This is a genomic window from Deltaproteobacteria bacterium (assembly GCA_022340465.1).
Lineage (GTDB): Bacteria > Desulfobacterota > Desulfobacteria > Desulfobacterales > B30-G6 > JAJDNW01.
Genome location: JAJDNW010000106.1, coordinates 1 through 57,671, shown reverse-complemented (window position 1 = coordinate 57,671; position 57,671 = coordinate 1). Strand labels below are relative to the sequence as shown.

At 55.7% G+C, this 57,671-nt stretch carries 53 protein-coding genes and 1 pseudogene (1 of these 54 running past the window's edge); 27 read left to right on the top strand and 27 right to left on the bottom strand.

Going from position 1 to position 57,671, the window contains the following annotated elements; genetic code table 11:
* The 5 genes from LJE94_15560 to LJE94_15540 form a co-directional block, all read left to right on the top strand.
* Positions 1-156 carry the final stretch of an acyl-CoA synthetase gene (locus tag LJE94_15560; protein ID MCG6911522.1) on the top strand. 1,716 nt of this gene lie to the left of the window's left edge, so 156 of the gene's 1,872 nt are visible here — the last part of the coding sequence; its start codon lies beyond the left edge, outside the window; its stop codon occupies positions 154-156.
* A 147-nt stretch (positions 157-303) separates the two neighbouring features.
* On the top strand, positions 304-1,362 hold the full coding sequence (locus tag LJE94_15555) for a phosphotransferase (protein MCG6911521.1): 1,059 nt from the start codon (positions 304-306) through the stop codon (positions 1,360-1,362).
* Positions 1,359-2,156 carry an enoyl-CoA hydratase/isomerase family protein gene (locus tag LJE94_15550; GenBank protein MCG6911520.1) on the top strand — a complete coding sequence of 266 codons (798 nt, stop codon included), beginning with the start codon at positions 1,359-1,361 and terminating at the stop codon, positions 2,154-2,156. The genes LJE94_15555 and LJE94_15550 overlap by 4 nt, the downstream gene beginning before the upstream one ends.
* Positions 2,157-2,262: 106 nt before the next feature.
* Positions 2,263-3,018, top strand: coding sequence for a hypothetical protein (locus LJE94_15545; GenBank protein ID MCG6911519.1), 756 nt, complete (start codon positions 2,263-2,265; stop codon positions 3,016-3,018).
* 280 nt (positions 3,019-3,298) lie between these two features.
* Positions 3,299-3,541 carry a hypothetical protein gene (locus tag LJE94_15540; GenBank protein MCG6911518.1) on the top strand — a complete coding sequence of 81 codons (243 nt, stop codon included), beginning with the start codon at positions 3,299-3,301 and terminating at the stop codon, positions 3,539-3,541.
* Between the two features lie 78 nt (positions 3,542-3,619).
* On the opposite strand, the gene LJE94_15535 is transcribed toward LJE94_15540, so the two are convergent.
* The 3 genes from LJE94_15535 to LJE94_15525 all read right to left on the bottom strand — a co-directional run bounded on the left by LJE94_15535 (position 3,620) and on the right by LJE94_15525 (position 6,707).
* On the bottom strand, positions 3,620-4,135 hold the full coding sequence (locus LJE94_15535; protein MCG6911517.1) for a GNAT family N-acetyltransferase: 516 nt from the start codon (positions 4,133-4,135) through the stop codon (positions 3,620-3,622).
* A 73-nt stretch (positions 4,136-4,208) separates the two neighbouring features.
* Positions 4,209-5,300 carry a DUF4388 domain-containing protein gene (locus LJE94_15530; protein ID MCG6911516.1) on the bottom strand — a complete coding sequence of 364 codons (1,092 nt, stop codon included), beginning with the start codon at positions 5,298-5,300 and terminating at the stop codon, positions 4,209-4,211.
* A gap of 81 nt (positions 5,301-5,381) precedes the next feature.
* Complete coding sequence (locus LJE94_15525; GenBank protein MCG6911515.1) at positions 5,382-6,707, bottom strand: DUF362 domain-containing protein; 1,326 nt, start codon at positions 6,705-6,707, stop codon at positions 5,382-5,384.
* 126 nt (positions 6,708-6,833) lie between these two features.
* On the opposite strand from LJE94_15525, the gene ilvD reads away from it, so the two are divergent.
* Positions 6,834-8,507, top strand: a complete 1,674-nt coding sequence (gene ilvD / locus LJE94_15520) for a dihydroxy-acid dehydratase (protein MCG6911514.1) — start codon at positions 6,834-6,836, stop codon at positions 8,505-8,507.
* Positions 8,508-8,717: 210 nt separating this feature from the next.
* A complete protein-coding gene (locus LJE94_15515) occupies positions 8,718-8,969 on the top strand; it encodes a hypothetical protein (GenBank protein ID MCG6911513.1) in 252 nt (83 codons plus the stop codon).
* Positions 8,970-9,056: 87 nt separating this feature from the next.
* Here LJE94_15515 and LJE94_15510 read toward each other — a convergent pair whose 3' ends face one another.
* Complete coding sequence (locus tag LJE94_15510; GenBank protein MCG6911512.1) at positions 9,057-10,508, bottom strand: sigma 54-interacting transcriptional regulator; 1,452 nt, start codon at positions 10,506-10,508, stop codon at positions 9,057-9,059.
* Between the two features lie 384 nt (positions 10,509-10,892).
* Here LJE94_15510 and LJE94_15505 point away from each other — a divergent pair, with 384 nt between their 5' ends.
* The 7 genes from LJE94_15505 (at position 10,893) to LJE94_15475 (ending at position 15,551) form a co-directional block, all read left to right on the top strand.
* Complete coding sequence (locus tag LJE94_15505; protein MCG6911511.1) at positions 10,893-11,243, top strand: cytochrome c family protein; 351 nt, start codon at positions 10,893-10,895, stop codon at positions 11,241-11,243.
* A gap of 15 nt (positions 11,244-11,258) precedes the next feature.
* Positions 11,259-11,603 (top strand): rhodanese-like domain-containing protein, encoded by a 345-nt coding sequence (locus LJE94_15500; protein MCG6911510.1) that lies wholly within the window; start codon positions 11,259-11,261, stop codon positions 11,601-11,603.
* Between the two features lie 57 nt (positions 11,604-11,660).
* Positions 11,661-11,918: a rhodanese-like domain-containing protein gene (locus LJE94_15495; GenBank protein MCG6911509.1), complete on the top strand. Its 258-nt coding sequence runs from the start codon at positions 11,661-11,663 to the stop codon at positions 11,916-11,918.
* Between the two features lie 93 nt (positions 11,919-12,011).
* Positions 12,012-12,383 (top strand): rhodanese-like domain-containing protein, encoded by a 372-nt coding sequence (locus LJE94_15490; GenBank protein MCG6911508.1) that lies wholly within the window; start codon positions 12,012-12,014, stop codon positions 12,381-12,383.
* A 16-nt stretch (positions 12,384-12,399) separates the two neighbouring features.
* Complete coding sequence (locus LJE94_15485; GenBank protein MCG6911507.1) at positions 12,400-14,034, top strand: tetrathionate reductase family octaheme c-type cytochrome; 1,635 nt, start codon at positions 12,400-12,402, stop codon at positions 14,032-14,034.
* Positions 14,035-14,038: 4 nt separating this feature from the next.
* Positions 14,039-14,683, top strand: coding sequence for a cytochrome b/b6 domain-containing protein (locus LJE94_15480; GenBank protein MCG6911506.1), 645 nt, complete (start codon positions 14,039-14,041; stop codon positions 14,681-14,683).
* Between the two features lie 184 nt (positions 14,684-14,867).
* Positions 14,868-15,551, top strand: a complete 684-nt coding sequence (locus LJE94_15475; protein MCG6911505.1) for a DUF554 domain-containing protein — start codon at positions 14,868-14,870, stop codon at positions 15,549-15,551.
* Here LJE94_15475 and LJE94_15470 read toward each other — a convergent pair whose 3' ends face one another.
* Entirely contained in the window at positions 15,552-16,412 is an 861-nt protein-coding gene (locus LJE94_15470) for an enoyl-CoA hydratase/isomerase family protein (protein ID MCG6911504.1), read from the bottom strand. It abuts the gene before it with no gap.
* A gap of 117 nt (positions 16,413-16,529) precedes the next feature.
* Between LJE94_15470 and LJE94_15465 the strand changes: the two genes are divergently transcribed.
* Together LJE94_15465 and LJE94_15460 are read left to right on the top strand one after the other, a co-directional pair.
* Entirely contained in the window at positions 16,530-17,381 is an 852-nt protein-coding gene (locus tag LJE94_15465) for a DMT family transporter (protein MCG6911503.1), read from the top strand.
* A 72-nt stretch (positions 17,382-17,453) separates the two neighbouring features.
* Positions 17,454-19,907, top strand: a complete 2,454-nt coding sequence (locus tag LJE94_15460) for a DNA polymerase II (GenBank protein MCG6911502.1) — start codon at positions 17,454-17,456, stop codon at positions 19,905-19,907.
* 112 nt (positions 19,908-20,019) lie between these two features.
* On the opposite strand, the gene LJE94_15455 is transcribed toward LJE94_15460, so the two are convergent.
* From LJE94_15455 to LJE94_15390, 14 genes are all read right to left on the bottom strand, one after another.
* A complete protein-coding gene (locus LJE94_15455; GenBank protein ID MCG6911501.1) occupies positions 20,020-21,468 on the bottom strand; it encodes a TrkH family potassium uptake protein in 1,449 nt (482 codons plus the stop codon).
* Positions 21,468-22,832, bottom strand: a complete 1,365-nt coding sequence (trkA, locus tag LJE94_15450) for a Trk system potassium transporter TrkA (GenBank protein MCG6911500.1) — start codon at positions 22,830-22,832, stop codon at positions 21,468-21,470. The genes LJE94_15455 and trkA overlap by 1 nt, the downstream gene beginning before the upstream one ends.
* 110 nt (positions 22,833-22,942) lie before the next feature.
* A complete protein-coding gene (locus tag LJE94_15445) occupies positions 22,943-23,962 on the bottom strand; it encodes a glucosaminidase domain-containing protein (protein MCG6911499.1) in 1,020 nt (339 codons plus the stop codon).
* 604 nt (positions 23,963-24,566) lie between these two features.
* Positions 24,567-25,664, bottom strand: coding sequence for a hypothetical protein (locus LJE94_15440; protein MCG6911498.1), 1,098 nt, complete (start codon positions 25,662-25,664; stop codon positions 24,567-24,569).
* Positions 25,648-25,914 (bottom strand): hypothetical protein, encoded by a 267-nt coding sequence (locus LJE94_15435; protein ID MCG6911497.1) that lies wholly within the window; start codon positions 25,912-25,914, stop codon positions 25,648-25,650. The genes LJE94_15440 and LJE94_15435 overlap by 17 nt, the downstream gene beginning before the upstream one ends.
* A 318-nt stretch (positions 25,915-26,232) precedes the next feature.
* On the bottom strand, positions 26,233-26,958 hold the full coding sequence (gene lipB / locus LJE94_15430) for a lipoyl(octanoyl) transferase LipB (protein MCG6911496.1): 726 nt from the start codon (positions 26,956-26,958) through the stop codon (positions 26,233-26,235).
* A 159-nt stretch (positions 26,959-27,117) separates the two neighbouring features.
* A complete protein-coding gene (gcvPB, locus tag LJE94_15425) occupies positions 27,118-28,572 on the bottom strand; it encodes an aminomethyl-transferring glycine dehydrogenase subunit GcvPB (protein MCG6911495.1) in 1,455 nt (484 codons plus the stop codon).
* Positions 28,569-29,903 (bottom strand): aminomethyl-transferring glycine dehydrogenase subunit GcvPA, encoded by a 1,335-nt coding sequence (gene gcvPA, locus LJE94_15420; GenBank protein MCG6911494.1) that lies wholly within the window; start codon positions 29,901-29,903, stop codon positions 28,569-28,571. The genes gcvPB and gcvPA overlap by 4 nt, the downstream gene beginning before the upstream one ends.
* Before the next feature lie 4 nt (positions 29,904-29,907).
* Positions 29,908-30,306 carry a glycine cleavage system protein GcvH gene (gcvH, locus tag LJE94_15415; GenBank protein MCG6911493.1) on the bottom strand — a complete coding sequence of 133 codons (399 nt, stop codon included), beginning with the start codon at positions 30,304-30,306 and terminating at the stop codon, positions 29,908-29,910.
* Between the two features lie 100 nt (positions 30,307-30,406).
* Positions 30,407-33,058 (bottom strand): glycine cleavage system aminomethyltransferase GcvT, encoded by a 2,652-nt coding sequence (gene gcvT / locus LJE94_15410; protein ID MCG6911492.1) that lies wholly within the window; start codon positions 33,056-33,058, stop codon positions 30,407-30,409.
* A 35-nt stretch (positions 33,059-33,093) separates the two neighbouring features.
* A complete protein-coding gene (locus LJE94_15405; GenBank protein MCG6911491.1) occupies positions 33,094-33,537 on the bottom strand; it encodes an Lrp/AsnC family transcriptional regulator in 444 nt (147 codons plus the stop codon).
* Between the two features lie 156 nt (positions 33,538-33,693).
* Positions 33,694-34,614, bottom strand: coding sequence for a LysR family transcriptional regulator (locus LJE94_15400; GenBank protein ID MCG6911490.1), 921 nt, complete (start codon positions 34,612-34,614; stop codon positions 33,694-33,696).
* Position 34,615: 1 nt separating this feature from the next.
* The gene (locus LJE94_15395; protein MCG6911489.1) at positions 34,616-36,184 is read right to left on the bottom strand and encodes a methylenetetrahydrofolate reductase C-terminal domain-containing protein; all 1,569 of its coding nucleotides are present in this window, start codon (positions 36,182-36,184) and stop codon (positions 34,616-34,618) included.
* A gap of 69 nt (positions 36,185-36,253) precedes the next feature.
* On the bottom strand, positions 36,254-37,504 hold the full coding sequence (locus LJE94_15390) for an acetyl-CoA C-acyltransferase (GenBank protein ID MCG6911488.1): 1,251 nt from the start codon (positions 37,502-37,504) through the stop codon (positions 36,254-36,256).
* 352 nt (positions 37,505-37,856) lie between these two features.
* Between LJE94_15390 and LJE94_15385 the strand changes: the two genes are divergently transcribed.
* Positions 37,857-39,095: a hypothetical protein gene (locus LJE94_15385; GenBank protein ID MCG6911487.1), complete on the top strand. Its 1,239-nt coding sequence runs from the start codon at positions 37,857-37,859 to the stop codon at positions 39,093-39,095.
* Positions 39,096-39,170: 75 nt separating this feature from the next.
* Here LJE94_15385 and LJE94_15380 read toward each other — a convergent pair whose 3' ends face one another.
* Complete coding sequence (locus LJE94_15380) at positions 39,171-39,998, bottom strand: DMT family transporter (GenBank protein MCG6911486.1); 828 nt, start codon at positions 39,996-39,998, stop codon at positions 39,171-39,173.
* 352 nt (positions 39,999-40,350) lie between these two features.
* On the opposite strand from LJE94_15380, the gene LJE94_15375 reads away from it, so the two are divergent.
* The 4 genes from LJE94_15375 to LJE94_15360 all read left to right on the top strand — a co-directional run bounded on the left by LJE94_15375 (position 40,351) and on the right by LJE94_15360 (position 44,912).
* On the top strand, positions 40,351-40,806 hold the full coding sequence (locus LJE94_15375; GenBank protein ID MCG6911485.1) for an Rrf2 family transcriptional regulator: 456 nt from the start codon (positions 40,351-40,353) through the stop codon (positions 40,804-40,806).
* Between the two features lie 155 nt (positions 40,807-40,961).
* The gene (locus LJE94_15370) at positions 40,962-42,500 is read left to right on the top strand and encodes an acyl--CoA ligase (protein ID MCG6911484.1); all 1,539 of its coding nucleotides are present in this window, start codon (positions 40,962-40,964) and stop codon (positions 42,498-42,500) included.
* Positions 42,500-43,924 (top strand): amidase, encoded by a 1,425-nt coding sequence (locus LJE94_15365; protein MCG6911483.1) that lies wholly within the window; start codon positions 42,500-42,502, stop codon positions 43,922-43,924. The genes LJE94_15370 and LJE94_15365 overlap by 1 nt, the downstream gene beginning before the upstream one ends.
* A 139-nt stretch (positions 43,925-44,063) precedes the next feature.
* Positions 44,064-44,912 (top strand): SDR family oxidoreductase, encoded by an 849-nt coding sequence (locus tag LJE94_15360; GenBank protein ID MCG6911482.1) that lies wholly within the window; start codon positions 44,064-44,066, stop codon positions 44,910-44,912.
* Between the two features lie 33 nt (positions 44,913-44,945).
* On the opposite strand, the gene LJE94_15355 is transcribed toward LJE94_15360, so the two are convergent.
* Positions 44,946-46,370: an NAD-dependent succinate-semialdehyde dehydrogenase gene (locus LJE94_15355; protein ID MCG6911481.1), complete on the bottom strand. Its 1,425-nt coding sequence runs from the start codon at positions 46,368-46,370 to the stop codon at positions 44,946-44,948.
* A gap of 391 nt (positions 46,371-46,761) precedes the next feature.
* Here LJE94_15355 and LJE94_15350 point away from each other — a divergent pair.
* Both LJE94_15350 and LJE94_15345 read left to right on the top strand, forming a co-directional pair.
* Positions 46,762-46,842: pseudogene (locus LJE94_15350) on the top strand (P-II family nitrogen regulator).
* A 66-nt stretch (positions 46,843-46,908) separates the two neighbouring features.
* Complete coding sequence (locus tag LJE94_15345; GenBank protein MCG6911480.1) at positions 46,909-48,318, top strand: ammonium transporter; 1,410 nt, start codon at positions 46,909-46,911, stop codon at positions 48,316-48,318.
* 99 nt (positions 48,319-48,417) lie between these two features.
* Here the strand turns inward: LJE94_15345 and LJE94_15340 are convergent, their stop codons facing one another.
* The 5 genes from LJE94_15340 to LJE94_15320 form a co-directional block, all read right to left on the bottom strand.
* Complete coding sequence (locus LJE94_15340; GenBank protein MCG6911479.1) at positions 48,418-49,146, bottom strand: glutamine amidotransferase; 729 nt, start codon at positions 49,144-49,146, stop codon at positions 48,418-48,420.
* A gap of 17 nt (positions 49,147-49,163) precedes the next feature.
* Positions 49,164-49,691: a DUF6398 domain-containing protein gene (locus tag LJE94_15335; protein ID MCG6911478.1), complete on the bottom strand. Its 528-nt coding sequence runs from the start codon at positions 49,689-49,691 to the stop codon at positions 49,164-49,166.
* 96 nt (positions 49,692-49,787) lie between these two features.
* Positions 49,788-50,609, bottom strand: a complete 822-nt coding sequence (locus LJE94_15330; protein ID MCG6911477.1) for a sugar phosphate isomerase/epimerase — start codon at positions 50,607-50,609, stop codon at positions 49,788-49,790.
* Positions 50,606-51,376: a hypothetical protein gene (locus tag LJE94_15325; protein ID MCG6911476.1), complete on the bottom strand. Its 771-nt coding sequence runs from the start codon at positions 51,374-51,376 to the stop codon at positions 50,606-50,608. The genes LJE94_15330 and LJE94_15325 overlap by 4 nt, the downstream gene beginning before the upstream one ends.
* A 3-nt stretch (positions 51,377-51,379) precedes the next feature.
* Positions 51,380-51,559 (bottom strand): hypothetical protein, encoded by a 180-nt coding sequence (locus tag LJE94_15320; protein MCG6911475.1) that lies wholly within the window; start codon positions 51,557-51,559, stop codon positions 51,380-51,382.
* A 508-nt stretch (positions 51,560-52,067) separates the two neighbouring features.
* On the opposite strand from LJE94_15320, the gene LJE94_15315 reads away from it, so the two are divergent.
* From LJE94_15315 to LJE94_15305, 3 genes are all read left to right on the top strand, one after another.
* A complete protein-coding gene (locus tag LJE94_15315; GenBank protein MCG6911474.1) occupies positions 52,068-53,201 on the top strand; it encodes a PLP-dependent aminotransferase family protein in 1,134 nt (377 codons plus the stop codon).
* 101 nt (positions 53,202-53,302) lie between these two features.
* On the top strand, positions 53,303-53,446 hold the full coding sequence (locus LJE94_15310; GenBank protein MCG6911473.1) for a hypothetical protein: 144 nt from the start codon (positions 53,303-53,305) through the stop codon (positions 53,444-53,446).
* A gap of 48 nt (positions 53,447-53,494) precedes the next feature.
* Positions 53,495-54,430, top strand: coding sequence for a universal stress protein (locus tag LJE94_15305; protein ID MCG6911472.1), 936 nt, complete (start codon positions 53,495-53,497; stop codon positions 54,428-54,430).
* A gap of 21 nt (positions 54,431-54,451) precedes the next feature.
* Here LJE94_15305 and LJE94_15300 read toward each other — a convergent pair whose 3' ends face one another.
* Positions 54,452-55,717, bottom strand: a complete 1,266-nt coding sequence (locus LJE94_15300) for an MFS transporter (protein ID MCG6911471.1) — start codon at positions 55,715-55,717, stop codon at positions 54,452-54,454.
* Positions 55,718-56,460: 743 nt separating this feature from the next.
* Between LJE94_15300 and LJE94_15295 the strand changes: the two genes are divergently transcribed.
* The coding region (locus LJE94_15295; GenBank protein ID MCG6911470.1) for an adenylate/guanylate cyclase domain-containing protein at positions 56,461-57,671 on the top strand (1,211 nt) is incomplete at its 3' end.

The following is a 57,671-nucleotide window of genomic DNA, read 5'->3' as shown; positions in this document are numbered from 1 at the left end:
TCCATTGATGTCGAGGTCGTGGAAGACAAGATTCACGGAGCGATTGCCCGCATAAACATAGCCCCGGGGGAAAATATTTCCCCGCAGGACATTGAGAAAAAGGTGGGCGATCTGCTGTCGCGATATACCGTCAGGTACAAGTTAACGATTTCCTGAAACGCTCAAATTAGGAAAGAATAATGACCGCGCTTTCATCACGAAAGCACGAAGGAATGAAAACACGAAAAAAAGATAAAATTCCATGGTGTGAAGATTTCCCGCTGATTGCGGTGCGGGTCTTCAACGGGCAGCGGGAGTCGTACGATGAACGATAAAAAGGAGATAAGGGAGGTCAGGAAAGCACACCGCCTGGACGAAGAACGGCTGGCGAACTACCTCAAGGCGCATCTGGATAATTTTTCCGGATCCCTGAACGTACGTCAGTTCGGCTACGGTCAGTCCAATCCCACCTATCTGTTGGAGGACCTGGAATCGGGTAAAAGCTACGTACTCCGGAAGAAGCCGCCGGGGAAACTTCTGCCTTCAGCCCATGCCGTGGACCGTGAGTACCGCATCATCGAGGCGCTGGGTAAAACGGATGTGCCGGTTCCCGGGGTTCATCTGCTGTGCACGGATGCGTCCGTCGTGGGTACGCCTTTTTATGTCATGGACCAGGTAACGGGGCGCATCTTCAGAAGCCCAATCGTTCCGGAAGCCGGGGATGCCGCCGAGCGGGCGGCCATTTTCGATGCCATGAACGCCACCCTTGCCAGGATTCATTCCGTGGATTGGGAGCGCCTGGGCCTAGCCGACTACGGGAAACCGGGAAATTACATGGCACGCCAGACCGGCAGGTGGAGCAAGCAGTACAGGGCCTCGCAGACCGAAGAGATTCAGAGCATGGAGCACCTCATGGACTGGCTGGCCGCCAACGTGCCGGATGACGACACGACTACCATCGTCCACGGTGATTTCCGGTTGGAGAACATGATCGTACACCCGACCGAACCGAGGATTCTCGCAGTGCTGGACTGGGAGTTGTCAACCCTGGGGCATCCCCTGGCGGACCTGGCGTACAACTGTATGGGCTATCACCTCCCGGCGGGGGAAAAACAGAGAATGGGCTATATGGGGATCGATTTTGCGGCAACGGGCATTCCTACGGAAGCCGCCTATGTGGATGCCTACTGCCGGCGGACAGGCCGAAAAGAGATCCCCCAATGGACGTTTTATATCGCTTTCAGCCTGTTCCGCATCGCCGCCATCGTTCAGGGGGTCTACAAGCGCGGTCTGGACGGCAATGCCAGCGCATCCGACGCCAAAACCTACGGCGAGATGGTCAAGGGATTGGCGGATGTGGCCTGGAACCTGGTGGAAAAATGAGTTCAGATCAACTGCTGGTGGAAAAAGAGGGGCACATCCTCACCCTGGTGCTGAACCGGCCCGAAAAACGCAATGCCCTGACGCCGGATATGCTCGTCATGCTGCATGACGTCCTGCAGCAGTCAAAAACGGAAGATGACACGCGTGCGGTGATCATCAGGGGGGCCGGCGACCGGGCCTTTTCGTCGGGATATGACGTCTCCGCCATCCCCACCCGTGTTTCCCCGGAATTAAAAAATCAACTGCGCGGAAAAAGCCCTTTCGACCTGGCGCTGGACACCCTCGTCAACTACCCTTACCCCGTGATCGCCATGCTCAACGGCTATGCTTTCGGCGGCGCCTGCGACCTGGCCGTGGCCTGCGATTTGCGCATCGCCGCCGAAGATGTCCAAATGGGAATGGTGCCGGCGAGGCTGGGGCTGGTCTACTTTCCGGACGGGATCCAGCGGTTTATCCGCACGATCGGCTGGGCCAACACCAGAGAGATGTTTTTTACGGCCCGCCGCTACAGGACCGGGCGGCTGAAGGAGATGGGCCTGGTCAACTACGTGGTTCCACGGAAGGAGCTAGAAACCTTCACGCATGAACTGGCCGGGGAGATCGCCGTCAACGCGCCGCTTTCCCTCAAAGGAATGAAACGCATCATGAACCTGATCGCATCGTCGCAAAACCTCGACTCCGCCTCCCTCGAGGAGACGCGCACCCTTGTGGAAGCCGCCATGACCAGTCAGGACCTGCAAGAGGGACAGGCGGCCTTTCTGGAGAAGCGGAAGCCAGTGTTTAAAGGGAAGTAGAAACGAAAAAGACGAATTACCAATATCCAACATCCAATAATCAATATCGAAGGGAGGGGCCAATTGGGCGTTGGACATTTAATATTGAATATTGGATATTCGAAGAATGTCAGAATACCGCGCCATGATCTCCTCCGACTGGAACGAATGCCTGGCTCCCTGCGGACCCTTCGACTACATCGCGTTTACCTATCCACACCTTTCAGAGAACCTGGATGTCATTTTCCGCGGTTACACCGGCAACCGGATCAACCTGGAAGCGGCGGTTCAGCAGGTGGTTGCGCTTTTACCGGAGCCGATTACGGCGCAGCAGATGGACGCCTATCTAAAAAGTGCCTTCAGAACGTATACCGGGGTAGCGGAGCTGTTGGCCTGGTGCCGTGAAAGGCGAATTCTGTTCATGATCAACACCACCGGCGCCGTGGGCTACTTCCAACGGGTGCTGGCCAACCGGTTTCTGCCCCGCTTCCCAGCCCTTTCCGCATACCCGGACCCCTGTTTTTCAGCGGAGAGCACCGATCCCGACAGCGTGTACGATCTGTTGCAGGTACAGGACAAAGGGGTCAACACGGAAAAAGTGGGGCGCGCTTTCAACATTCCGCCGCACCGTATCGCGATCATGGGCGACAGCGGCGGTGACGGCCCGCACTTCAAGTGGGCGGCGGAGAACGGGGTATTTCTGGTCGCTAGCATGCCCAAATCGTCTTTGCGGAAGTACTGCAAGGAGGCGGGGTTCCAGCCCGATTACGTGTTTGGCAAATCCTATGACGAGGGCGAGCCCATCGACCGCAACCTGGAAATGGCATACGATTTCATGGCCCTTACCTCGGTTTTTGAAGATAGACTGGGTGCCGGGCAGTGAAAATATGCTGGGCGGCTCAAAGGAAGCGTCTGGGATGACCGCTGCAAATGCCGCTGCGGCTGTGTCGCATAAGATTCGGCGGAGGGCAAAGACAGAGTGGTCTACCACGATCCTGCAGAATATATGATCAAAAATACAAGGGTCGTATGTAATCCTCCTGGTTATGTGGGTAAAACACATCCCGGATTCATCCCGGAGTTTACAATTGATCGGTAGGGCGGACCTGGTACCGGGAGGGGGCTGATGGAACTGCGCCGCAAGCTGCTAGGGGCTTGTCTGTATGTGGATTACGGCCTTCGTCGTCTCACGGGTGGTGGGCGCCTTCGATCCGCACGGCGGACAGGTCACCGTGCTGGACGTGGATGCCGAAGTGGCCCATCCCTACCGCATCGACTTCGATACCTTCTACCGCGGCCTGGCCAGCAACTACCATCACATCCTGCGCCCCTTCGGCTACACCGGGGGTGGGTATGTTTACATTCGTCTGGAACGTAAAAGGAATCCTTTCGATATGCAGCCTTGAACCGAGCGAGCGCATTCCCTGCAGCTTGCTTCGGGGAATCTTCATAATATCAGGGACGGCCTCTAATTCGAGTTTCAATCAATCCAATGTCAGCTTCCAGCACTCCTCGGTGAGGGTTTTTCCCCAGACCTGGCTGACCTTGTTTTCCGTCAGTTGGAAGCCTGCTTCGGCATAAAGGCGGCGGGCGACATGCAGAAAATCGATGGTCCAAAGGATGATGGCCCGGTATTCCTGCTCCCTGGAAAAGCGGATCGCCTCCTGCACCAGTTGCTTGCCGACGCCTTTTCCCCGTTCCCGGGGTTCCACGATCAGCCAGCGCAGCTGAGCGGTTTGGTCATCATGGCGGACGGCGGCGATCGAGCCGGCAAAGCCGCCCCGGACCTCCGCGAGCCACAAGCGCTCCCGCGGTGTCAATTTTTGGATGAAATTGCCCATGCCCAGCGCCACGTAAGCGTCAAACTCGTGATTGAATCCGTACTCGCGGGCGTACAGAACGCCGTGACGGTGGATAACCATGCCGATATCTCCGGGGCGGTGGTTCCGCAGGGTTACCGTGTGTGAAGGTTTTTTTTCGGGGTCTGCTTTTTCTTTCATAGGTTGGATTGTGCTCGCTTATCGTTTGTAAAAGATCGGCCTTGGTGCTTTTCTCCCATAGCCGACGACACGTTTAAAGTTCGGCCAACCGGTCTTCTATTTTGTCGAACAGCTCCTGGGTGGCCGTCTGGCCGATGAAGCCCGGCAGTTTTTCCAGAAGGTTGGAGATGAAGGCGTTGAAGGTGTCCATGAGGCAGCCGAGCTGCTTTTCGGGAGCTACTTCAGCCATTAGAACGTTGGTGATGCCGTGAACATTGGTGGCGATAGGATCGTGCAAACTGAATTTTTCCATCAGGATCGATTGCCATGGATAACGACACGGTTTGCAGGCGTCGAAAACCTCCATGATCTGGCGCCCCAAGGCGGGCTTTGTCTGTTTGTAAATGGTGTCGAGAATGTCCGTGTACGTTTTAACCACGGGGTAGTTGCGATTCTCTTCGGCTTCGAAACGCTGGGGGTCGTCTTTCCGGTGTTCGATCAACCCTGAGGAAATCAGGGAATAATAGGCTTTGTAGCAATGAAACTCGTCTTCACCACAGGCCTTGATCACTTCCCTGACCGTCATGCCTTTGGCTGTAAGCTCCAGTACCCTGCGCTCGAGGCTGTCCAGTTTCAAGGCCTCTTTCTCCCCGGTCCGCGCCGCAAGCTTGAAGCGCATGCGGTCATCGGAAATCTGTTTGACGAGGACGGACATTTCGTCGATGCGGCGGGTGGCCTGCATGAGGATTTTCATGATGTTCAAGTGGGGAATGATCAGGTCGTCGGTGTCGAGATCGCAGTCATTGTAAATGAAGCTGCCGGCTTCCCACATCAGCATATCCAGGATGATATCTTCCGCCTGCCTGTCTATGAAACGGTTGAGGGTACCTTCTTCTATCAGATTTTCGTCAACCAGGATTTTTCCCAGGGGCTTAGTCTTCCGGGTGGCTATAGCAAGGCATTCTTCGAGCTGCTCTCCGGTAATCACACCGTTTGAGACAAGGATGTTTCCCAGGCGACTGCTTTCCCGGAAACCCATGACACAGATGATGCTGCCGTTTTTAATAAAGGTTTTGACTTCGTGCTCCCCCTGGTTCGCCTTGAGTACCCCCGTTTTACGGTGGCTGCACAGAAGCTGCAGGACATCCGCCAGAAAGAGCGTATTGAAATCGCCTTCAATGGTCATGGGTCGTTTTCCTGATTGAAAGACTGTCTTGAGGCCGGTTGCCGGTGTGCTTTGTTCACCTCAAGATTGCAGCGTTGCTGTTCATTCAATTTTGAAATGTTCGGGTTCGAATTCGGGCCTGTCTTTATAGAAACGCATGAAATGCCCTGGAAGCATTTCTGAATTGTTGATGATGTCAGGGTTGATAGCGATACCTGCCTCGTGAAATGCCTTGATAATCTGGTCTTTTTTGGGCGGGCAGCTTTTTACGGGAATCATGTGTTGGATGTTCGGGTTGTCTTTGTTGGCCTTGACCATGCACTTGCCCAACAGGATGGTGTGCTTCTTTTTCGGGTCCGCCAGCATACGTTTTCCCGTCAGCACTTCGACGTCGTCCCAGGGCTCACCTTTCCAAGCGTCCATTATTGCGCTGATGACCGCCCCGTTGATGTTTGCACAATACGTGCACATGGTGAGGTCGTACTTTCGATAGGAGATGCCTCGATATCCCCTTCTGTCCCATGCCGCTGGCATTTCGTCATCGTCCGTATAAGGAAAAAAAGATTCGTGAAATTTAGCATGGTCTTCGATGGCTTCCCCTACGATTTTTACGTCCGACAGGTCCAGCGGCCGGGAGTGGCGCATTCCGTAGTGGGCCAGGTGAGGTACATCCTGCGGTTCATGGCCGAGCAGCAGCGCCCCCACCTTGTCAGCGGCATAGATGTTATTGGAGGCTACCAAAAGATTGCTGCGGTGCATGCGTCCGTCGAACGAGGGGCCGTATTCGGCCGTATAGATCCCGTCTATCAACGTGAAGATCGGCGGCATTTTGTCCGCCAGGTGTGATACCCAGAAATGAAGGTTTCTTTCCGGATCCGCGTTGTGGCAAGCCCTCCTGGAGGGAATGTCGATCAGACCCTTGAGATTTTTGATCCCAAGGCTGACGGCTGTCTGGCTGTGGGTTTTCATAACCGGTAAATCGACGATCAGGTCCGCATCAAAAACATCCTGGTTGAATTTCAGCTCGATTTCGTCTCCAAGATCGACCTTCTTGAAGGGGCGATCGAAAACATTCATGGTTTTTATGCCATAACGTTTGATCAGTTCGTTGTATCCGAGTGATTCGTAGGCATGTGCCGATTGAGCGGACGAGTCTCTAGGATCCGGGGTTACGGATCCCTCGCCAATGGTAATGTCATCCACACCGTTTTCTTTGAGAATGGCGACCACGTCGTGAATAATGCGGCTGGTGGTGATGACGCCATACTTGGGGAATTCAACGACAGTCGACCAGAAGACGATGTTCGGCTTGATGAATACCTTGTTGCCGGGCTTGAAGCGCTCCATCCCGCCGCAGAGATCTATGACGTTGCGAACAGATTCAAGGGGTTTTTCATATTTGCCGACGGCTACGAGGTGTTTGTCCATGGACGTCCCTTTCTGAGTGACGAATAAAAGATGTTTGGTTGATTTTGACTTCTTTAACCTGTTGATGTAATCACTTCTTTGACCCGACTGTCAATATATTTACAACGCTAAACCCAGGAGCAACCCATGAAAAAACGTAGCGATCTCATGCTCGCGGGGTCGGAAAGGGCACCTCACCGATCCCTGTTGAGGGCGGGCGGCTTTTCCGACCGTGAACTGAAAAAACCCATCATCGGCATCGCCAATTCGTTCAACGAAGTCATCCCGGGGCACACCCACCTGGACAAGCTGGCGGAGGCCGCCAAGGCCGGTGTCTATGCGGCCGGAGGAACGCCGGTGGTGTTCAACACCATCGGGGTGTGCGACGGCATCGCCATGAATCACGACGGCATGAAATATTCCCTGCCCAGCCGGGAGTTGATTGCGGACTCTTTGGAAATCATGGCCATGGCCCACCCCTTTGACGGTCTGATACTGATGGCATCCTGCGACAAAATCGTCCCGGGCATGCTGATTGCCGCGGCCAGGCTCGATATACCGGCCATCTTCATTTCGGGCGGCCCCATGCTGCCCGGCAGGATCGAAGGCCGGGAGGCCGGACTGGACAAGCTGTTCGAGGCGGTTGGCCGGTTGAAGACCGGCGACATCGACGAACAGGAACTGCGGCGGTTCGAGTGTGATGTCTGCCCCGGTGCCGGCTCGTGTTCCGGCATGTTTACGGCCAACACCATGTCGAACCTGGCGGAGGCGTTGGGGATGGCGCTGCCCATGAACGGCAGCATCCCGGCGGTGTATGCCGAAAGGATTTGGCTGGCCAAGGAAACCGGCCACCATGCGGTCGAACTGGTAAAAAAAGACCTGCGCCCGCGTCAGATAATGACCCGGCAGGCATTTGAAAACATGATCGCCGTGGACATGGCGCTGGGTGGCTCCACCAACTCGGCTTTGCACATCCCGGCCATCGCCTATTACGCCGGTGTGGATGTTTGTCTGGAAGATTTCGGCGGCATTGCCCAAAAGATTCCGCACTTGACCACCATCGCGCCGGCCGGACCGCACCATGTCATCGATCTTTACTATGCCGGCGGTGTGCCGGCCATCATGGCGGAGCTTCGGAAAAAGGGACTGCTGCACGATGGGCAGATGACCGTAACCGGACAACCGTTGGGGAATCTGCTGGACAGCATTGCGGCCGGCATCCAAGACGAGACGGTGATCCGACGCATCGACAACCCGGTGCACACCGCCGGCGGCCTTGCTGTTTTGAAGGGCAACCTCGCCCCTGCGGGCGCCATCGTCAAACAGGCCGCTGTTGCCGATGAGATGCTGCAACACTCGGGCCCTGCCCGTGTGTTTCAGTCCGAAGACGACGCCTTCGAGACCATCATGGGGGGCGGTATCCACGCCGGGGATGTTATCGTCATTCGTTATGAAGGCCCCAAGGGCGGTCCCGGCATGCGGGAGATGCTGTCGCCCACATCGGCCCTGGCAGGCATGGGCATGGACAAGCAGGTGGCCCTTATCACCGATGGCCGCTTTTCCGGGGCCACCCGGGGAGCAGCCATCGGCCATGTGTCACCGGAAGCCGCCTCCGGCGGCCCCATCGGGATCATTCAGGACGGTGACATTATCGACATCGACATACCCGGCAAATCCCTGAACATCCGGCTGGACGATGCGGAGATCCAAAAACGGCAGTCGGAACTGCCCGAATTTGAATTGAAGATAAAAACCGGCTACCTGGCGCGTTACGCCAGGTTTGTGTCCAGTGCGGACAAGGGAGCGGTTTTCCCCAAATAACAAACGACCCCGTCGATTTGTAGCGACGGGGCCGTTTGTTATGGAACGCGGCTTCACTGCTATTTACATACCCTCATAATCATTCAGCGATCGGGCCTGATTTTTTTCTTGACATCCCGACGATGCTGATTAGGTTTGTTGCGTTTTCCCGTTACATGGGACGTCATCGCCACGAGCGGGTATCCCTGAATTCACCAAAGGAGCTTTGTCATGTATTTTGAGGCCGTGTTCAACCCGTCGGAAGCCATGGATTACAATAACGATGCCAAAAATCTCGCCGGAAAAAGGATTGCCATCCAATCCGGTTGGGTTATCAAAGAAGGGCAGTTCAAGGGACAGGAATGCTATTATGTACCCAACTCCAATATCGGCTGGATTCCCTATTGCGATCTTGACGAGCTCAAACCGGTTCCCTTTGTAAAGTGGAGGGAAATTCACAAAAGCATCGGATACGGTGCATAGATGTTTCCAACGGGTTTTTGTCGTTTGTGATCTGAGCGGTACAAAACATTCAGTAGCCACACGGCCCTGATGTAAAAAAGGGTCGTTTTATTTTTCGGCAAGGTCGTTGATAAGGTCGATGCCGAACCGCCGGATCCACTTCCAGACCGTCACCCGGCTCACGCCCAGCAATTGGGCGGCTTCCGAGCGTCTGCCGCGGGTCTGACGCAACGCGTCGATGAGGGCCTCTTTTTTAGCGGCAGCGGATTTTTTCATGGCCGGTTTTTCCGCCGGAGGTTCCGGGTTCGGGTGTGTATGGGCCGCCAGAGCCCCTTGTGCCGGATGTCCCCGGTCCATCCGGGGGGCGATGCGCTCGGGTTCGGCGCCGACAATCTTGGCCGGCAGGTGGTTGACGCCGATGCCTCCGCTGGGACAAAGGACAAAGGCATATTCGATGGTATTGCGCAGTTCGCGCACATTGCCCGGCCACGGATAAGCAGTAATTTTTTCAATGGCTTCCGGCGTCATCCCCAGGATTTTCTTGCCACTCTTTTCATTGTTGATGCGAATGAAGTGCTGTACGATCATGGGGATGTCTTCAACCCGTTTTTTCAACGACGGACAGTGGATGGGGAAAACGTTGATGCGAAAAAAGAGGTCGTTGCGGAACAGGCCCTTTTCAGTCAACGCCTCCAGGTCTTTGTTGGTGGCCGTCACCACCCGGACATCCACTTTGATGGGCTGGTGGTCACCGACCCTTTCGATTTCTCTTTCTTCCAGAATTCTCAATAGCTTGACCTGGATGGCCGGCGAAATATCCCCGATTTCATCCAGGAAAATAGTGCCGCCGTGGGCCGCCTCGAATCGTCCCACCCTGGCTTTTTCTGCGCCGGTGTATGCCCCTTTTACATGTCCGAACAGTTCGCTTTCCAAAAGGTTTTCGTTCAACGCCGAACAGTTGACCTTGATAAACGGCATCTTTTTACGATCGCTGGCTTCATGGATGGCGCGGGCAACCAGTTCCTTGCCCGTTCCACTCTCTCCACTGATCATCACGGGCGCTTCCGATTGGGCGACGTTTTCCACAAGTTCATACAGGTTCTGCATAACGGGTGACTTGCCGATCAAGCCGTGAAACCCATCGTCCATGTGCAGGCTCCGGCGCAGTCGAGATATTTCGAACTGCTGGGAAACCAGGGTGGACATGTCGGTCAGGGTCTCGACGGCCCCGATAACCCGGTTACTTTCGTCGTAGAGGATGGTGGCGTTTTTAATGACGCTGACCGAACGCTTGTCTCTGTTGATAATCGAGCACTCCTTGACCCGGACATCCCCTTTGGCAAAAAGACCGCACCACTTTTCCGCCTGACCCCGTGCATAGATTTCGCACCCGGTACAGTCCAGCATGCGGCAGGAGTGTCCGACCAGCTCCTTGGCCGTATAGCCGGTCAGGCGCTCGGCGGCCGGGTTTACCGCTATGATGAGGCCATTGGGATCGACCACCATGACGCCATCCTGCAGGGTATCGACGATGGTTTTCCAGTATTTTGACAGGTCCATTGGAGGTATCCTTGTTAACATTGCATCTAAAAAGGTTAACAGATGTAAACATAATGCCTGGGGTTAACAATTGCAAGCGTAACGGAAAATCGGTTCACCGGTTCGATTGTCCTGCTGTTTTCATGACGGCTTGCCGCAGAAATTCTCGCGGGTGTTGGAAGCGTGTCTGTGGTGCCTCGTGTTTTAAGGTTCTGCTTGCCGCCTGGTGAACCGCAGCGTTAACAACTGTTAACCCTATATGGCGACTCGAGGCGGATACATCCTATATAATAAGTTATAACAAGCAGTTATCATAATAACCGACCGAATGGCATACAGGTTGCTACTGGTTGGTTGGCTGAAGAGATCGAGCAACGAACCCAATAAGAATAAAATAAGGAGGAAATGAAAGTGAAAAACAAGATCGTATTGATTTTTATAGCCGTTCTGCTTTCCGTCTGTTTCGTGAGCGCCGGTTTGGCCATGGAAAAAGGCAATAAACGCAAAGGAAAATACCTCTATCGCAAAGTCTGGAAGGCCTGTCATGAACGGGGCGAGATAGATTCCCCCAAACCCAGGCTCAACCCGGATGACCACACCCAGGCCGAATGGGAGGCCATTTTCAACCAAAAGAACTTCAGCGAATTCGGCTGCAAAGAGGAGTGGAGTGCCGCCAGTGAACAGGACCTCGCGGACATCTTTACCCATATGTACGAGCATGCGTCCGATTCACCTACGCCTGCAAAATGTAACTAAACAAAGGAGGATTTCATGACAACAAGAACCAGAAACCGGGTGTTGTCCCTCATGGCCGCCCTGTTGCTGCTGGGCATTGGATGTGCGGGTGCGCCCAAGGGGCCCGAAACGGCCGCGGCGGTGGACACGTCCTGGAGGTTTCATACCATCGTCGACACGGCATTCGTTCAGCAGTATGCCAAGGTACCGGTGCCGGCCGACACGATGATCGTCGATGCCCGTCCCAGAAAGGCCAAGTACGACAAGGGTTACATTCCCTCCGCCGTCAGCCTTCCTGAGAGCAAGTTTGACGAATTGAAGGGCGATCTTCCGGAGAACAGGGAAGCGCTGCTGATTTTTTACTGTCAGGGACCCACCTGAAAGCTGAGTCACAAATCCGCCTGGAAGGCGGAAAAACTGGGTTATACCAACGTCAAGGTGTATGCCGATGGGTTTCCCAAGTGGAAAAGCACCTCCGGCAACTACTACGCTGTTGAAACGGTCGTGGTCAAGGAACTGCTGACCGGCGATGCACCGGTGATGGTCATCGATTCCAGACCGAAAAAGGCCAAGTTCGACAAGGGCCACATCCCCGGGGCGATCAGCATCCCGGACAGCAAGTTCGATGAATTTCAGGGACTTCTGCCTCAGGATAAAAACGTGCCCCTGCTCTTTTACTGCGGCGGCTATACCTGAAAGCTGAGCCACAATTCCGCCCGGCGGGCGGTCGCGCTCGGTTATAAAAACGTATTGGTGTTTGCCGCCGGATATCCGGCGTGGAAAAAGGAGATGGGGGCGGGCACTGCAATTCAGGTGCAGGCCGGTGCCGAGGAAGGCACCATCGACATCGCCACCTTCGAAAAAATCATCAAGGAAAACCCAGACAGCATCATGCTCGTCGATGTCCGTGACGCGGATGAATATGCCGGCGGGCACTTCGCGTCGGCGGTCAACATGCCCACGGATCTTCTTGAAAAAAAGGTCGCCGCACTGCCTGCGGACAAGCCCATCGTGTTTGTCTGTGCCACGGGCGCCAGAAGCGGCGAGGCTTATTACATGTTACAGGACCTGCGTCCGGAGCTGAAAAAAGTGTACTATCTGGAAGCGGAAACAACCTTTGAAAAGGATGGCACGTACACCATTAAAAAGCCTGCATCCTGAAAAGAAGGGAATGGTTATGCAACGACTCAACCACAATGTCGCCGGTGTCTTCACGGCGGTTCTATCGATGTGGGCCGTCCTTTGCCTGGTCTCCCCGGTTTTCGGGGAGGATCAGGCGCCGGGGCGTACCATGGCCCAGCAGGCCACCAGGGACACCACGCCGTGGATCACCACCGATCACAGCAAACACGAGGTGTTGAAGCAGACATTTTCATCTGGGCCGCAGGTCACCAAAGCCTGCGTTTCCTGTCATTCGGAAGCGGAAACCCAGTTCCACAAAACCATCCACTGGACCTGGAAAGGCGGTAAAGATGAAGACGGCGTTCAGATGGGCAAGGCCGCCTATTCTCTGAACAATTTCTGCATTTCCACCAACATGGGGCAGGACAAAGGCTGCCAGTCCTGCCATCCGGGCTGGGGGAAGAAAGCGGAAGCCACCAACTGTTTGGTGTGTCATGGGAGCAAAAAGATCAACTGGAAGGAATCTTTCGAGGATTACAACGCGTTTATGGCGGACGCCGAAAACGACCCCGACCTGAAAGAGATGGCGGACGAACTGCAGGCCGAAATACAATTGGCCGTGCAGAGCGTGGTTCGCCCGGGGCGGCAGAACTGCGGGTCCTGCCATTTCAATGGCGGCGGCGGTGACGGCGTCAAGCACGGCGATCTCGATTCGTCCATGAGCAAGCCCAACAAGGCGCTGGATGTGCACATGGGGCTGGACGGGCAGAATTTCAGCTGCGTGCGCTGTCACACGACCCGGCAGCACAACATCTCCGGGCGTATTTATACGGTGCCGGCCTATACGGACCGCAAAAGCCTGATCGAGGACGACCTCACGTCCAAGATCACTTGCGAGTCCTGCCACAGCAGCACACCGCACCAGGCCGGCTCCAAAGCCAACGACCATACGGACAAGGTTGCCTGTCAAAGCTGCCACATACCGACGTTTGCAAGGGTCAATCCCACCAAAATGTTCTGGGACTGGTCGACGTCGGGTAAAACCAGGGACGGTAAGCCATACAAAACCGAGGGGCCCTACGGGAAGCATGATTATATGAGCATCAAGGGAAGCATGACATGGGAAAAGAACCAAAAGCCGGAATATTTCTGGTTCAACGGTTCCATCCGGTCGCTCTCCGCCGTCGACACCATCGATCCGTCCGGTACGGTTGCCTTGAGCTATCCTCTGGGCGACATGCACGACCGGAACGCACGCATTTTCCCCTTCAAGGTCCACCGGGGTGTTCAACCCTATGACAAGGTAAACAAAACGCTGCTGGCTCCGCTTTTATCAGGCCCTAACGGCTATTGGAAGCACCTCGACTGGCAAAAGGCTCTCGCCCTGGGCTCCAAGGCTCTGGATCTGCCGTTTTCAGGCGAGTTCGATTTCGTACACACCACCTATGTCTTTCCGACGACCCACATGGTGGCGCCCAAGGAAAATGTGGTCAATTGCAGGGAGTGCCACATTCGCGAAGGGAGCCGGCTGGCCGGCATGAGTGGATTTTACATGCCCGGACGCGACCACTGGGGAATGCTGGACGCATTGGGCTGGGTCATGGTCGTCGGTGCGCTGATCGCCGTGACCCTGCATGGCCTGGGAAGGGTATTCTCCAGCAGCAACGGTGGAAAAAAAGGAGGGAAGTGAGATCATGGAGGGCAAGTTGGTTAATACATACCTTTATACGCGTTATGAACGCTTCTGGCACTGGTTGCAGATGGCCTTTATCATCATCCTGCTGATAACCGGTTTCGAGGTTCACGGTCTTATCCGGTTCATGGGATTTGAAACGGCCGTCGAGGTCCACAATACCGTGGGGTTGAGCTGGTTGATCGCCTTTGCCTTTTTCGTTTTCTGGGTTTTCACCACCGGTGAGTGGAAGCAGTACATCCCCACCACCAGGAAAATGTTCTCCGTGATCCGTTATTACGGTTATGGCATATTCAGGGGGGAGTCGCATCCCTTCCCCAAGCGCAAGGAGGCCAAACACAACCCGCTTCAGCGTCTCGTGTATCTGTCTTTGGCGGCATTCCTTCTGCCGTTTCAGATGATTACCGGTTTTCTCTATTGGGGGTACAACCATTGGCCTGCGTGGGGGGTTGAATTTTTGTCTCTCAAATGGATCGGCATCCTGCACATGTTCGGTGCATTCAATATCCTGACCTTTATCGTCGTGCACGTCTATATGACCACCACCGGCCACAGCCTTTCCGCCCACATCAAGGCGATGATCACCGGCTGGGAAGGCGTCGAGGAGGGCGTCATGATCGAGGAGTGGGAAAAGGCCCACAAATAATAACAGATTATTCTTGCACAGCTCGTTGCGCAAAAACAATCTGTTATGAAAAAAATAAAAAAAGCCGGCTCGTTCATTGAGCCCGGCTTTTTTATTTAGGGTGCGATGGGGATTATCGCTTGTCAACTGCGGACGTATTGACTATAGGTTGCGCTTTCAAACATTTGTTCGGAGGAGGAAGTACGTGCTGGGAACCATTGTAAATACGGTTAGCATTATACTCGGCAGCCTGGTCGGGCTGTTTTTCAAGGGAAGAATACCGGAAAAATACAGCCGGACTATTACGCATGGCCTGGGCCTTGCGGTAATTTTGATCGGCATCAAAACGGCGCTGAACACCGATGCCATCCTGATCGTCATCGTCAGTATGGTGCTGGGCAGTGTTATGGGAGAGTTGCTGCGCATCGAAGAAAGGCTCGATCGATTCGGCAATGCCCTGGGCAGACGGGTATCAAAAAACGGCGCCGGGATTTCAAAAGGGTTTGTGAGCGCCAGCCTGCTTTTCTGCGTCGGGGCTATGGCGATCATCGGTTCCATGGAAAGCGGCATGACCGGCAACCATCAGACCCTGTTCGCCAAATCGATCCTCGATGGCATCAGTTCCGTTCTTTTCGCTTCGACCCTGGGAATCGGTGTTGTTTTTTCCTCCGTTTCGGTGTTTATATACCAGGGGTTTTTAACCCTCACCGCATCCTCTATCAAACCCTATCTTTTGCCCGAGGTGGTTGCGCAAATGTCGGCCGTCGGCGGGCTGTTGATTGCGGCCATTGGCATCGGTCTGCTGGAAATAAAAAAAATCAAGATCGGTAACATGCTGCCGGCGATATTCATCCCCCTTGCCTATCAGGCGCTGAAGCACGTCTTTTAGCTATGACACTTCGAACTTGCGCTCCCGCCACCAGGGGTAGTAGTCGGGCATGTCCTTACTGGGCTTCATGGGAAAGCGTGCAGGCCGTTTTTCCAGAAATGACATGACCCCCTCTTTACAGTCCTCACGGGGAAACATGTAGTCCAGCGACCGCGATTCCAGTATGTGCATTGCCATGGGGTGGTCTTCCCCCAATCCTTTCCAAAGCATCTGCCTCGCAAGGGCCGTCGAGATGGCAGAGGTGTTGTCGGCTATCTCGGCAGCCACCGAAAAAGCGGTTCTCATCAGCTCATCCGGCGGCACGATGCGGCTGACAAGCCCCATGTCCAAGGCATCTTTGGATGAAAATATTCTGCCGGTGAGAATCAGTTCGGATGCCGTGCTTATGCCCACGATCCGCGGGAGAAAATAGGTGGAGCAGCCTTCCGGCACCACACCGCGACGGTTGAACACGAATCCCATCTTGGACACGTTTTCGGCAGCCAGGCGCACATCCATGGCCAGCGTCATGGTCATGCCGACACCCACGGCCGGACCGTTGATGGCCCCGATGACGGGCTTTTTCATATCGAACATAGCCAGGGTGGCGCGGCCGGCCGTATCCCGGCGCACGTTTCTTTTTTCGCCGTTCTTCTTGTCGACACTGAATCCGCCGGAGCTCAAATCGGCGCCGGCGCAGAAGGCCTTGCCTGCGCCCGTCACGACCACGACGCGTACGTCGTCATCTTTTTCGGCCTCACCGAGGGCATGGATCAGTTCATCCGTCATGGTAACGGTCCACGCATTCATCTGGTCCGGCCGGTTGAGGGTAATCAGGGCAATGCGGTTTTGAATGTCGTACTTGATCTGTTCGTAACTCATCCTGGATTCTCCTTTTTTATGATCGAGGCCAATCTATCAATTTTAAAATCGATAAGACAAGCACTATTATGCTTGATCCCTCTTGCATGGTGGCGATGAAAAGACGTATGCATAGGTATGATGAATCCCATACTGCCGCCAATTCTGTTGACGATGTTTGCCCTGGTCGCCTTTGCCGCCAATTCCATTCTCTGCAGGATGGCGTTGGGGGATGCGGCCATCGATCCGGCCAGTTTTGCAACGATACGACTGCTATCCGGGGCGGCCGTGTTGTGGCTGACGGTGAGAGTCACCTCCAGGAGCAATGCTGCCGACCGCCCGGGAAACTGGGTGTCGACGGCCATGCTGTTTGTTTATGCGGCGGCATTTTCTTTTGCGTATGTCAGCCTGGACACCGGCATAGGCGCCTTGATCCTGTTCGGCTTCGTGCAGGCTACCATGATAATCGCGGGGATTCTCCGCGGTGAAAGGTCACATGTGTGGGTTTGGTGCGGTTTGGTGATCGCTCTTGCCGGCCTGGCTTATCTGTGCCTTCCCAACGCGGAAGCGCCTTCGCTCCCGGGCGCCTTCCTCATGGCCCTGGCCGGCATTTCCTGGGGGGGCTACTCCCTGCGCGGTTTAAGGGTCGAGCGGCCCGCAGCGGTAACTGCCGACAACTTTATGAAAAGTGTGCCCCTGGCCGTGGCTTTCAGCTTGATTCTGCTGCCGACATGGAATCTGTCCACCAGAGGTGTTTTGCTGGCCGTTTTCAGCGGGGGGCTGACGTCGGGGATCGGCTACGTGGCCTGGTACGCGGCCCTGCGGCACCTTTCGGCAACCCGGGCGGCCATCCTGCAACTGCTGGTTCCGGTTATCGCCGCTGCGGGAGGCGTCGTGATTCTGTCGGAACAGGTCACCCTGCGCCTTGCACTGTCGGGGGCGCTGATTCTCGGCGGCGTGGGGTTGGCGTTGAGAGGCCGGGAGCGGTAATCCGGTCAGACGGTCAATTGACCCCAGGCCGTGCCCTTGTCAAATTCAGACCGAGCAGCTGGACCTTTGTCTATGGACCAGGAAAATATATTCCGGGGCTACATCCTGAGCCGGGAACACCGGGAATCCAATGGCCGGCACCGGCTGGTTTATACCGGCATCAGCGACCGCGGTCCCTTCAGCATCGCCATTACGGATAACCGGCCGCTCTTTTTCGTTCGACGGGATGCGGTTCTTCCCGAGGGGTTCGTCGACGGCCGGCGCCACCGGGTCGACCTGGCGGATTTCGAGGGCCATCCGGTGGATGCCCTCTATTTCGACACCCAGCGCCAATTGTCATGGGCACGCCAGCATCTCGAGTCCGCTGGGATTCGAACCTATGAAGCGGACATACGTCCGGAAGAACGATACCTGATGGAACGCTTTATACATGGGAGCGTTGTTTTCGAGGGGCCGCCCGCACCCGTCGGCCCCCCGTTTCAGTTTACCGATGTCCGTATGCAAAACGGCGATTTCAGGCCGGAATTTTCGATCCTGTCGCTGGACATAGAAACCGGTCAGACAGGTGAACTCTATTCCATCGCCTGCCACTTTAAGGGGGCCGATACCGCAAATGGGCATCCCGCTTCGGCGGGTTTTGTGGAACACATGTTGGTCCTGATGCGGGACCCCGGGGTCGGGGAGGGGTATTTGCCGCCTGCTTCCGAGAGACCGGGCAGCACCGGTGGCAGCGAAGCGGCGTTGAAGGGCTCCGTTTTTATGGGCCTCCCGGGCGAACGGCTTCCCGCAGGTGGCTGGATGGTCCGCTTCCCGGGTGAAAAGGATCTTCTCGAAGCGTTTCTGGTGGTGATGAAAAACCTGGATCCGGATGTTATCATCGGCTGGCATGTGATCGGGTTCGACCTTCTGTTCCTTGAAAAAAGATTCAGGCGTTACAATCTGCCTTTCAGCATCGGCAGGTTCGGTCGCATCGCCCGGGTGTGGGAGGTCCGCAAAGGCGTATTTCGGGCGGACATATGTGGCCGGGTCGTCATCGACGGGCCCCCGGGCTTGAGGGCCGCTTTTTACCGTTTCGACAATTTCCGATTGGAGACCGTCGCTGCGGCTGTACTGGGGCATGGAAAGACGATCGACGAAGAAACGGACAAGGTGGCGGAAATCGAACGGCGGTTCCAGGAGGATAAAACAAGCCTTGCCCATTACAATCTGGAGGACTGCCGGCTGGTGTCGGATGTTTTTTCGAAAACCGGTCTGATCGATCTGACCTTCGAACGGGCAATGTTGAGCGGTTTGCCCATGGACCGGGTCGGCATGTCGGTGGCGGCCTTCGAATTTTTCATGCTGCCCCGGATGCATCGCCACGGTCATGTGGCTTCCAACGTCCAGGATGTAGACAGCAAAGGTTCGGCTGCGGGCGGCTGGGTTTTTGTCAAGGCTCCGGGATTTTACGAGCATGTCGCCGTCTTCGATTTCAAAAGCCTGTACCCGTCCATTATCAGAACCTTCAAAATCGACCCGTTGTCCAGGCTGAAGGCCCATGAAAGCCCGCTGTATACACCGGTGGGCATTCCCTTTTCCAGAACCGAGCACGTTCTCCCGGCGCTGGTCTCAAAACTGATTGCCCGGCGCGAGCTGGCCAAGCGGGATGGAGACCCGCATCTCTCCCAGGCCATCAAGATTTTGATGAACAGCTTCTACGGTGTCATGGGAACACCGGGCTGCCGCTTCTACGATCACCGATTGCCGGCGGCCATCACGGGAACCGGGCAGTGGGTGTTGAAGCAGACCCGCGAGCACCTTGAAACGCTGGGATACAGCGTGTTGTATGGCGATACCGACTCCGTGTTCGTACGGCTCAAACAGGAGGAGTGGCACGATGCCCATGCCGCTGCCGGTCGCCTGGTTCAAAATATCAACATTTTTGTCGCCGACAAGGTCAGAAAAGAGTTCGGCGTGGAGTCACGCCTGGAGATCGAGTTCGAGCGCCATTTTGAGCGGCTTTTCCTCCCTTCCCTCCGGGGCGGCGGCGAGGGGGCCAAGAAAAGGTATGTCGGTATGGTACACGGGGAAGAGAAGGATGAACTCGTGTTCACCGGCCTCGAATTCGTCCGTTCAGACTGGACCCGCTTCGCCAGAAATTTTCAATACGAGCTGTTCGATCGTATTTTTCACGAACGGGAGGTGGAAGGCTGGATAAGGACGGTGGCCGCAGATCTCAGAAATCGTGTCTACGATGGAGATTTGATCTATACCAAGCATCTCAGGAAGTCCCCCGGCGATTATATCAAGGGTGTCCCCCCGCATGTGAAGGCGGCCCGCATGTTGGGTAAAGCGGCCGAAGGAATACGCGAGATCCGGTATGTAGTAACCAGGCGCGGTCCTGTACCGGCGGCGCTGCCCCACGGCGATCTCGATTATGGTCACTATATCGACAAGCAGCTGAAGCCGATTGCCGATGCCGTACTGCAGTTTTTTGACCGGAGCGTCGATGACATACTCGGCGGCCGTCAGCTCGAATTATTCTAAGGTGAAGCGATATACTAACGAAAAGATCACCGTTGCTGCCGGGTAGAGGCCTATCATTTTTTTGTTAGCGGCGAAGCTGCGTTTCATAATAATTTGGCACAAATTATTATTTTTACTTCCTCCAGAACTCGGGTGCCAGAAAGATGATCACCGTGTAGATTTCCAGCCGACCCAAAAGCATGCACCATGCCAGCAGCCATTTGCCCGCAGCCGGCAGTCCGGCATAATTGCCCACCGGGCCGACGTGCCCGAGACCCGGGCCGATGTTGCCGATGGATGCAGCCACCGCGCCGATGGCGGTGGAAAAGTCAACCCCCATTCCGGCGATCAGGATCGTACAGATCACAAACAGCCCCACATACAGGGATAGAAAGCCGATAACGCTCCTGATGACGGCATCGGGAACCTTTCTGCCGCCGATTTTTATGTGAGTCACCGATTGGGGATGGATCATCGAAAAAATTTCCCGATAGCAGTATTTGAACAGCAGAATCACCCTCAAGATTTTTACGCCGCCGCCCGTTGAACCGGCGGACGCGCCGATGAACATGCATGTCAACAGAATGAGTTGCGACATGGCCGGCCATTGAAGATAGTCGGCGGTGGCAAAACCGGTGGTGGTGATGATGGAGGTTACCTGAAAGGCGGCGTAACGTATGCTTTCGCTCAGGTGGTGATATACCCTGCCGTGAAGGTCGATGCTGACGACGGCTATCAGCACCGCCAACAGTATCAGGAAAAAGCGGCATTCCACGTCGCGCCAGAAAACGAGCGTTTTGCCGCGCAGAAATTGGTAGTGCAGCGTGAAATTGATACCGGCAAAGATCATGAAAATGGTGAAGATCGTATCGAAGTAGGGGCTCTGATAGTGGGCAATGGAAAGGTTGCGCGGTGAAAAACCGCCGGTGGGCATGGTGGTAAATGCATGGCAAATCGATTCGAACAGGCTCATGCCGCCGGCCAAAAGAAGGGCGACCATGGCGATGGAGAACAGGAGGTAGACTTTCCAGAGAAGGGCCGCGGTTTCCTTGATACGGGGCTTCAGTTTGTCCGGAACGGGGCTGGGGACTTCGGCTTTGTAAAGCTGCATGCCTCCCACCCGCAGAAAGGGAAGGATGGCGATGGAAAGCACAATGATGCCCATCCCCCCCAGCCATTGAATCAGGCTTCTCCAGAACAGAATGCCATTGCCGGTGCTCTCGATGTTTTCCAGGATGGACGCACCGGTGGTCGTGAAGCCGGACATGGATTCGAAAAAGGCGTCGGTGACGGTGCAGGCCTCGATTCCCAGGAAGAAAGGCAGGGCCCCGAAGGTGCTTGCGGCGACCCATCCCAGCGTAACGATGGCCATGCCCTCGCGGGGCCTCAGCGAATCGATGGTTCTGTCCCTGAAGCCGAAGTACAGGGCGGCCCCGCAGAAAGCCGTGATGACGGCGGAGAAAAGGATGGGCCTCGCGCTTCCGTCCCGATACCAGAAACTGACGCTGAGGGTGGTAAGCATTGCCATGGCGAGAAAGAGGATCAGCAACCCCACTGAAGAGATGATGTAGCGCCAGCGCATTAAAAGAACTCCAGCTTGACCGTCAGAAATTGTTCGATTTTGGGAACAGCCTGTCGTTTGGCAAAAATGATCACGCGGTCGCCGGGATGGACGACGCTGTCGCCCGATGGAATGATGATATCCTCCTCGGTGATGATACCGGCCAGGAGGGCCTCTTTGGGGAAGGAAATGTTCCTGAGGGGTTTTCCAACGATGCTGGACGTTTCCAGAGCAACGGCCTCGATCACCTCGGCCTGCTCGCCCTTCAGGGTGATGTCCGACAACACCTTTCCCTTGCGGATATGTTGTAAAATGGAATTGATGGCCGACAGCCGTGGGCTGACGATGCGGTGAAGGCCGATGCTCGCCATCAGGTTAAAATAGCTGAACCGGTCGATCTTGGTGATTGTTTTGGAAACCCCCTTCTGCTTGGAGAGCATCGAGACGAGAACATTGGTCTCCTCGTCGTTGGTCACCGTGACAACAGCGTCCATGTCCTGGATGTTTTCGGCCATGAGGATGTCCTGGTCGGATCCGTCGGCACAGAGCACCAGGGCCCTGCCCAAATTTTCCGCGAGCAAGGAACAGCGTTTCGGGTCGCGCTCGATGATTTTGGTGTGAACCGATTTCTTCTCCAGTTGCTGGGCAAGGCGGTAACCGATGCGCCCGCCTCCGACGATCATCACCCTTCTGAGCTCTTCCCTGTCTTTGTCGAACATTTTCAATGTGTTGGTCAGCTGTGCATCCGTACAGATGAAATAGACCAGGTCCTGGTTCAGCAAGCGGTCCCTGCCGCTGGGGATGATGAGTTCTCCATTGCGGACGATAGCGGTGATCAGGGGTGGTTTTTCACCCAGTACGGTGGCCATGTTCTCGAGGCGGACATTGTCGAGCCGGGAACCTTTCGCCAGCAGGATTCCGGCAAACTTGAGGCCGCCGTTTTCGAACTCCCCGGCGTCCACGGCTCCCGGCACCGTCAGAAGCCGTTCGATGGTTTTGACCACCTCGATTTCCGGGTTGATAATGCTGTCGATATGGGGCGGGCGATTGTGAAACTGTTCGTGATAGCTGTCCCAGACGGCTTCCCGAAGACGGGCCAGTTTTTTGGTTGACGGGGACATGAGATTGGCGACGAGGCAGGCCACCAGGTTGGTTTCGTCGCTGTCGGTCACGGCGAGCACGATTTCCGCGTTCTTGAGCCCGGCCTCCTCCAGAATTTCGGGATTGCTTCCGGAGCCCATGACCGTCTGCACATCCAGTTGTTCGGAAACGCGCAGGAGCGATGCCTCACTCTTGTCGATAACCACGACATTCTTGTTTTCCGCACTCAAACGGCTGGCGATGTGAAACCCGACTTCACCGGCACCGATAATGATGATCTTCATCTTGATTGCCTTATATTTTTGTGACCGCTTTAACCATCCTGCCGGCCGGTTTGTCCTGTTGCCTGGCGGGACCATAATATAAATACAATTTTAGTGCAAACCCCTTGCCGTCAGGAGGTTGTATCACTATACGCGGCAGGACTGTCCAGCAGCTGGACGGCAATTTCCGGTCCTTCGGACAGCTGGGCCCGGTCGGCAACTTCCAGGCCATGCCTGATGATCATGTTTTCCACCAGGCTGGTGTACTCAACGCCTTTGGCTGAATATTTTTCGAGGTGCTGAGCCAGTTCCAGGCCGTTAAGCGGACGACACTCCCGCCGCATGGCCGCTCGGGCGACTCTAAAGATCGAGTAGGACGGATGGGTATTGAGGTTCAGGCAGTAAGCGGCAACCGATGCGCGGGGCGAGTCAAAGGCGGCCAGCCAGGCGTCGCTTTTTCTGGCCTTGATACCGCGGCCCTTGACAGTCCACTGCCCGAAAAGGGCGTTGCCCTCGCGGGCAAAGCGAGAACTGCCCCAGGCGCTTTCAATGGCTGCCTGGACCACGGTCAAAGAGGCCGGGATGATGTCTATCCTGATGTGCAGCTCCGCCATCTCGGCAGGGGTGTAGGGCCCCTTCCGTTTCGACACCCGGTACTTTTTCATCACACTTGCCAGCCATTTTCGATCGTTTTCCGTCATCTGCTGCTCTGTTTCCAGGTTGATCAGCCGGCAGCGCTCTTTCAGGATCTCTTCGTTCACCTCGAGCGCCATGATGATCATGGTGCGGAAAAAGACCGATTGTTTCAGTGGGATGGATGTTTCCTGCTTCCAGTTTTTGGGGATGTGGGTAATTTGCAGGCGGGGAACGTCATACAGAATATCGGGATTCTTGGAGAGGTTGAAGCCAATGGAGTCGTAATACTGCCCCAACGCCTTCATGCTTCCGATTTCGACTGGGCTGGATATCGTTTTCACCGGTGAACCGGGCGTCTGTGATGATTCCGGGGCGTTGGGGGAAGAGGGTTCGCAGGCTGCGAGCAACGCAGCAAAAAGCAGGCACAAGCCGTATGTCAGGATCCTGCCCATCAGGTATTGAGCCGTCAGCGAAAGGCGTTTTTGCAAGAGATGCGACCGGGCGCGCGATTCCATGGGGCCACCTCCCCCCTCTCCAGGTGGTTGGCTGCCGTAATTCGATTTGGATGTAGGGCTGCTGGGCATATGGTATCAATAGCATCCTGGCTTCAATTCATCAAGCGACTCGCTTCTGTAATCCGGTCGCCACAGCGATCGGCATATAGCGTTTGGCAACATACCGTTCCGAAACGACGTTTCCCATTGGGCATCTTTTACAACGATTGGCCACCAATTCATTCTACTCCAAACGCTATTATAATTGCTTTTGGATTGCAGTCCGTTAGCTATGATGAGAACATATGGGACCAATTGCCTATTGTTGCTTTACCTACAGCCAAATTTAAATTTGAATTCCCCGCTTCTTGCGGCGCGGTATGAATTTTGGTTTTTCGCATAGGAGCGACGTAGTCGCGTCACATAAAATCGTGGAACACGATTTTATGTCAGTTATAAGATTTTCCCTAGAAAATCCGTTGAATAACGGTTGTCATGGTATTCGGCTACCTGACTGCTTTGGGAAAAATATTTCTCATGATGGACATCGTTTGTATCGGAACATATATATGACAACCGGTATAAAACGTTCCGGGTGAAAAATGCGGCAGGTTGGGCTGGGCACTCATTGTGCGATGTTGAGAATGAAGGCGGCTATTTCATCCGCCCCGTTCGAGGGCGGTTTGTCTCTCGGCGGCATGTCGAGCAGAACCGGGACCTTGGCCGTCCATGTGCCGTTTTTTAGTTCGGCGTTGGTCACGGGTATGCCGGCAAGATGCTTTTCGATGAAGCGGGTCAGAACCGGAGACTCCCGAGAATCGGGCCGGGAGATGTACCCGTAGGGCTTGCCGGCGTGATACACTTCGGCGATGGTGCTGTAGCCGGCCTTGCCGATAATGGCGTCGGAGGCATTGACCAGGTCGGGGTGGAAGAATTCCGACCGGTAGGGCAGGAAGGTGATATTAGCCCGGGAGCGTTTGTTGTGAAAATTGCCCGGTATGATAAAGTGCACGTTCTTCGCTTTTTGTGCTGCGGCAACATAATCGCCGTTATCGGGTACGCCGCCGAAGGTGAGCATGATCATTTTGGACCGTGGTCCAATGCCCAGTTCACGGCGGACGACAGTTGCCGTTTTTCTGGTTTTGCGGGCGGCAGGCCCGGTCCTGAGATCCGTATCCGAAGGATTGCAGATCGGTTCGGTTTGAATGTGATAGGACGCTTTTTTGAAGTAGGCTGCCAGGTATTCGATGTAGGTGTCAAAGGCGACCGATGTAGGCGGGTACCCCCGGTAAATCCAATCCCAGGTAAAGTTTTCGATGAGCACGCTTGGAATTCCGGCCTTATGGGCGACGGCTATGCCCATGGGTGCAATGTCACATATGACCAGCCGGCAGGCCATAGCCTTGATGTCACGGGCCGTCTTTTCGATCTGGTCGCGGTTAAAAGGCAGGAAGCGTTTCAGGTCGTGAAGGGTTGCCCGGGTATCGGTTCGGAAAGGGGAGAGTTGAACCATGCCGATGTCGGTTCTCAAGCAGTGGAACCCGAAGGCGTCCCCGAGCGAATCCGAAAAAAACCATTGCGGGGCATTGGTGTATATTTCGAATCGCATGCCCGGATCTGCCCGGTGGATCGACGCCATCACGGCGCACGCCCTGGCGGCATGCCCGAAACCGTGGGCGGATACGAAAACGGCTATCCGGCGATTTTTACGAACGGTACGCATGCGTACGGATGGTGGTGGCGCTGCGGATGCACTTCAGGCAGCCGAAAAAGGGAGCCTCCCGTCCTGTTCCCAGCAGCACGCCGCCGTTAAATCCAAATCCACCGGCTGTGGCCGAGATTTCCACCGTCAGTTTTTGGTTGCAGACAGCGCACTTCCCCTTGAAATTGATTGTACGCTCGCCGGGGTGGGTTTTGAAAAGCTGGGCCAGGTCGTCCGCATTTGGAAGATGTTTTGCTTCGATTCTGTTCATGGTCAGGCACCCTGTTCGCCAGGGGCTCCTTTTTACCGTTAGTCTGGTTGCAGGGGGCTGCCGAATCGGGCAGCCCCCCGCAACCGTTGTGCAGCGTTGGAGGTGCCAAGGAGGCGGAACAATCTGCACACCCTCAATTTACTGCACCCAGGCAACGTGTCAACGTTGGAAAACTATGTAAATACTACCTAGTGCAATTACACAATCCGGAGGAATCCGCCGTCATCCGGCTGGTACTGCGAAAAAAGGCTCAAGACTTCCAGGGCCCCGAGGGGTCGAGTGAGAAATAAGCCCTTAACAGAAGATGGTCGGCTTGAGCTATAATTTCGGCCCGTCTGCCGTATCAACCCCACTTAGATCAAGCGACCGCATGAAAGTTTCCAGTTCCACCCTTTCGAGATGCATGTCGAGTGCACCGGCCAGATTGGCGATCCCTGCTTGCCGGGCCTCTTGCATATCGACGGCCCGGCCGGCCTCTTTTTCCAAGGAGGTCATGGCAACCCCCTGAAGCCCGCAGGGGTTGATCCAGGAGAAAGGTGTCAGGTCGAGGTTGACATTCAGGGCCATGCCGTGAAAGGTGACGCCCTTTCGAATGGCGATGCCGATGCTGCCGAGTTTGGCGTTGTCGATCCAGACACCCCGGTTCAACGGATTGCGCCCGGCAGAAATGCCAACGGCCGCAGCCGTATGGATCATGACGTCCTCCAGGCGTCCGACCAGATCGGTGACACCCAGGCGGGTGCGCTGGATATCCAGCAGGGGGTAGGCCACCAGCTGGCCGGGTCCGTGGTAGGTGATGTCTCCTCCCCGTTCCACCGGAACCACGGCGATACCCTTTCTTTCAAGGAACGCTTTGGAAACACACAGATTTTCGATACCACCCCTGCGTCCGAGCGTGTAAACAGGCGGGTGCTCCAGCACCAGGATCACGTCCCTGGACAGGGATCGTGATATTTTGGCGGTTACGATTTTCCGTTGCAGCTCCCAGGCCTCCCGGTAATCGGTCAGGGGCAATTCGAGGTATAGACATGTGGAACGGGTCATTGTTTTACCTTATCACCATCGTTGCATAGACCACTATTCGGTCTTCGCTCTTCGAGCCTCGCCCGACAAGAGCGAACAGTCATTTTCCTTGCATCTGCGGCAAACGCGAAAACCGCTCAATTTAGGTGTAAAAATGACCAACGTCCAATTGGGGCGGCATTATCCGGACAGACACGGTTTACGGGCGGCGGCGGTCTCGTCCAGGCGTCGGACTTTCGGCTTGACCGGTGCTTCCGTTAAAAGTTCGGGCCTTTCCTCGGCTTCCGCGGCAATGGCGATGAGCGCATCCACGAGCCGGTCGATATTTTCCTTGGGTTCGGTTTCCGTGGGCTCTATCATCAGGGCTCCCTGCACCACCAGCGGAAAGTAGATTGTCGGCGGGTGAAAGCCGTAGTCGATCAGCCGTTTGGCGATGTCGAGGGTGCTTACCTTGTGCTTGCGCTGGTTTTGATCGGTAAAGACGCACTCGTGCATGCAGGGTTTGTCGTAGGGGAGATGGTAGACCCCTTTGAGGCGTTCCTTGATGTAATTGGCGCTCAACACGGCAAACTGGCTGGCTCTTTTCAGGTCGGCCCCCATGGAGAGGATGTAGGCGTAGGCTCTGATCTGGATGCCGAAATTGCCGTAAAACGCGTGAATCTTACCGATGCTCTCGGGACGGTTGTAAGTGAGCCGGTACCGTTCGTTTTCCATGACTACCCGGGGAACCGGCAGAAAGGGTTCCAGCTCGCGGGTAACACACACCGGGCCGCTCCCGGGACCACCGCCGCCGTGGGGTGTCGAAAAGGTTTTGTGGAGGTTGAGGTGCAGGATGTCAACCCCCAGGTCGGCCATGTTGACGATGCCCATGACGGCGTTCATATTGGCGCCGTCCGCATAGACGAGCCCGCCCTTGGCGTGAACGATGTCAGCCACCTGCCGTATGTTGTCCTCGAAAAGTCCCAGTGTGTTGGGGTTGGTGATCATGATGCCGGCGGTATCTTCGTCCATGAGCCCGGCAACGGTTTCCGGGGAAAGGATTCCCCCGGCACCGGATTTGACGGGTACGGATGTGAACCCGCACAGCGCCGCACTGGCCGGGTTGGTTCCATGGGCGGTGTCCGGAATGAGGATTTTGGAACGCTGCTGGTTGTTGCTCTTGTGGAAAGTGTAGAAAAGCAGCATCCCGGTCAGTTCCCCATGAGCGCCGGCCGCCGGTTGCAGGGTGACCGCGGACATTCCGGTGATTTCAGCCAGATAGCGTTCGAGATCGAACATGATTTTCAGAGCCCCCTGGGCCAGTTGCGGCGGCAGGAGCGGATGCGCCTGGGCCAGGCCGGGAAGGGAGGCCTGTTTTTCGTTGGTCTTGGGGTTGTATTTCATGGTGCAAGACCCCAGGGGGTACATGCCCGAATCGACGCCGAAATTCCATGAGGAAAGCCGGGTGTAGTGCCGGACGATATCGACTTCACTCAGATCCGGAAAATCGGGACCTGTTCCCGTGAGACCGTCGTCGAGGGGCGCCGGGTCGACATCGCTACGCGGCAGAGAAAACCCGATCCGGCCCTTTTTACCCATTTCCCAGAGGAGGGGTTCGTTAAGTACCAATCCTGTGGTTCCAACGGTGTTGTTCATGATGTCACCTCCTTTACCAGCAGGTCCATGTCTTCCCTGTCCATGGTTTCCGTTGCGCACAGCAGGTAATGGTCTCTGAGTTCCGGGTAGTAGGATTCCAGCGGCAGGCCGGCCACGATTTTCTCGCCAAGAAGCCGGTTGTAGGTCTCCGCGAAGCCGGCAGGAAACTTGACGACGAATTCATTGAAGGTGGGGGCGGCGAAGGGGAGGTCCAATCCGGCCTGTTTCAGGGCGCCTTGCAGATAGGCGGTCTTGTTTCGGTTGAGCGCGGCCAGTGCGTGAATACCGGTTCCGCCCAGGGCTGCCATGTACATGGCCGCGGCCGTGGCGCAAAGGCCCTGGTTGGAGCAGATGTTTGACGTCGCCTTTTCCCTTCTGATGTGCTGCTCTCTGGTAGACAGGGTCAGAACGAATCCCCTCCGGCCTTCCAGATCCTTGGTTTTCCCTACCAGGCGCCCGGGCATATTGCGCAGATAGTCCTTTTTAGCGGCGAACATACCCAATCCCGGACCGCCGAACGACCGGGGGACGCCCAGGCTTTGGCCCTCCCCGCAGGCGATATCCGCGCCCAGGCTGCCGGGGCTTTTCAAAAGTCCGTAAGCCAGTGGCTCGGTGAAGGAAACGATCATCAGGGTTTTCGGGTCACCGTGGACTTTTTTTGCCAGGGTTTCGATATCTTCGATACAGCCGAAAAAATTGGGAGACTGGACCGCGATGCCGGCGCATGCATCCAGGTCGTCGACTTTCGACAGATCGGTTCTGCCGTTTTCGAGATAGGGGAGTTCCACAATCTGGTAGCCGGTGGGTTCGAAGTAGGTCTTCACCACCTGCCGGTAAAGGGGGTGGCACAGGCTGGAGACGTAAACTTTTTTACGGTGGGTCACCCGAACTGCCATCAGCAGGGCCTCGGCCAGACCGGATGCCCCGTCGTACATGGAGGCATTGGCCACGTCCATACCGAGAAGACGGGTAACGAGCGTCTGGTATTCGTAAATCGCCTGCAGGGTTCCCTGGCTGACCTCCGGCTGGTAGGGCGTGTAGGAGGTGTAAAATTCGGACCTTCCCAGCAGCTGTTTCACGGCTTCGGGGATATAGTGGTCGTAGCTGCCGGCCCCCATGAAAACGAGGTGTTCGGGGCAAACCGCCATGTCGGATGCCAGTTTGCGCATGTGTTTGTCCAGCTCCCATTCGGTCATGGGTGCAGGCAGGTCGAGGCCCTCCCTACGCCGGCAGTCCGATGGAATGGATGCAAACAAATCATCAATGCTGGCTGCGCCGATCACGGCCAGCATTTGAGTGACGTCGTCGTCTGTGTGTGGTAAATATCGCATGGCCTTATCCTTTCAGCATGGCAAGGTAAGCGTCTTTCGTCATGAGTTCGTCCATTTCCGCTGCATTCGCAGGCTTGATTCTGATCATCCAGCCTCCGGCGTAGGGTTCGTTGTTCACCAGCTCCGGGGCGTCCTCCAGGTTTCCGTTGACGGCGGTCACTTCTCCGCTCAAGGGCGTGAACAGTTCGGACACGGCCTTTACCGATTCCACGGTACCGAATTCCTGCCCTTTTTCGAAGGTGTCACCGACCTGGGGCAGCTCGACGAATACAACGTCTCCGAGCTGATCCTGGGCGTAGTCACAGATGCCGATGGTCGCTTCGCCGTTTTCCATCCGGGCCCACTCGTGGTCTTCAGCATACTTAAGGTCGTCGGGGAAATTGAGTTCACTGATTTCTTTCATGTAGTTCCTCCTGTTAATTTCTTTCAGGTGTTACATTTTATGTTTTAGCTCGATACACAGATTGTCGGTGCCGTTGCCGGTCCGTAAGAGCCGTTTGAGATTAGCGCAAGAGTGTATGCAATTTCTGGATTTCACCTTCGAATTCGGCCTCGGAAAAGCAGTATTGCATGGTTGCAAACCGTTTTCTAAAGGCGGCGACCTCCTCTTTGACGGTCCGGCCGTGGCGGATGACTTCTGCCAGCAACCCGGCAAGTTCTTCGAAATGGGCGGGCCGCATGCCGAAACGGGTCATTTCCTGAACACCCATCCTGAGTGATCCCGATGCGGTAAACCCCTCCTCTTGCGGTGCGGCCTGATAGTTGACGATGATGTTGTTTGCTTCCAGGCGATCCGCTATCTCCGGGCCTTTGGCGTAGCCGACATTTAGGATGACCTGGTGGGTCTGTGTGAAAGAGATGCCTGGCTCCCCGGCGACATCGAGGCCGCAGGAGGCCAGCGCCGCCGCGAACGTCTTGGCATTGCGAATGATATTTTCCTGGTATTCGTCCTTGAAATAGTTCAATTCGTAAGTGGCCATGAGCAGTCCCAGCAGGGTTCCCAGGTGATGGTTGCTGACGCTGCCGGGGAAAGCCCGGCGCCTCAGGGCCAGCCACAATTCATATGCAGGGTCGCCGTCATCGAAGCGCGCCCCGACAATGCCCCGCTGGGTACCGAAAAAGGTTTTGTGGGTCGAGCCGGTCACCAGGTCGGCTCCTTCTGCAAAGGGCCTTTGGAAGTGGGGGCCGATGAGACCCAGCACGTGGGCCATGTCGTACATAATAGTACAGTTAAGACCGAGTTCATCGACCATGGCACGGATCTCCGCCACGGGTTCGCGGTAGAGCGTCATGCTTTTTCCGAAAATGATCAGCTCGGGCCGATGGGTTTCCAGCAGGGCTTCGCACGCATCCACATCTATTTTATAGGGGTTTTCCGCCAACACCGGGAAGTTGACCACGGCCGGCTTTTCGGTTTTCGGGTCCCGGGTCACAAAGTCACGCAGGGCTCCCATGGGTTGGGCACTGAGGTGACCGCCGCGGATGATGTGGTTGTTCATCACTTTGCGGATGCGCCGCTGCTCCCTCTTTCTGTCGGCGCGGTTGAGGTAGTCAACCAGGGCGCTGAAGACAGCGGCATTGGCCATTTGGCCGGAGATGAGCCGGGTTTCGACCTGCGGGCACTCCAAATAGCTGCGGAGCTCTTCCTCCAGAAGTTTTTCCACGTTTTCGATAAAATCGGTGGCCTGATAGTAGAAGACCTCGGCTTCGTTGAAGGCGGTAACCTGTTTGTGCTCGGCATACCGCCCGCACGGGTCCATGATGGAGAGCAGCCTCACAACACTGGACTGGGTCTGCTCCGACGGAATGAGGTTGATGCACTCTTTTTGCCGCCAGGATGTATTCCGGATGGCCCGGGTCAAGAGGTTGCGGGCCTTGGCGACGGTTTTTTCTTCATCGGGGTTTTTTTTTTCTCCGCGCAGCTTGTTCCAGGGTATGGCCCGGGCATACGGAGGCGCTTCGCTCCGCATGTGGTAGGGAACGACCAGGGCCGGTATACGCCGGCCCCTCATTTCGATTTCGAGCGTATCGCCTTCACCGATGTCGCTGTCCAGGAGCGCCAGGCAGATGCCTCTGAGGCTGTGGGATTCCGTGAGCGAAGAGGCGATCCCTTCCCCCCGGGAGTGCCAGTAGGGCACCATGGTGCCGCTGGTAATGTAGCCGGCGTGTTTGTTCTTGTGGAATATTTTGTAACCGGCGCGGGCGACCCCCTTGCCTTTGAGCGCCACAGGCATGATCCGCCGGGGGAGGTCACGGATGGCTGAAAAGTCGTGGTTGAAGATTTTTTTCAAGGCGGCAAACTGTTTTTCGAGGGCGGCACGGCCCACAAAATCTCCCTTGAGAGGTGAAAAACTGACCGCAAACCGTGACAGGGGCATGGCGAATACCGGAATTTCATGGTTTTCCGGGTCCTCGCCCAGCTCGTGGCCGTACAATGGCAGGGCCGCCTCGAGCCTCAGCGTGTCCCTGGCCCCCAGGCCAACCGGCACGCTGCCTTTTTTGACTAAAGCATCCCACAGATTTAACGCGTCCGCATTCTCCACGAAGAGTTCGAAGCAGATGGGCTCCCCGGTGTATCCCGTACGAGCCACGAGGACCTCGCTTCCGCCCAGGGTGACCCTGCCCAGCCTGTTCCTCAAAGGGTCCGGCAGGGATCCCCCATCGATCAGGGCCAACAGGATATCCTTTGAAAGCGGTCCCTGCAGGCTGAGCATGGCCGTTTCGAATGTGCGGTCGATCATCTCCACGCCCCCCATTTTCGAAACATGATCCTGCAGGTGTTCCCAGTCCTTTTGGCGGTTGGCGGCGTTGACCACCAAAAGGTACTCCTCCTCCGCGAACCGATAGAGATAGGCGTCGTCGAGAGCACCGCCCCTTTCATTGGGGATGAGGGTGTACTGGCTTTCGCCGACATCCAGGGCTTCGGCGTTGTTGGACAGCACGTGCTGCAAAAATGGCAGCTTGTTCTTTCCGCGGACGATCAGGCGCCCCATGTGCGAGACGTCGAAAAGGCCGGCCCTCTTGCGTGTGGCAAGGTGTTCCTGGACGATGCCGGACGGGTACTGAACCGGCATCTCCCACCCGCCGAACTCGACAATTTTAGCCCCTAGCGCTACGTGGCGGTCATAAAAAATGGTTCTGGGAATTGATTCCATGAAGACGGCTCCCTAGTTTAATTGATTCCTGGTTTCTATAATATGTAAGGTACGCGCAAGTTGTAGCTCTTGTAAACCACGAATGTTTCCACGGATTGGACATCCGTAAGGCGCGCGACCTCTTCAGTGTAAAATTCCAGCAGGCCGAAGCCTTCCTTCAATAGCACCATAAGAATGAGGTCGAAGCGGCCCGTGACCACGCTCACGGAGACGACGCCTTTCAGTCTACTGAACTCCTCTCCCTTTTTTACCAGGCTCATGGTGGACAGTTTGACGCCCACCATCACCACCCTGTGACCGGGAAGGGCTTCCGGGTCGATAACGCCTGCAATTTCCAGGATGCCTTCGCTTTTAAGCTGATTGACCCGGGAGCGCACGGTGTTTTCAGCCAGGTTTAGATCGTCGGCGATTTTTTTCAATGATTTGCGGCCGTCACGCAGGTGTTTGATGATATCGATGATGGTTTCGTCGATCTTCACGGCTTGTTCCGGCATGGGGATCGGTTAAAGGGAACCTTGCGGTTTCCATGATGGCGCATACGTTAAGAGCAATTATTAAGAATTGATGATTATGTCAAGAAAATTATCATAATTTATACAATCGATCAATATAAAACCAATAAGTTATATGATAAATCAACTTTTTTCTTCTTCCGCACTGGATCTCAGAAAATCGGCCATGGCCCGGCATGCGGGTGAGGCCATCCGCAGTCGGTTGCGGATCAGGTAGAAACCGCGCAGCATGGAACGCCCTTCGATCTTCAGCGCTTTGAGGACGCCTGCTTCCATTTCCATTTTGATGGCCCTCGACGACAGGATGGAAAGACCCAGGCCGGATTTAATACCTTCCTTGACAGCCGTGGACGAGCCGACCCGGGCGACGATATTCAGTTTGCCGGCATCCTTGCCGGTGGCAGCCAGGTGATCCTGCACGATTTTCAGCGTGCCGGATCCCGCCTGCCTCATGATAAAGGGCGCTTTGGTCAGCTCCTGCAAGGGCACGGCCGTGCGTCCGGCCCATGGGTGATATGCGGGCACGGCCAGTACAAGTTCGTCAGACCACAGATTCCGGACCAGCAGGTTCGGATGGGAACTCTTCCATCCAATCACGCCCAACTCGAGTCCGCCGCCCAGCACCCGCTGCTCGATATCGCCGCTGCCGGCAATGGAGAGATTGACGGTGATATGCGGATATTTCTTTTTAAATCGACTTATCACGTCGGGAAGGATGTATTCGCCGGGGATCGTACTGCCGCCCATGGAAACCTCTCCTTTTTCCAAACCGAGAAAACTTTCCAGCTCCTGTTGGGCATTTTTTTTCATTTCCAGGATCAGGGTGGCATGCTTGTGGAGAATTTCACCGGCGCTTGTGGGAATTACCTTCCTGCCCAACCGGTCCAACAACCGGGTTCCCACTTTTTTTTCCAGGGAGGCAACCCTTTCGCTTACAGAGGCCTGGGCAAGGAAGACCGCCGCGGCTGCCCTGGAAAAACTTTCCAGCTCGACTACCTTGCAGAAAATTTCAAGTTCGCGAAAACCGAAGTCGGCACGATCCATTTCAGCTGTCCCCTTTGCCGGCCGGCACGAGCCGGCAGACTGTTTGACGGCAGAAATCGGCGATTTCCCTACCGTTGTTCTGGTGATCACGGTCCAGATGAAAATTCAGCCAGGATGAGGTGTTATTCAATTCCCACATGCGCGGCGGCACGCAGCTTGTGCACAGTTCTTCGGTTTTTTTATGTGGCGCCAGGCGGTTGTGGGCACGGAACCAGATGCACTGGCGGTCCGGATGCACTTCGCACATGCCCTGTAGACTGCCGCCGCAGGCACCGTTGCGGGTATGCTTGGGACACCCGGATTCGGGACACAGAAACCCCACGTGCTGAATGGCGCAGTCGCCGCACTGCAAACAGCCGAGTAGCATGCGCTTTAGCGGGTGTTCGAAAAAATGCACGAGGAGCCGTCCCGCTCTATGGCCGTCCATGGCCCGGCAGGCAGCGCGGTACAAAGGGGCCAGCCGGGATCGGCGGTCGAAAAAGAGCGCGTGGCTGCGCCTCAGCGTGGTGTAAAGCAGACGTTCGGGAATTGAGGGCCGGCTGACCTTCGTTCCGAAAACGGGTGTCTTCACCGGCTGGGGCGGTATTTCCCTGAAAGCATAGAACCCGCCGGCTTGTGGATGCTTGAAATCGGCGAGAAATTCACGCCAGTCGTCTTTTATCTGCTCCATGCGGTCTAAAATGAGGCCCACGGTCGAAAAGTCGCTATGAATGCCTCCGATGTGAATACCCCGGTATCCGAGACCTCTGAGCACGGCCGCCAGGCGGGCGGCCCTTTCGATGGAAAACCGTCTGCCGTTCTTCCTGTCCCGCCATTCATTCTGAACGGTTCGCAGCAGCCGGTCGGAAACCACGGCACCCGGCACCTTCCCTTGATGCATGACCGCGGCGGCGCCGGGGGAGAGTACGTAAACCGATCCCAGGGTGGGGACGTCCAAATCCATGTGACGCTGGACGCCGATCAGTTCTTGAAATTTTCGGGCATCGTATCCCAACTGGGTGATGATGAAGCGGGCCCCGGCCGCCACCTTGCGACTCATTTTGGCGTACTGGGCCATGCACTCGCCTTCCGTGCTTTTGAAGGGAGAGACCGCACAACCGGTGAAAAAACCGTCGGGGTCGCCGGCGTTCTGCATGCGCTGGCTGATGAGCGTGAACAGGATCTGCAAATTGACCGAATCCAGGTCGAATACCGGCGCTCCCTGGCCGCCGAACCCCTTGCCGGAATAATCGCCGGTGAGGGCCAGGATGTTTTTCATGCCCATCATGGCCAGCTGGAGCGCGCGGCTTTCCATACCGACGCGGTTCATGTCCCGGCAGGTAAAATGGACGATGACATCCATACCCAGCGAAAAGATGCGGTAGCCGATGGCGTCCGGGCTTAACGAGGGGTTGCCGCCGGGATTGTCGGTAATGGAAACCGCTGATATGCGTCCGTCTGCAAACGCGTCCTTGGCAATGCCGATAACGGCGTCCACGGACCGGCCCGTGGATTCCCGGCCGGGCACCAGTTCCAGGGTGACGACGAACCGTTCGGGATCCAGGAGGTCATTTTGAAAAACACGCAGCATAATGTTTACATCTCCCGGCCGTGCAGAAGGGCAACGCAGGTCCGTTCAGGGGCCTGCGCTGCCATGGGGTCACATGATTTCCAGGGCGCAGGCCATGGAAACGCCGCCGCCGCCGCACAGGGTGGCCAGGCCGAGGCTTTTGCCCTTCTTTCGCAGGGCGTACATCAGCGTGGTCATAATGCGGGCGCCGGTGGCGCCAACGGGATGGCCCAATCCGATGCCTGATCCGTTGATATTGGTGATCTCGCGGTTCAGCCCCAGCTCTCTCTCGCAACCGATATACTGGGCGGCAAACGCTTCATTGACTTCAACGAGTTCGAAATCATCTATTTTGAGGCCGCTGCGTTTCATCAAATCACGTACGGCCGGGACAGGGGAGAGGCCCATAACGGACGGATGGCAGCCGCCCCTGCCCGTGGCGACGATTTTTGCCAGGGGCTCGAGGCCCAATTCCCGGGCCTTTTCGGCGGACATCAGCACCATGGCCGCCGATCCGTCATTGATGCCGCTGGCGTTGCCAGCGGTGACGGTGCCTGTTTTGGGGACAAAGGCCGGGGGCAGCTTCTGCAGCTGGTCGATGGTCAACCCCGGTCGGAAATGCTCGTCCTTGTCGAAGACGATGGGGTCCTTTTTGCGTCTGGGGACCTCGATGGGAACAATTTCGTCCTTGAAGGAACCGTCGTTGGTGGCCCTTTCGACATTGTTCTGACTCCGCAGGGCCACTTCGTCGCTTTCCTCCCTGGTTATTCCCAGATGCTGGGCGACAAATTCGGCCGTGTGCCCCATGATGTATGGTTTGCCCTTGAAAAAGCTGAGCGGCGGTTTTTCCGCGTCCACCGGCCCGTCTTCAGGGTGGGGGATGATGTGCGAACCGCAGTGGAGACCCCGGATGAGAGCGTCCACAAATTCCCTGTCCTGCAGGCGACAGCCCCAGCGAGCGGCCGGTACCACATAGGGGACGCCGGACATCTGTTCTACGCCTCCGGCAAGGATGATGTCGGCCATACCGGCTTGAATCATGGCCATGCCCGAAAGGGCGGCTTCCATGCCGGAAATGCACACGCGGTTGATGGTAACGGCGGGCACCGCGTCGGGGATACCGGCCAGCAAAGCGGCTGTGCGGGTGACGTTGAGCGCGTCGACGGGCTCCATACAACAGCCGTAGCGTACGTCGTCGATGGTGGCTGGATCGATGCCGGCCCTTTCAATGGCGGCAGCCATGGTCGTTTTGGCCAGGGTGGCAGCATGGATATCCTTTAGCGTTCCGCCGAAAGTGCCGATGGCCGTCCGGCAGGCCGAGACAATGACAACATCTTTCATGGTTTTCTCCTTTGCAGATAATTTTTCCTGGTTTGACTGCGCAGTTCAGGTTTGCATGATCCCAGCGTTGCAACTTTGGGAGTGATATTCTGTACCATAAGTTGACGGCATAGTATTGAATTGCGTGGAAGATTGTCAACCCTAAGCGGGTCGCCGAAAAATATTGCTTGATAAGCTCTATTTCAGCGTTATAGTATGGGATAGATATAAGCCTCCTGCCTCCAGGGGGCTGAGTCTTTTATGGATGATTTTTTATGATAATCAGTAAATAATAAAGAAAAAAACAGCTTTGTGCAATCTGTTTGGACCACTAAAAAAGGTCCGAACAGGCCACAAGCGTACGGAAATAGAGATGATGAAGGCGAAACCATTTGTTGCCTTAACGCTGTCGGTTTTAGTCGGGCTGCTCGCCCTATCGGGTGCGGCCTTTGCGAGAGACGAAGAAAACCGGAATCTGCATGGGCAGGAAAATCGGGAAAAAACTATTCCCGAGGACGTGAATCCAGGCCTCAACCACCTGCTCGATCTGGTGACACCCGGCAAGGCAGAATCTTTAGACATGCAGGCGGTGAAGCCGGTTCTGGATTTTGTCGCATCTGACAAAAGCCCTGACGATATTTTCGTTGCCGACAACTCCTTTGGAGCCCCCTCCGCCTATATCGAGGTCGACCTGAACCAAAGCCTCGAGGATCTCCTGCAGATTTCCTACAACCCCGACATACCCGCCTATCTGTTGACACCCTCTTCCATGCGCCTGGGTTACTGGAAGACGGTCAGCCAGGGGAAGGAGAGCTATGCAAATCTTTGGGAGCGCCTGTCGGGCCTGACGGATCCGATCTTGGTCCGCGGCGTAGAAACTGTTGAAAATACACCCGATATTCATACGGGTGCCTACTACAAGTATGATCTGGACCGCTTGTTGATTCTCTTCAAGTATCAGGGGCGGAATGTGTTTTTGTCGCTGTCACGTCAGAAAGACCGCTCCGACGTCGGCAAGAAGGGCATTGTCCTGGGTGACGACAAGGATTGGAATTATCTTTATTCCGGTGAAAAAGGCATTAACAAGTTCGGCCTGGGGTGGGTGGATTCCTACATGTATGAATCTTCGTCCATCATCGTGTACTACGAGTCCGAACCGGGAAAGCCCCGGTTGAGGTGTGCGGTCTTCAAATGGCTCAAGGCCGGATGGAAAAATATCAATATGGTGAAAAGTCATCATATTTACAATGGGATGCAAAGATGGGCCAAGGACTACAAAACCATTGTGGAGCATCCGAATTTTCCGGGTTCCGCATCGCTGGTCAATGCTTGGACGCAAATTGAAGCGATAGACGTCGAGGAGTTGAAACGTGTCAACCATCTCTACTATCAGTCGCTGCAAAAACGGTATGCCGATGACGATGCCGTTTCTTCCAGATGGGCGGCCGGTGTGCTCGAAGACGAATCCCGCATCGATCAGTGCAACGTGCACGAACTGCGGTCCGTTGTGGTGATCGAATACCTGAAGAGCGTTTTGGGCAAACCATATGAGGTCGACGTATTGAGCCGCTATGGGCTCGATTCCGGCAAGATCAAATTGAGCCGCAATTGATCCCCGTCGCCGGGGTATTTCTATATATTGAAGATCCCGCGCTGAAAACAGGTTAGGATCTTGCGCCGTAGTGGTTCAGGGCTTCTCCTTGCGTAGAATTGCGTGCAGGGTAACGGAAAAAAGCACGATTACCCCACCCAGGAGAGCCCAGGGACCCGGCCGCTCCCCCACCACCAGAAAAACCCACACAGGATTGAAAATTGGTTCGATCGTCTGGGTGATGACGGCCTCGATGGCCGCAAGGCGCTTTATCACCCAGGTGTAGAGGACGAACGACAGCCCGGCACCCACAGTCCCCATGGGGATGATCCAGATGCCGCCCGATGAGGGCCACCACCCGGCGGTCATCACAAAAGGCAGCCCGGTAAGGACGCAGATGATGTGCCCTATGATGGGAATTTTAAGGGGCGCGTCATCTTTTTCTCTGCGGTAAATCAGGACGAATATGGCCCAGCACACGGCGCTCAGGATGGCGCTTAGGTTACCCCAATACCCCTCCATGGTCAGACGGTCACCGAAAAAAAGCAGCATTCCCAGGAGAATGGCACCGGTGACGAGCCAGTCCAGCAGGGTGATACGCTCCTTCAGGATCCATCCCGACAGGAGGGCCACATACACGGGGGCTGTGAGTTGAAGGAAAATGGCATTGGCCGCTGTGGTGAGTTTGGTGGCGATGACAAAGGTGACCAGCGCCCCGGCAAATCCACCGCCGCCGGCCAGCGTTCTGAAAGACAACCAGCGGCTGGGTTTCCTCATGAAAGGCAACAGTGCTATTACGGCGAACAGGGAGCGCAGGCCGGAGATAGCAATGGGGGGCCAGTCCACCAGCTTGATCATCAGGCCGTTGGCACTCCAGATCAAGGTCACCAGGACCATCAGGAAAAACGCGTTTTGTTTAGGCATGGCAGTGTACCCTTTCTTCCAATATTAAAAGCCTGATCCTCTGGGCCAGGTCGAGCCATTAGGCTTGGCCATAAACAAATAAGCCATAACTTAGGTTGAGAATTGATGCGCAATGGTGGGTATAAGCACAGAACTCCAAGTAGAAACAAGTTATTTTAAGATCTATTATGTCTGGGCGGGAGTGGGAACGTTTATTTTTTTTCTTGACATACCCGGACAAATGACAGGAAAAATCCCTGTTGAATCGCGATAGCGAAAGCATTCCCCTCAAGCTTGCTTCCGGGAATGTTCGATTGCCATAGATAATCCTAAACAAAGAGAGCCATAGAGTGAGGTTCGACACGGGGCGCGTATGCGACTGACGACAAAAAGCAGATATGGCACACGGCTGATTCTTGACCTGGCGGTCCACGCAAAGAACGGTCCGGTTCCTCTCGGGGATGTCTCCAGGCGCCAGAATATTTCCCTTAAATACCTAGAGCAACTGATCCGGAAGCTGAAGATGGCAGGGTTGATAAAAAGTCAGCGGGGGCCGCTTGGCGGGCACATGCTGAACAAGCCGCCGGAAAGCATCACCGTGGGTGACATCGTCAGGACGCTGGAGGAAACCTCGGCGATCACCGAATGTGCGGAATCGGACGAAAAAGTGTGCGGCGTCTGCGAAAACGCCGGAGAGTGCCTGTCCCGCTGGGTATGGCTCGAGGCCAGCATCGCTATGTTCGAGCGCCTGGATCAGATTACCATCGGGGGCTTATTGGCCGGTACATACGGGCAGTTTGGAAAGGCTGCGACCGTTTTTGAAAAATGAGCAGAAAACGTTGCACATAAACAATGCGCCGGTACTTCGAAGCGCCGGGCATGGTTTACAAACCAAAAGGCAGGGGGTTGCACATCGTGTGGGCCTTGCCTTTTTGCTTGTTAGGTGGCATGCAAAAATATCCAAAACAGGGAGTGGCGCATCACATGGATACGATATTCATAAAAGTGCTGACGAGAAGCCTAAAAAACTGCGGCGAAAAGAGAGCGCTTACCTTCATCCGGGATGGGATTCCCGATGTGGCCCTAAGCTTCGGGCGTCTGGACCGGCTGGCAAACGGTTTTGCCCGTAATCTGATTGGGTTGGGCGTCGTCAAGGGCGACCGGGTGCTTCTGATAATGGAAAAATGCCCTGTTTTTTTGATAGCCCACCTGGGCATTCTAAAGGCAGGTGCCATAAGCGTGCCCTTGAACCCGGGATTCAAAAAAAACGAGCTGGACTACTTCCTGAAAGACTCGGGCGCTTGCCTGGTGGTTGCGGATGAAGAACGGTCGAGGATCATAAGGGAACTGAACCCGGCATTGAAAAGCCTGGTCGTCGATACCCGTCTGGCACCGGACGTTCGATCGCAGGACCAGGGCGCCGAGGAAAAGGCGCCTGCTGTTGACATGTCGCCAGATGACCCTGCGTTGATAATCTACACATCCGGGACTACCGGCAAACCCAAAGGCGCTGTTCTCAGTCACGCCAACCTCCTCAACGACGCCCGGAACATCAACCGGGTGTGGGCAATCGGTGCCGCCGATACCATCTGCCATGCGCTGCCTTTGTTTCATGTCCATGGACTGTGTTTTGCCTTTCACACCGCCATGCTGGCAGGATCGCATGTGGTCATGATGGAAAAGTTCGAAGCGGGAAGGGCGCTCGAGGTCCTGTCGGTAAAGCAGGGAAATCTTGCCTGCACCGTTTTCATGGCGGTTCCGGCCATGTACATCCGGTTGGTCAGGGCATTACAGGATCAGGAAAGGCGGGATTTCAAACACATTCGCCTGTGGACTTCCGGGTCGGCACCGCTTTTGGAGAGCACCTTCGAAAGCATCCGGCAGACACTGGGCCGGGAACCGGTCGAGCGCGAGGGCATGTCCGAAACCGGTATGAATTTTACCAATCCCCTGAAGGGTGAGAAGAAGCCCGGCTCTATAGGAATTCCTTTACCGGGGGTTGTGGCGAGAATTGTCGATCCCCGGACAGGCAGGGATGTTGCGGAGGGGGAAATCGGTGAAATCTGGCTCAAAGGAAAATCGATTACCAAAGGCTACTGGAAAAACCCCGAAGCCACTGCCGCATCGTTTCACCGGGAGTGGTTCAAAACCGGCGACCTGGGCCGGGTCGACCGACAGGGGTATTATTACCTGACCGACCGTATGAAAAATATCATCATTTCAGGCGGGGAGAACATTTCACCCAAGGAGATCGAGGCGGTTATCAACCGGATGGAGGCCGTGAGCGTGGTCGTGGTGGCGGGGATTCCGGATGAAAAATGGGGTGAAAAGGTGGTGGCCGCCATTGTTCTCAAGGAGGGTGCCGACCTGAGCGCGGAACAGGTGGCGCGGGAGTGCCGCCGCCACCTGCATGATTGGAAGTGCCCCAAAAAGATCGTTTTCGTGAAAGCGATACCCAGGAATGTGATGGGCAAGGTGCTGGTGGATAAGGTGCGTGAACTTTTTACTGAGGAGCGGATGTGATGGGCAACCCGATTTACTATATGGACGCGACCGACCTCGCCGCCATGATCCGACAAAAGGAGCTTTCCGCCGTCGAGGTTTTGCGGGTCTTCCTCGATCGCATCGAGGACGTCAACCCGAAGATCAACGCCCTCTGCGCGTTGCGCCCTCCCGAGGAGTTGTTGGAAGCCGCCCGGGCTTGCGACGAAAAGATCCGGGGGGGAGAACCACTGGGGCCTCTTCACGGGATGCCGCTGGCTGTCAAAGACCTGGCATTGACCAGGGGCATCGTTACGACGTTCGGTTCCCGGATCTACAAAAATTTCATTCCCGATCAGGACGAGCTTTTCGTGGAGCGGTTGCGGGCCGCCGGCGCCATTGTTATCGGCAAGACCAACACGCCTGAATTCGGGGCGGGGTCACACACCTTCAACGAGGTCTACGGCATCACCAGAAATCCCTACGACCTGAGCAGAACGGCAGGCGGCAGCAGCGGCGGGGCGGCGGCCGCCCTGGCATCCGGAATGGTGCCCCTGGCCGACGGCAGCGACCTGGGCGGGTCTTTGCGCAATCCGGCCGCTTTCTGCAACGTGGTCGGCTTGCGGCCTTCGCCCGGGCGCGTACCGGCCTGGCCGGCGACATCCGCCTGGCAGACCCTGAGCGTAGAAGGGCCCATGGCACGCACGGTGAGGGACGTGGCGCTGTTGCTGTCGGTGATGGCCGGCCCGGACAGCAGGGCGCCCGGGGCTATGGACGAATCCGGCGCCGTTTTTTCGGGGCCCTTGGAGCGGGACTTCAACGGCACCCGCATTGCCTGGACAACCGACCTGGGAAGGTTTCCCGTACAAGCACAGGTTGCGGCATGCTGTCGACAATCCCTGGATGCCTTCCAAACCATGGGCTGTCGCATCGACGAGAACCAGCCAGATGTCGGCGACGCTTTCGATGCTTTTCAGACCTTGAGGGCGTTCCAGTTCCTCGACCTTGCCGGGGATTATGAAAAATACGGCGAACTCATGAAAGACACCGTCGTCTGGAACATTACCAAGGGTCTCGGCCTTTCCGCCAGAGATGTGGCCCGCGCCGAAGAGGCCCGAAGCGAGTTTTACCAGCGGGTGCACGCCTTTTTGAAAATCTATGAATTCCTACTGCTTCCCACTACCCAGGTGGCACCTTTTCCTGTAGAACAGGAGTGGGTCAGGGAAATCGAAGGGGTTCATATGGACACCTATATCGACTGGATGGCCATGAACTGCCTTGTAACCCTGACCGGCTTGCCGGCCGTTTCCGTCCCCTGTGGGTTTACGGGGGAAGGCCTGCCCGTGGGACTGCAGATCGTCGGCCGGCATCACAGGGATTTGGATGTGCTGCAGCTGGCCCACGCCTTCGAGCAGATCACCCGATTCAGCAGCAACCGGCCTGCCATCGACCGGGAAGCAGCATGATTTTCCCGTGCACCATCGAACGATGTCCGGTAAAATAGATATCGGGCGATGCCATGAAAAAGTGTTCATCGTATCTGTGCTCCACCGCTGGTGTCTATTGTTGGAGACGAACAGATCCGCTATCCCGGGAGGGGAAAACATGGATATTACCGAACCGAAAATTTTAAAAGAGGATGTATTGATACTGGCGGACAACCAGTTTTCCAAGGACAATGTTTGCATCGTGTCCGGAGCCGGAACGGGGATTGGACGAGCGACGGCGATAGCGGCGGCTGCAAACGGCCTCATGGTTGCCGGACTGGACATCGACGAAAAAGCGGGCCTGAAAACCCGGAAACTAGCCCGCGAGATGGGCGGCCAGATGGTATTCATCCGGACCGATCTCACCCGTGACAAAGAGGTGACCCGTGCCGTCGAGGAAGCTGCCAAGCTGGGATCAATCAAGTTTTTAGCCAACATTGCCGGTATTCAGCACATCGATTCCATCGAAAACTTCCCCATGGAAAAATTCGACTATATGCATCGCCTGATGCTCAGGGCCCCGTTTTATCTATCCAAGCTGGTACTGCCGCATATACGCAGGAGCCGGGGAGGTACGGGCGCCATCGGGAATATGGCATCTATTCATGCCCACATATGCACCGTCAACAAACCGGCTTACAATATCATGAAATTCGGTTTGCGGGCCTTGACCCAGAGCATTGCTGCCGAGGGCATGGGGGAAATCCGGTCTTTTACCGTCAGCACGGGGTTTGTGAAAACCGGTTTGGCGCTGGGGCAGATTCCCGCTCAGGCCAGGCAACGCGGCATCAGCGAGGAGGCGGTCGTTTCCGATGTGATGATGGGGTCGTCTCGGGTCAAAGAGATGATGAGCCCCATAGAGGTGGGGAATCTCTTTGTGTTCGGTTTTTCCCGGTTTGCAAAATACCTGATAGGCGGAGACCTCCTGCTGGACGGGGGCATCGTCAAGACCTATGCGCAGAAATAGCGGCACTTCGACGACTTTCACATCGCCTGTCGATCAAACCGAAAAGCCGCCCAACTTGGTTTCCAGGTACTCGGCGATGCCTTCCCGCCCGCCTTCCCGCCCCAGGCCGCTCTCCTTCATGCCGCCGAAGGGTGCCGCTGCCGCCGTGGGATTGATGTCGTTGATGCCCACGATGCCGAAGCGTAGGGCTTCGAACATGCGCATGGCCCGTGAGATATCCCGCGTGTAGACATAAGATGCCAGCCCGTAAACGGTGTCGTTGGCCATCTCGATGACCTCTTCTTCGGATTCGAAGGCGATGACCGGGGCCACCGGTCCGAAGGTCTCCTCCCGGTATATCCGCATGTCCGGGGTGACACCCCGCAAAATGGTCGGTGCGTAAAAATAACCCTTGTCCAATCCCTCTTCTGTCAGGCGTTTGCCACCGATAACCAGCTCGGCGCCTTTGTCCAGGGCATCGTTCACCTGCCTTTCGACCTTCTTAAGGGCCTCGGGTCCGACCAGGGGGCCGACGCGTACGCCGCTTTCCATGCCGTTGCCCGCCTTCATGACCGCCACCCGGTGGCGGGCTTCCTTCATAAACGCCTCCAGGCCGCTTTTGTGTACAAAAATACGGTTGGGGCTGATGCAGGCCTGGCCGGTGTTCAGGAATTTTACCAGCATGGCGCCCTTGGCTGCATAAACCGGGTCGGCGTCCTCGAAAACGATAAAGGGGGCATGACCGCCCAGTTCCAGGGATATTCGTTTCATCTGTTCCGCAGCACCTCTGGCCAGCAGTTTGCCTACGCCGGTGGACCCGGTGAAGGTCAGCTTGCGGACCAGGGGATTAGAGAGGAATTCCTGTCCGACCGGGGAAGGGTCCAGGGCCGTTACCAGGTTGGCCACGCCGGGAGGGATCCCCGCCTTTTCCAGGATTTTGAAGGTCTCGACGGCGCATATCGGGGTGGCTTCCGCAGGTTTCAGCACGATGGTGCAGCCCGCGGCCAGGGCCGGGGCCACCTTGCGGGTGATCATGGAGATGGGATAGTTCCAGGGCGTGATCGCGCCGACGACACCCACCGGTTGGTGCAGGACCATAAAGCGCTGATCGGGTCGGGGGGCCGGAATGGTTTCGCCGTACACCCGCTTGGCTTCTTCGGCGAACCACAGCAGGAAATCGGCACCGTACTGGACTTCGTTTCTGGCCGCCTGGAGGGGCTTTCCCTGTTCCGTGGTCATGACCTCGGCGAGATGCTCCTTGTTTTCCATCATGAGGCCGTAGGCCTGGTAGAGATATCGGGAGCGTTGATAGGCGGTGGTTTTTGACCAGGACGGGAAGGCCGTGTGGGCGGCCTCGATGGCTGCGATCGTCTCTTCGGTCCCGCCGTCGGCAACCTCTCCGATTTTCTTTCCCGTAGCCGGATTGAAAACGGCAAAACGTTTTCCGGCGTCCGTCATCCATTTTCCATTGATGTACATGCGCTGGTCCTCCTTCGGACGATCCGTTTGTTTCGAGTCAATTTCAAACCTAATCTGTATATAGTAAATGGGGCTGAAAAATGAAACGTAAAAATCCGCTGTGTTATGCGGTACAAAATTGAAAAAAGACCCATTTTATAGTTACAATTTTGTAATTATAAATTAATATCGATACAATTATGTAATAACTAATTGCAGATCGGTTGCCATGACCGCATGTATTTTTAACCAAAATATCAATATTATTCAAATAGTTAAAAATATTGTCAGATGGGAAGGCACTTTTTGGCACTTGAATTGCTTAGACTGGTTAGCAACATGTTCACGCGATTGCAATCATGACCGATTAAACGATCAGGATCAAGACAAAGCGCTAAAAGGAGATTTTTCGATCAAGAAAATTGAAGCAGTCATCAAACCGTTCAAACTGGGCGACGTCAAGGACGGGCTGAGCAAGATCGGTGTCACCGGCCAGGACGCCATCTAAACTGGAATTTCTATGCAATTGAAGCCATATGAATTTAGGAGGAAGCACGACATGAAAAAGATTCTATTAATGACAATCATTCTGCTTTTCAGCATCTCATACGCCCTGGCCGCCGACGAAGTACCCACGGTCGAGTCGAACAAAGCGGCCATCGACATGGTGCAAACCCATGCCGACTATGTCTGGACCCTGGTGGCGGCCGCCCTGGTATTCTTCATGCAGGCCGGTTTTGCCATGGTGGAAGCCGGTTTTACCCGGGCCAAGAATGCGGTCAACATCATGATGAAAAACCTCATGGATTTTTCCGTGGGCACCCTGGCATTCTGGGCCATCGGGTTCGGGATCATGTTCGGTGTCAGCGGCACCGGCTGGTTCGGCACATCGGGATTTTTTCTGAGCGATTTTTCTTTCGGCGGAGATCCCTGGGTGCTGGCCTTCTGGATGTTCCAGGTCGTTTTCTGCGCGACAGCCGCCACTATCGTGTCCGGAGCCATGGCAGAGAGGACCAAATTCGGCGGGTATCTGATCTACAGCGCCGTAATAAGCGCGCTTGTCTATCCCGTGTTCGGCAGCTGGGCCTGGGGCAGCCTCTTTAACGGCAGCGGCTGGCTGGAAGGCCTCGGTTTCATCGACTTTGCCGGTTCCACGGTGGTTCATTCCGTGGGCGGCTGGGCTGCACTGGCGGGCACCATCGTTCTCGGTCCGCGACTGGGCAAGTACACCAAGGACGGCAAAATCAAACCTATTCTGGGACACAACCTGCCGCTGGCGGCCTTGGGCGTCTTTATCCTGTGGCTGGGGTGGTTCGGCTTCAATCCCGGTTCCACCACGGCGGCCAACACGGATATTGCCATGATTTTCGTCAACACCAACCTGGCTGCGGCTGCCGGTTGTGTTGTGGCCATGTACACCTCCTGGCTCAAGTTCGGGAAACCCGAAGTGGGTATGAGCCTGAACGGCGCCCTGGCGGGCCTGGTGGCCATTACGGCTCCCTGTGCCAACGTTTCACCGTTGAGTGCGGTAATCATCGGCGCGATAGCCGGTGTGCTGGTGCTGGTGTCGGTACTGTTTTTCGACAAAATCAGAATCGACGATCCCGTCGGCGCCATCTCGGTTCACGGCGTCAACGGCGCCTGGGGGACGCTGGCGGCCGGAATTTTCAACATCGGCGGCACTTCCGCCAAGATTATCGGCGTCCAGGTTCTGGGAATCGCGGCCTGCTTTTTGTGGGTGTTCCCGGTTGCCTTTGTCCTGTTCAAGCTCGTTGACAAGACCATCGGCTTGAGGGTCTCCCCCGAAGAGGAGCTGGAAGGCCTGGATTTCTCGGAGCACGGAGGCAACGCCTACCCGGATTTCGAGGTTTCCACCTATCGCGGTGTCGGCGCTTCGGTCTCCGGCAGCGGCTATTCAGAAAAGCCTGCCGGCGTTATGGCGGCTCAAGCGCTGGAGAGCACCAGCTGATTGCTGAAAGCGATAACAAAGCGGAAAAAAACGGATCCCCGCGGCTTGCCGCGGGGATCCGTTTTAAGTATTTCGTGTTTTTTGTGAGGCCCGCTTCGATTATCTGCCCCTTTCTTTTTCCAGGACGATCTGCGCAAACCGTTCCAGCACTCTCCGGCTGTCGGGGGTTTCCTGCACGTGTTTCAGCAACCTCTCGGTGTTTTGGCCCTGTTTTTTCAGGGCGGCGCTAAACGCTTTGATGTAGGTGGACATGATGGCGGCATCGAACTCGGGGTGGAACTGGATACCCCAGGCGCAGTCGCCGATGGAAAAGGCGTGATGGGCTTCCCAGGCGTTGGACGCCAGCAGAACGGCTTCCGGCGGCAGGGTAATCACGGTTTGCGAGTGACTGGCATGCGCCGGCAGGTTTTGAGGAAGCGTTTGCATGAGGGGGTCGTTGCCGGCCCCGGCCGTCAGGCCGACAGTTACGGTTCCCATCTCCGTACCACGCGGATGATTGCCGACGGTTCCACCCATGGCTTCCGCCAGCAGCTGGTGGCCGTAGCACACGCCTAACAGCGGCGGGCCGGAGCGAACGGCCCCGGGCAACCAGGCGGCGGTTCTGCGGCTCCACGATTCGCTGTCGGTGACCATGGCATGGGATCCGGTCAGCAGAATCCCCGCGAACGCTTCCGGCGGCGGCAGTTCCGTCCCCCGTCGGGGGTCGACGACATGCGTTTCCAGGGAGGCCGCGTGCATGGGCGCCATAAGCCAGTCTTCAAAGTCCCCTTTGTATTCAACGAGTTCAGGGAGGCTGTCGCCAAGTTTGATAATCAGTACAGGTTTCATAAAATCATACAAGAAAGTTAATCGTTAAACAAATTCATCTGTTTGCTGCCGCCGGGTTTGACATCCGCTTTTTCCTGTCGGCAGAAACCTCTTGCGCCCGGGACAAGCCCGCACACTTTTTGGATCTGCGAGGCCCGATTCCCGACCGTCGATTTGACCGTTTTGAAATGTGAACAGATCAACGCCGGCGTCAGGACCACGTCGCTATTGGTGTCGAAAAGCAGATTCAGCCGTGCCATGACGTGGACAAGGGCGGCCGCCCAGATTGACTTTTGACCCCGCAGAATGTCCAGGTCCGGCGTCAACGAAACCTTGTCGCAGAGATTGAGGGCGTAGGTGGTGTATTCACGCGTGAGATGCCTTTCGCCGAAAGCTTCTATCAGGTGCTTGATGGCATTGACCCGAACGTCATAGGCGATGGCGTCATAGGCTTCCGTCGTCGAGCCTCCTTCTGCGGTTGCAGTTTTTTCCCCTTTGCCGGGGCGGGTTGCGCCGTCTTCTCTTGCGCCTTTGTCCGGATAGAGATCATTGGATTCGCTGGTCATGATCAACCTCACAGTTGCAACGTTGAAGTCAACCTCACTGGCCATCTATTGCGTTTGACAGAGTGACATTTTTTTGAAGATTAATCGCCAATAAAATTATGACAACCGGTGCAGCAGGTCGGCATACGGCTCCAGGTACACCAGACTGTTTATCAGGTCTTTTTGCGTGTGCGGTTCCAAGGTGACAACCGGGGGATCGTGTGTCGTTGACCCGATGAAACGCCAGACCGGCTCGAAATCGATGTTGCCCGACCCCATTCCCAAGTGGTGGTCGAAAGTGCGGTCGTTGTCATGCAGGTGAAACTGGCCGATAAACTCACCGAGGGTGTCGATCCAGATTTCGGGCGTGGATTGACCGAAAGACCACAGATGCCCTGTGTCCAGGCAGAGACCGACATGTTTGCGCCGGAGTCTGTCCAGCAGCATTTGCATTTCCAAAGGATTCTTTTCGTACACGTTCTCCAGCATCAGGCGAACACCGTTTTTGTTCAGCTTCCCGGCGAACCAGGACCATAACAGCAGACTGTTTTCGATCCATTCTTCTTTGAAAAACGCATAGCGCTTTGCATCATAACCGGCATGGCAAACCACTGTGACGGGTTTGAAAAACGGTACGATTTCAAGAAACTGTTCCAGCCGTTTACGCGTGATCTCCCTGATACGGGGGTCCTTGGAGCCGGCCGACAAGTCGATGAAGGGGCCGTGCATGGTGATGCGGGGGCCATAAGCGGCCAGGGAACGAGAGATCTTTTCGAAGTCAAACCGGGTGCGATGCTCCAGAACATCCGCATCGATGCCGATTTCAGGGTTGATACCGTTATCCCTAAAAAGCGGAAAGTATGATTCGACCAGCATCCGCAGCGGGATGTTAACCTGAACGTATTTGAGTATCGATTGTTGTCTGCTTGTGATCTTCACTTTTGATGCCAGAGGGTGCGGGCCCGGATCAGCTCCGCCTGGTCTTCCTCCCGGAAGATGGTATGGGAAAAACGCGGTTGTAAAGCGTCTTCCACTCGGCACTTGGCGATAACCCGGTCCCCTTTGAACGCTTCACCCAAAAAATTGAGTTCGAGCTCCCGGAGGGTGAGATCTTCGCGGCCGAATGCGGGCACGCTCTCCAGGAGCCATTCAATGTAGCTGACGTTGTTAACGTGCTGATTGATGTCCAGGTCGTGGTAGCGTACAAAAAAGTCGCTTTGGTGTTGGGGGGCTTCACATTTGGGCAATTTATTGAGCGGGTGGTCCAGTGCGTGCAGTCCCTCGATGGCGTTGATCTGGTCGGCGAGCGACGTGGGACGCATGGGTCTGCGCTTGTCGGCATCGATAACGATCCAGGCGCTTGTAGCACGGCCAATGGTGCGCCCTTCATGATCCCGGATTTCGAAATCCCTCAAAGCAAAGACGGTTTGCATGCCTGACGGCCAGGTTCTGACCCGGATGCGATCCCTCCAGGCAGGAAACGATTCCATTCTCAAGATCATACGCGAGAGCACCCAGGTTATGTTTTTTTCCAGCAGCTGGTGAACGGAGACACCCAGCCTCAAGGCATGTTCGCTGGCGGCATTCTGGAGCAGGTTGAAGATCGAAGGTATGGAGAGTCTGCCGGCGGCGTCCACTTCATAGGAGCGGATGCTGTAATCATGTTCCAGTATGTTCAGTTCCGATGACGGCTGCTTTTTTCCCAAGCGCTACCCTCCCTCCCTGTCCATGACAATGTGTGCCTTGATTTCATTGAGAACGAAATAGCGTTTCAGGGCATTGGCGATTTCCCGGGCCGTTGCCGGCTTCCCGGTCGTTTCCCTGATAAAGTTTTCGATGTTTTCCAGGGCATCCAGAAGGCACTTGTCAACGGCTTCGTTAGCGGACATGCTTGCTCCAAGGGGCCGGATGTAAAAAGTCGAAAATTCTAATTCACCAAATTCAAATTTAAAACGGTATACGGTGTACGGTGCACGGTATACGGCGTGCCCCGTATTAAGTCGTGAACCGTGAAATGTTAAACGTAAAACGGATGGCGCACGGCAATTTCAAAGCATCATGCGTTGAGCGGTCTGCACATTGCACCCTGTACCCTGAGCCGTATTCAGTGAACCGTAAGGCGTCTGACCTCTATGGTCTTACCCCTGGCCCCTGGAATCCTTGGACCCTCGGATCCTTTATTTTTTTATTGGATCATTTGAAATTGTTTAGCATTTTGATATTAGACATTATTATTTTCAGTTTATTCAGGTTAGATTATAGCCAAGGATCTGTTATGCCGTCAATGGACAAATAAACCCCAGCGCCGGGTTGCAACCTTGAGGGAACATCGGGTTGAGGCCCGCCAAAGAGCGGTCACTGCATACCCTTTTGCAGGGAGGGGCTTCTAACTGGAAAATGAAAAAATATCAGATAACCCAGGCAAGCGTACCGAAGGGGGTCATCGATCTCGGCGTCGGACAGCCTCAGGTGGAACTGCTGCCCCTGAAAAAAATAAAACGGGCTGCGGATCACCAGTTGAGCGAGGCGAACCCCGAAATACTGCAGTACGGGGCACAGCAGGGCAGTGACCGTTTGCGGGTGGCGCTGGCGGCATTTCTAAGTGACGCTTGCGGTCTGCGCATGGATAGGGAAGAGATATTGATAACCGCGGGGATTTCCCAAGCCTTGGACCTGATATGCACCCTCTTCGTCAAACCGGGGGACACCATCATCGTCGAGGAACCTTCCTATTTTCTCGCCCTGCGAATTTTTGCCGATCACCACCTCAACGTCGTCGGCGCACCCATGGACCGCAACGGCCTGATCGTTGAGGGACTGGAAGCGAGGGTGAAAAAATACCGCCCCAAGCTGGTTTACACCATTCCGGTGTTCCACAACCCCGCAGGCGTAACCCTTTCCGAGAAAAGGCGTGAAGCGTTGATTCGGTTGAGCAACCAATACGATTTCCTGGTTGTTGCAGACGAGGTTTACCAACTGCTTTCCTACGGGGAGAAGCCTCCTCCTCCCATGGCTGCTTTTAAAGGTGCCGAGGGTGTGGTTTCACTGGGATCGTTTTCGAAGATTCTGGCGCCGGGACTCAGGCTGGGGTGGATGCAGGCCGATAAAAAAATCCTGGAGCGCGTTTCGATGTGCGGTCTTTTGGACAGCGGCGGCGGATCGAACCCGTTCACTGCCGGCATCGTTGCCAGTGTGATCGACCTTGGCCTGCAAAAGGAAATACTAGATGGTTTCAAGGATACCTACAAAAGGCGCAAGGCGTTTTTTGGGAAGCGGCTGCAGGAAAGGATTCCGGAACTCGATTTTCGGATACCGGAGGGCGGGTTTTTCATCTGGGCCCGATTCAAGGACGGAAGGGATGCGGGAAAACTCCTGGTCGCGGCAAAACAACAGCGGGTCGGATTTCAACCGGGCTGCCGTTTTTCCAGCGTGCAGGGGTTCAACGACTACCTGCGGCTTTGTTTCTCCTACTACAACAGGGACGACCTTGAAAAAGGCGTTGCCAGACTGGCGAAGGCCATTGCGGGGTAGATCGGTGCATTGCACGGACATAACCCCACGCCGAGGACAACCGTTATCGCATCAGGATAGGTAAAATCAAGGTGTAGAGCGGCGTCGCCGAGGTGCTGGCCATGGAAACGTTGTCGGCAAGGCCCATCGAGGACAGGGTGGCCATCTCCATGGCGGCGGTCCCCCGCGCGGTTATAACGGGCATTCAGGCCAGGGGAGCGATTGTGAAGGTGGCCGGAAAGAGGGCGGATGCCGGTGGTCAGTAGTCGGCTGAAGCGGAAAGAAGGTCAGAAATCAGAAGAGGAGAATGGGAAGTGCAAAAAAAAATATTACTGGCGGTGGACAAATCGCAGCCATCGGGCAAGGCATTGAACTATGCCGCACAGCTTTCCTCCACCATCGACGACCTGCACTACGTGCTGTTGCACATTCAACCGATGATATCCCTTTTTCTCCGGGATGAGGCTCGCAAAAGTGCAGCGGCCAGGAAACAGCTGAAAAAAGTTGCCGGTGATAACGAGACGGCGGCAGGCGAGCTGCTGGATGGCTGTAGAGCGGTGTTGGAAGGGAGCGGCATACCCGGGGATCGGATTGAATGCGTCACCCGTATCAGAAAGCTTGGGTATGCAAAGGACATCATCGAATTCGCCCAGGATGGGCAGTATGACGCAGTGGTGGTGGGACGCAGGGGAATTTCAGGTCTTCAGAAAATGTATGCCGGCAGTGTCACCACCGACATCCTGGAGCAGTCCCAGGTCATCCCGGTCTGGCTGGTGGATGGTGATGTGTCGCCCACGCGAGATATGCTAATCGCCGTCGATGGCTCTGAGGCCTCTTTGCGGGCGGTGGATCACGTCAGCTTCATCCTGCGCAGCAATCCCGACGTCCGCCTGACCCTGCTGCACGTGACCAGCAACGGCGGCAGCTACTGCGAGACGGACCTTGCAGAGCGGCCCGATCCCGAGCTGGAGAAGATGGTTGCCCGTGGTGACAAGGCCGGCATCGATCGGTTTTGGCCTCACGCCGTGAAAAAGTTTGAAGATGCCGGAATTTCCAGGGAGAGGCTCACCATCGAAAGCGTCAGGGGAACCCTTAGAATCGGCAAGGCTATTATGGATGTTGCACAAAAGGGCAATTTCAGCACGGTGGTGGTCGGCAGACGCGGCGTCAACAAGTCCTTTTTCATGGGTAGCGCTTCCCGCTACATGATCAACAGGATATCCAACGGGGCCTTGTGGGTGGTGCCCTAAGCCCTTTCATAAGCCACCGGCTCAGCCGAAGGTCGCTGATTTCCGTCCCCTGATCGAGGCAATGGCGAACCATATCAGGCAAAGAACCTGTGCCCCCAGCATGACCGCGAATCCCGCCTGATATCCCGGCAGGGCATAAGCGCCGTCTGCGGTGACGGGCCAGAGACCGATAATGGTGCCGATGAGCCACTGGCCCGCAAATGCGGCGATAAACACCAGCAGGTTGACGCCCGTTGTCACCCGGCCGGAAAGGTGACTGGGAAAGTGTTGCGAAAGCGATGCATAGGCGATGATACCCGAGGTGCCGAAAAAGCCGAAGCAGATCCAGAGCAGCAGGGGGCTGGCTACAAAGCCGAGAATAACCGCCGCTTGAACGGTCATGAACAGGACCATCCCGGCGATGGCGGTTGACAGCACGCTGATGCCGTGTCGGTCCATCTGCTTGGCCAATCCCCCCAACCCAATGAAGCCCGCCACCATGGCTACCGCCACCCACTGAAGGGATCCGGCCACGGCCATGCGATCCATGCCGGCCACATCCTTGAGCCAGGGGCCGGCCCATAGGCCCTGAATAGACAGAAAAGCCGCCTGGGACATGGTGGTCAGAGGGGCCGTCCGCCAGAATTCCGGGCTGGCGAATACCTCACGGATTCCACGGAGTTGTTCACTGAATCGTTCCTTCCTGTTTTGGGATGGTTTCTCCGGAACCACCAAGTAGATGGCTACCGCTATCAGCAGGGTCAACAGTCCCAGGAAAGTAAACAATCCCCTCCAGTTGGTGATCTGCAGCGAAGCCTCCACCGGGGTGGTAGCCGCCAGGGCGCCCAGACCGCCGGCGGCCATCTGGAAGCCGTTGATCATCGGCCACTGCTCTTCCGGAAACCACAGCACATAGGCTTTGAAGGCGGCCATCAGACAGGCCGACACGCCGAAACCGATAAACGCCCGGCCGATGATCAGCCCGGTAAGGCTGCCGGAGCGTGCAAAAACGAAGGCCCCGAGTCCGGCAAAGAGCAGCAGAACGGCCTCGGTTCTGCGGGGTCCGAAACGGTCCAGCAAGACTCCCAACGGCAGCTGAGAGGATGCGAAGGCGATGAAATAGGTGGCGGTCAGCAGTCCCAGAGCAGAGGGGCCGATGCCCAGGTCGCCGACCAGATCCGGTGCGATGACGGCGTTGACGACCCGATAGAGATAGGAGAGGAAATAGCCGAGGGCGAAGGGCAGAAACACTCTCAGGGTTGTGACAATGGATCGGTCCGGAAGCGTATGAAAGGTGTCGGCTCTCATATAAGTCCTGTTCGGGTTCAGTTCATCTTGCAGCTGCAACGCCGGGGTCAGAACCGTATTTGGCACCTTTTGGATCGTATTTCAATCCTTTATAGCGTTTGGCAAAATACCGTTCCGAAACTACGTTTCCCATTGGGTACCTTTTCCAATGATTGACCTCAAATTAATTCTACGCGAAACGCTATTTTAATTGCGTTTAGATTGCAGTCCGTCAGCTATGATAAAAACAGATGGGATCAACTGCCTATTGTTTCTCTATCTGCAGCCGAATTTGGTTCAGTTATAAGATTTTCCGCGCGAGCGAAAGCACTCGAAAAAAAATATGAAAGAGATATCGATCAATCTGCCGGGAACGGCAACCGCGGTTATATAGATTTTTAAGAAAATTTTATTGCCAAGGCATGATCGGGGTACAACGTCGTGAAACTTGTCGCCGGGGGTACGGTGGATAGTTGGCGAAAGCCGTTGTTTGACTCGTTACAGGATTATTGATACTATCTCACGGGTCGGGGTTTCTTTTCTTCTATATTGGCCGCTATACGCCTGTTCTGGCACACTGAGACGACCAAAATCGTTTAGAAGCGGTCACTAATTTAACAAGTGCTTCAAAGGATGGGAGTATGCTGAAAATAGCCGTTACCTACATCGCATTCGCCGCGGTACTGGTCGTCTATGGCGCTCAGGTCTGACCGTTTCTGGTCGGCCTCGGGTATCCAAAGGCCGCAGGAACGATTTCCGCCGCCGTGGCCCTGTTGCTGCCGCTGCGTCTGTATCTATTCCGCAGAACCGCCCGGGAAATGATCGCTGACGATTCTGCGGAGCACCCCCATTATCGTCTTTCCTGGAAAGGGTTTGTTGCGGATTTGACTGTCTGGTCCGCAATCGGACTGCTTGTTGCCGCTGTTTACTACTTCTACTACGGGGCGTTTTTTTCCACCGCCATCAAGATAATTATCGCCGGATTTTTCTTCGGCATCTTTGGCGGGATGCTCGGTTTTCTGGACACCGAGGCTCAGTTCATAACGGTTTTGGAGAACTCGAAGCACCGCGTTGAATCACCGCGCAAAATGCTGTTGACCGTCAGTAAAAAAATGGCGTTCTTCATGGCCACGATGACCTTTTTCATGGCTTTTGTCATCCTGATGGTCGTGCTGCTGGATATCTATTACCTCGGGGGAAAGCAGGGTTTTTCCGACCAGAGTATTTACTGGGCCGTTTTCAAGGAGATCCTGTTCGTGTTTGTGGCCACAATGACAGTCAGCATGATCATCATCAAGCGGTACTCCCGCAATCTCAAGCGGGTCATCAATATTCAGCTCCAGGTGTTGGAGGAGGTTACCAACGGCAACTACGACACCCGGGTTCCCCTCGTCAGCAACGATGAGTTCGGCCAGATTGCCGCGAAAACCAATGACCTGATCGTCGGGTTGCAGGAGCGGGATATCTGCTACATGAGTTTCGGTAAATACGTCACGCCCGAGATCCGGGACCGCATCCTCAGCGACCACATTCCGGTGGACGGCGAACGTACCGAAGGAACCTTGCTGTTTTCGGATCTGCGGGACTTCACCCGCTATGTGGAAAAAAATGAACCCGAAGAGGTGATCCGGAGCATGCGGGCGTATTTTACGGCTATGGAAAAGGCCATTCGCAAGTACCACGGATTGGTGCTGCAGTACGTGGGGGACGAGATCGAAGCGGTTTTCGGCGTGCCCATCAGCCTGGACGATCACCCCGATCTGGCCGTGCAGGCCGCATTGGAAATGCGCCAAGCGCTCGATGAGCTGAACCGTGAACGCATCCGGGACGGCAAGGAACCGTTCCGGCACGGTATCGGCATTCACACGGGAAAGCTGCTGGCCGGCAACACCGGAAGTCATGACAGGCTGTCGTATGCGCTCATCGGCGGCACCGTCAACCTCGCATCCCGTATCGCCGACTTAAATAAAACGTT

What these genes read in the sequence shown, in the direction of transcription:
- LJE94_15345 (MCG6911480.1), top strand. Translation starts at nt 46,909, where the DNA reads ATGAAAAAGATTCTATTAATGACAATCATTCTGCTTTTCAGCATCTCA.
- LJE94_15380 (MCG6911486.1), bottom strand. Translation starts at nt 39,998, where the DNA reads ATGCCTAAACAAAACGCGTTTTTCCTGATGGTCCTGGTGACCTTGATC.
- LJE94_15395 (MCG6911489.1), bottom strand. Translation starts at nt 36,184, where the DNA reads ATGCTGCGTGTTTTTCAAAATGACCTCCTGGATCCCGAACGGTTCGTC.
- LJE94_15555 (MCG6911521.1), top strand. Translation starts at nt 304, where the DNA reads ATGAACGATAAAAAGGAGATAAGGGAGGTCAGGAAAGCACACCGCCTG.
- LJE94_15320 (MCG6911475.1), bottom strand. Translation starts at nt 51,559, where the DNA reads ATGTCCGCTAACGAAGCCGTTGACAAGTGCCTTCTGGATGCCCTGGAA.
- LJE94_15460 (MCG6911502.1), top strand. Translation starts at nt 17,454, where the DNA reads ATGGACCAGGAAAATATATTCCGGGGCTACATCCTGAGCCGGGAACAC.
- LJE94_15505 (MCG6911511.1), top strand. Translation starts at nt 10,893, where the DNA reads ATGAAAGTGAAAAACAAGATCGTATTGATTTTTATAGCCGTTCTGCTT.
- LJE94_15445 (MCG6911499.1), bottom strand. Translation starts at nt 23,962, where the DNA reads ATGGAATCGCGCGCCCGGTCGCATCTCTTGCAAAAACGCCTTTCGCTG.
- lipB (MCG6911496.1), bottom strand. Translation starts at nt 26,958, where the DNA reads ATGACCCGTTCCACATGTCTATACCTCGAATTGCCCCTGACCGATTAC.
- ilvD (MCG6911514.1), top strand. Translation starts at nt 6,834, where the DNA reads ATGAAAAAACGTAGCGATCTCATGCTCGCGGGGTCGGAAAGGGCACCT.
- LJE94_15340 (MCG6911479.1), bottom strand. Translation starts at nt 49,146, where the DNA reads ATGAAACCTGTACTGATTATCAAACTTGGCGACAGCCTCCCTGAACTC.
- LJE94_15435 (MCG6911497.1), bottom strand. Translation starts at nt 25,914, where the DNA reads ATGAACAGAATCGAAGCAAAACATCTTCCAAATGCGGACGACCTGGCC.
- LJE94_15535 (MCG6911517.1), bottom strand. Translation starts at nt 4,135, where the DNA reads ATGAAAGAAAAAGCAGACCCCGAAAAAAAACCTTCACACACGGTAACC.
- LJE94_15375 (MCG6911485.1), top strand. Translation starts at nt 40,351, where the DNA reads ATGCGACTGACGACAAAAAGCAGATATGGCACACGGCTGATTCTTGAC.
- LJE94_15530 (MCG6911516.1), bottom strand. Translation starts at nt 5,300, where the DNA reads ATGACCATTGAAGGCGATTTCAATACGCTCTTTCTGGCGGATGTCCTG.
- LJE94_15500 (MCG6911510.1), top strand. Translation starts at nt 11,259, where the DNA reads ATGACAACAAGAACCAGAAACCGGGTGTTGTCCCTCATGGCCGCCCTG.
- LJE94_15480 (MCG6911506.1), top strand. Translation starts at nt 14,039, where the DNA reads ATGGAGGGCAAGTTGGTTAATACATACCTTTATACGCGTTATGAACGC.
- LJE94_15515 (MCG6911513.1), top strand. Translation starts at nt 8,718, where the DNA reads ATGTATTTTGAGGCCGTGTTCAACCCGTCGGAAGCCATGGATTACAAT.
- LJE94_15545 (MCG6911519.1), top strand. Translation starts at nt 2,263, where the DNA reads ATGTCAGAATACCGCGCCATGATCTCCTCCGACTGGAACGAATGCCTG.
- LJE94_15485 (MCG6911507.1), top strand. Translation starts at nt 12,400, where the DNA reads ATGCAACGACTCAACCACAATGTCGCCGGTGTCTTCACGGCGGTTCTA.
- gcvPA (MCG6911494.1), bottom strand. Translation starts at nt 29,903, where the DNA reads ATGCGATATTTACCACACACAGACGACGACGTCACTCAAATGCTGGCC.
- LJE94_15355 (MCG6911481.1), bottom strand. Translation starts at nt 46,370, where the DNA reads ATGTACATCAATGGAAAATGGATGACGGACGCCGGAAAACGTTTTGCC.
- LJE94_15335 (MCG6911478.1), bottom strand. Translation starts at nt 49,691, where the DNA reads ATGACCAGCGAATCCAATGATCTCTATCCGGACAAAGGCGCAAGAGAA.
- LJE94_15470 (MCG6911504.1), bottom strand. Translation starts at nt 16,412, where the DNA reads ATGAGTTACGAACAGATCAAGTACGACATTCAAAACCGCATTGCCCTG.
- LJE94_15510 (MCG6911512.1), bottom strand. Translation starts at nt 10,508, where the DNA reads ATGGACCTGTCAAAATACTGGAAAACCATCGTCGATACCCTGCAGGAT.
- LJE94_15400 (MCG6911490.1), bottom strand. Translation starts at nt 34,614, where the DNA reads ATGGATCGTGCCGACTTCGGTTTTCGCGAACTTGAAATTTTCTGCAAG.
- trkA (MCG6911500.1), bottom strand. Translation starts at nt 22,832, where the DNA reads ATGAAGATCATCATTATCGGTGCCGGTGAAGTCGGGTTTCACATCGCC.
- LJE94_15465 (MCG6911503.1), top strand. Translation starts at nt 16,530, where the DNA reads ATGATGAATCCCATACTGCCGCCAATTCTGTTGACGATGTTTGCCCTG.
- LJE94_15310 (MCG6911473.1), top strand. Translation starts at nt 53,303, where the DNA reads ATGGAAACGTTGTCGGCAAGGCCCATCGAGGACAGGGTGGCCATCTCC.
- LJE94_15390 (MCG6911488.1), bottom strand. Translation starts at nt 37,504, where the DNA reads ATGAAAGATGTTGTCATTGTCTCGGCCTGCCGGACGGCCATCGGCACT.
- LJE94_15300 (MCG6911471.1), bottom strand. Translation starts at nt 55,717, where the DNA reads ATGAGAGCCGACACCTTTCATACGCTTCCGGACCGATCCATTGTCACA.
- LJE94_15370 (MCG6911484.1), top strand. Translation starts at nt 40,962, where the DNA reads ATGGATACGATATTCATAAAAGTGCTGACGAGAAGCCTAAAAAACTGC.
- LJE94_15455 (MCG6911501.1), bottom strand. Translation starts at nt 21,468, where the DNA reads ATGCGCTGGCGCTACATCATCTCTTCAGTGGGGTTGCTGATCCTCTTT.
- LJE94_15315 (MCG6911474.1), top strand. Translation starts at nt 52,068, where the DNA reads ATGAAAAAATATCAGATAACCCAGGCAAGCGTACCGAAGGGGGTCATC.
- LJE94_15540 (MCG6911518.1), top strand. Translation starts at nt 3,299, where the DNA reads ATGTGGATTACGGCCTTCGTCGTCTCACGGGTGGTGGGCGCCTTCGAT.
- LJE94_15365 (MCG6911483.1), top strand. Translation starts at nt 42,500, where the DNA reads ATGGGCAACCCGATTTACTATATGGACGCGACCGACCTCGCCGCCATG.
- LJE94_15385 (MCG6911487.1), top strand. Translation starts at nt 37,857, where the DNA reads ATGATGAAGGCGAAACCATTTGTTGCCTTAACGCTGTCGGTTTTAGTC.
- LJE94_15550 (MCG6911520.1), top strand. Translation starts at nt 1,359, where the DNA reads ATGAGTTCAGATCAACTGCTGGTGGAAAAAGAGGGGCACATCCTCACC.
- gcvH (MCG6911493.1), bottom strand. Translation starts at nt 30,306, where the DNA reads ATGAAAGAAATCAGTGAACTCAATTTCCCCGACGACCTTAAGTATGCT.
- LJE94_15360 (MCG6911482.1), top strand. Translation starts at nt 44,064, where the DNA reads ATGGATATTACCGAACCGAAAATTTTAAAAGAGGATGTATTGATACTG.
- LJE94_15525 (MCG6911515.1), bottom strand. Translation starts at nt 6,707, where the DNA reads ATGGACAAACACCTCGTAGCCGTCGGCAAATATGAAAAACCCCTTGAA.
- LJE94_15490 (MCG6911508.1), top strand. Translation starts at nt 12,012, where the DNA reads ATGGGGGCGGGCACTGCAATTCAGGTGCAGGCCGGTGCCGAGGAAGGC.
- gcvT (MCG6911492.1), bottom strand. Translation starts at nt 33,058, where the DNA reads ATGGAATCAATTCCCAGAACCATTTTTTATGACCGCCACGTAGCGCTA.
- gcvPB (MCG6911495.1), bottom strand. Translation starts at nt 28,572, where the DNA reads ATGAACAACACCGTTGGAACCACAGGATTGGTACTTAACGAACCCCTC.
- LJE94_15440 (MCG6911498.1), bottom strand. Translation starts at nt 25,664, where the DNA reads ATGCGTACCGTTCGTAAAAATCGCCGGATAGCCGTTTTCGTATCCGCC.